Below are 57,671 nucleotides of genomic sequence, written 5' to 3' on the forward strand. Positions count from 1 at the left end.
GCCAACTTCAGGCTCTATCATAAACCGTCAGGACGCGATACGTATCACCTGAGTCGGGTGTCCATGCTCATCAACGCAGACAAATGTCATATCGGCCGATGTGACTGCGATACGCTCTTGACCGCGCTGTACTTCCACGTCGACATGCACGGAAATCGATGTGTTTCCGATTCTCGTAGTGTGTGTATAGAAGCTCACAACCTCACCAACAAGCACTGGAGCCTTGAAGACGACCTCCTTGATGGCAACCGTGACAATGCGCTGTCTTGTGCTCTTCTGGACCTCGGCGGCGCCGGCAAGGTCGATATAGCTCAGGATAATTCCACCAAAAATCGTACCGTGTTTATTAGTGTCGCGAGGCAGCAAAACCACGCGAATTGCAGGATCGCGCTGCAAACTTTCACTCACCTTGAACCCTCCAGGATGTCCGATGCTAATCTGGCATCTTGACTATACAAAGGTCCACCCTTGTTAAGAGAGTTGCAAGACTGAAAAATCTACAGGCGATGCCTAATGCTGCACCAAATGCCTCAAGGCTTCATCTCTGATACATCCAGGTAATCTATGTAACCGGCGCCGTCGCTATTCATGCCACCATTGCCGGTGTAGGTCTTTTTCGTCCATTTTGGACTGACTTCGAGACTGGCTCGCAGGTGCAGCTCTTTATCGGTAGGGAACACTGCTTTCTTTGCGAATGCTTCTTTGCCGTCGACATACTCGACCACGTCACCATTATGGCTGATTGCCACAGTATAAGTGTGGTACTTGCCGTCCTGAAGATCCATGTGAGCGCTACCGCCAAAGTGATCTACGGACTTGCCGCTGGCGTCCTTCTCAGGATAGTGAACTGTTATACCTGCACCACCGCCCTCAGCGGCATCGTATTCAATGGTGTCTTTTCTCTTCTGTCCTTTAGCTGGGTCAGCAGCCCAATCTTTCGTCATAATCCACAGCGCATCGAATTTGGTGCCGGCATTTTTCGGATGCATTGCACGTGTTTCGATGACCAGCCCGTTTGGATAATCTTTCAGATTGAAGGTCAAGCCTTTCTCGTGGTCAGCCTTGTCTTTACCTGTGTTAAATGAGCCCTTCGTGTAGTCGACATATTCCTTCGCTACGGGATCATAAGTCTTCTGTTTCTGAGCGAAAAGCTGCAAATGTCCTTCACCGTCCATGACTGAATTGTTATCACTGATGATTGCGTTCTCGTGAATGCTTTCGCCTCTCTGGCGTGTCAATCCGGTAGGACCTATGTGCTGGGTGTCAAAAACATCGCCGTCTGGATGCTCACCCTTACTGCCGTTGAAGTCTGTGCGATAAACTGTGCGACCTCGCTTAACTGGAGTGTCGGCATATTTCGGCGCATTGTCGGATTCGTGTTGACCGTCTGATCCGGATTTAGTACCACTATCCGCTCCGGACTTCGTGCCACTGTCTGATCCAGACTTCGTGCCACTATCCGATCCGGACTTCGTGCCACTCTCTGTTCCGGACTTCGTACCACTGTCCGATCCGGATTTGGTGCCGTTATCCGATCCGGATTTGGTTCCGCTGTCCGAACCAGACTTTGCATCACCGCCTCGTGATTCGTGACGGTCATGATCGCAATGGTGCGATCCGTGTCCATCCCAAATGTTTCCGACATTCAAACCATCACCATTTCCAGAGCCTGATTGGTTAGCCCACTCTGCGACGCTCCGATTTATCATGGCTTGCCCTAGCTGCATGACAGCCATTTGTGTCATCATCCTCATCTGCAACTTCATATCTATGTCGATTTGCCCCGCTACGGAGTGATCTTTGGAAGAGTCATAAAATTCAAGATGACATCCAAACTCTATAGGAAGAGCTGCGCCAGAATTGTTTGCAGTTCGAGAATCGGCTGGATTAGTCATGTCGACATTCCAACACTCTGACCTGGCAAAGATTTCAGTACTAAAGGCGCGAAAGCTTTCCGAATTATCCTGCATGCGAAATACAGCCATGGGGAAACTCCTTGGTCTTGAATGTTAGTAAAGGCTTGTGATTAGAGATTACAAATGCGGTGTGAGCAAGTGGTGACCACAAGCCAAAGATTCATTTGTGCGATGCGCAAGCGCGCGGTTCAGGCGCCGCGGTTCAACATCAACTGATTGAGCGCATTCTCAATATCCAATCGCACTTCTGTGGCGCTGTCATATCGCTCATCAGGATTTTTCTGCAGCAACTTATGCACAATCAATCCAAAAGGCGAGTCGTCTGTAACGTCATCGCGATGCTCCGTCAAACTCGGAACGTCTGATAGCAAGTGCTTCATCAACACTGCTTCGGCAGTTTCAGCTGTGAACGGCACGGTGCCGGCAATCATTTCATAGAGAATAATTCCGAGCGAATACAAATCGGTGCGAGCATCAATCGGCTGATCGCGCAGTTGCTCCGGTGAAATGTATTCAGGCGTACCGACCATTCTGCCGGTCTTGGTAAGCCGTTTAGCTTCCCCGGCAGCGAAATGGGAGATGCCGAAATCGACTATTTTCACCCAGTCAGGACGATCGGATTTTTCCTGTAAGAGAATGTTGTCCGGCTTCAAGTCACGGTGAATAACATTCTGAGAATGAGCTTCCTGCAGTCCTCGACAGATCTGAACGGCAATATTCGCCACCGTGGCTAGTGGCAAATCACCAGAACGAGCAATACGATCTGCCAGCGCTTCGCCCTTGATATATTCCATAACAATGTAAGGTTCATTGCCGTTAAGAAAGCCGACATCGTAGATCGACACTATGTTCGGATGATTCAACTTCGCTGTGATTTTGTACTCTCGTTCAAATCGCTCAAGGGAGTTTTTGCTGGAGAGCAGCCAACCCTGCATAACTTTGATTACTACCGGTCGCTCCATCTGCTTGTGAAAGCACTTATAGACGACGGCCATGCCGCCTTCGCCAAGAACGGATTCGACCTGGTATTTATAGTCGATAGTTTTTCCAACCAGATTCGTTTGCAAGCTCAAGTCAGGACGGTTGGCGGCGATAGCCACTTCCTCCCAGTGACGGCTGTCGCCTGAATTCGTAGAAGTCATAGTGACGGTCGCCAGACGCGCCGCGTCGACAGGGCAGAACATCGCCTGCAACGGATACGTCTTCTTGCAGGCTGGACAATATTTAGGCAGTTGAGAGCCACCAGGCAGGTCAGTGGTGCCGATATTTGGATTCAGGCGAGTGCCGTCGTAGCCACAAAATTTGGCGCCGGCAGGCAACTTACGCCCGCACTCGGTACATATCGTCATTCTGGTTGCGTCTTGGACCATGGGGTCTATAGTACCGAATCTTTTGGGGAATTGAAGAGTCTTGTAACAGACGACGCCGCTACTGGGCAGCCGGCGGGTTAGCGCCTGGTTCGTCTGTTGCCTTGGATTCCGGGTTTCCTGGTGCTATCTCTGTAGCGGGACGTTCTGTGTGAGTAACAGGTGCCGCAGTGGTTGTATTCGATGCTTCGGGTTTGGGGACCTCTTCAGGTTGCGCATTTGGGTCGCGCTGAAGCTCAACGAGTTTATCGTCACCGTAGCCTATAACGGTCGGGCGCTCGTCCTCCACCGTCACTTGCTGAAAAGCTGTACGCAAGCCATTCCCTGTGATCTTCATGTTGTAGTCACCAGCCTCGAGATTGATAAAACGCACCGCACCATTAGCGTCAGTTTCAGCCATGGTAAATGCCTTTGCATCGGAAGGCTGGTAAACAGTGACTTGAGCGAAGGGATGCTTGGTATATACAGTCAGGCTCTTTTTGGGCCACGCCCCAGAAAGATAAGTTCGTTTGACATAGTCTTGAGCCGGCCCAGTTAAAGCTACGAGTCCAAGAATTGCGCCGGCAGCAAAACCAAAAGGCAGGTAATTGACGGCCTTTTTTGTCGGACTCTTCTGAACGGCGTCTTTGAACTTCAGGGCCGCATTGGTGACTTTCGCTGGTTTCCCTGGCTGACCATTGTCTGCCAGTTCCATTTCCCAACTAAACTTATCCGCTCTGCGACCAGGTGTTTCTTCCAGCACCATTGGAGAAGCGCAGAAGATGCAGAATCGCATGTTCAGGTCATCTTGCTTACCACACGCGGGACATTTTCCACCAGTCTCTTTTTTGCTGGTGCGTACTTTGTCAGCAGAAGCGGTGAGACCTGAACCGCAATGGATGCAAAACAACATCCCCGGATCGTTTATCTCATTACAATTCTGGCAAGTCAGGAGTTTGCGTTCTTCAGTCGTCATTCAGCGATTGTACCAGCCATGAGCTGAGCTAGATCAGACCTGTCGCCTGCTCAGCCAGCTCGGCGGCTTCGAGCAGTTGAAGCGCTTCATTGATCGACTCTACACCAGAATCAGCAGAGCTGTGAGTAGCGTAAGCCGGTTGCAGGGCAAGCTGATTGAAAGCCATACCGATCTCGTCGGCTGTCGCCGCGACGAAGCCTTCGGCTCGACTGCGCTGGGTCTTGATTTTCGCTGCGATATCGACAGCCACTTTATTACTGACGATGCTTTTGACTGAGTCAACAGCTGATTGACCAGAGAAAACATGATCGACAATCTCTGCAACCTTAGCCAGTGGCAGTCCAGCAAACTTTTTTGAAAGTTGCTCCACAGTCAATTTATTGAGCATATGCTTGCGAAATTGCGGCGATTCGGGCTGCCCGCCGAAGATTTCCCCGGTCTTCCTGACCACTGAGCGAACTTCTTTAGGCGAAAGACCACTGAATCTCGGTGAAACTGTTTCGACTACATTCTCAACCCGACCGTTCCAAACTGAGGCGTCACTGATGACACGCTCTGTCTTTCTTGCACGCTCCTGTACTTCTTCAAAGCGAGCACGCACGGCCGGCTCATTGATGATGGCAATAATAATCTGCCGTTGACGCGCAGCGATGATGTTATCGCGGTTGTCGATGAACCCGGCAAGCTCGATTTCGTTGGGCAAAGTCTTAACAGTACCAGGCATAGAGGCTGCAGGCTTATTGCAGATTTCGCTCAAGGAGCGACCCAGATCAAAATCGGCACCGGGCTCGAATTTCAACGACACCTTACTATCTTTGCTCTGTTGTTCTGCAGCCGACCAGCTTGCAGAAGCGATCGTACCTACCACCGCACCGCCCTCAGTACCATCGAGAGAAACGACGAGGCTGCCATTAATAAGATATGGAGTACCTATCAGAGCCCTGCTGATCTCGACGAATCCTGCATCGTTAAGCACGCGGATGTCGATGTGTCGATCGTTGACGACGATGTCATTAGCCCCGACAAACTTGGCCATTCCTGCGATTTCACTAAAACTCTCAGAAGTGTTTATAACCAGATCCAGTTCCGGATCCAGTTCAATAATTGACTCTTCGACAATCGAGCGAGCCAGCTCACAACTGATGTCGACGCCTGCCTGCTTAGCCTTAAGCTGGGCCAGTCTTGTCACTTCAGGGCTGATTGTATTGGGCATTACCGTTCCCCTCGGGTTGATTTATTTGTCGACTTCCGTTTCCACAAATTGGTCTACGGAAGATTGCCAAAAATTAGTGGGTGTTTAAACCTAAACAAAACTTTTGCCTTAGAAGCGCCCACGACTGGGCATCACAACACAAAAAATCTTCCAGCTCAGCCCAGGTAGTAAAGGGGCGTCCACGCAGAAGTTTCTGAGCTACAGCAGACGGCACGCCGAACTTCTCAATTTCTTCGATGGCGGCCTTGTTCAGATCCGTCCGGGCGCTACCAGGACCAACCGTGCGCAGCACAGCGCCACGCTTTGTGAAACGCTCAAGCAACGTTTTATCGACCAATCTCTTCTCTAAAAGCTCGGAGAGATGCTCGAATGGGCGAGCTGAAACCAGTTTCTGAGCAACTTCTTTATCTGCACCGACTATGTCGATGATATCTCTGGTAGTGGCTGAATTCAGGTCTACTGGAACAAAAGCAGCCACAGCTCCGCGTTTCTGCAACTCTGCGAGCTTGCCTGGTTTGACTATAGCGTTTTCCACCAATTGTTGAAGCGCAATATACTGGCGCGCAGCAATCAGTCGGTCTACCTCACTTTCGGTAAACCCTAGCTGGTGTCCGAGTTCCCGCCGTGATGCGGAATTGATGTTGATTTCCGATTGCCAGCATTCCGCAACTGAGGGCAGTTTTTCGCGCACCACATTGCGAATCATGTCCAATCCCTTATCGAGAAGAACCTGACAGCGAGCTATCTTTCGTGCCTGAGTCTCACCGGGAAGCTTTAATTTCTCGCAGCATTCTCTCATCGTCATTTCCACGCCAACTGTAGAATGCTCTGTCAGTCCTAAACCGAACATGCAGTCAACTACAATAAGAGGCTCTTGTTGATAATTCTTGTTGCCCAGAAGTGACTCCAGCTGCTGTCTGAGCTGATTCAACTGAGAGACCTGTTCACCTGAAAGTATCCTGTTTTCCGGCGCATATCGAGCATCATCAGCCGTGTTCTGGCGGGGGTCGTCCTGCTCTGGGTCGAGATTCATATCCTGCAGAGTGTTATGCTCCCACTCCCATTCGTCTCGGATGTGGTCGATAACGGCATTGTGCACAGTGCGCTGCAAATATGCCGGCAAGAGAACTTTGAAACCGTCTTCACTGCGCTGAGCAATATGCTTGGCCAGGACGCCGTCCATCTTCTGGGACAGCTCGACTGCAATTGAAATTGCCTGCCCCTTTTGTAAGTCGGGCGGCACCCTGCGCTGGCTCCAAAAGCGCCGCAGGTTCTGGTTATTGGTCAGCATCTTGGACAGAACCGGCTGATAGTAATGGTCACGCAGAAGAATCATGAGCTGCTTGCGTGAGTCGCCCAGCGCCAGCGCTTTTTTGTAGATAGCCTTCGCACCGAGGCGTTCGAAAAGCTGAAAAGCAGTGATTTTGTCTGACTTATTAGCCTCGACCACACTGTCATAAATGGGGGCCCAGTCCGGAGCCAGCTGCAATATGACTTGTAATTCGGTCGTGCTTTGAAGCATTAGAGCCCTGAGGAAACCCGCCAGTACGTACCAATAATACGGTATTTGCTCTGCCGGGCGCCATCTTGCCTCAACAATGCGTACAAAAAAGTTTTGAAAGCCCTAGTGGGTCTCAGACTCAGCACGGTAATTGGCGTCGTCATGAGCAATGACCATAACATGTGCCGAAACGACCCATCCCAGCCATAGCATCATGCCAAGCATCCCTATCAGAGGGCCCAAAGGCGATTTTGGCTCTTTATGGAGCTTCTGGTCGAGCAACCACAGCCCATAGATGACGGACGCAACAGCTACACCAATCACGCCGGAACGGAAACAGGCAGCCAGATTGGAATGGGCTGCACTGCCCAGCCACTCGTAAATGACAACGAAAGGCACTGTGAAAGTTACGGGAATCCACCAGTAACGCCCTACGCGCGGCTTCTTCTCGGGCAGACCGGGTTGAACCTTCTGCTTAACCTTGTTGTCACCAGTCACCGCAAGACCTACGGCCCGCTCCGGTTCAGGTGACTCACTCGTTACATTCGGTTCGGTGCTCATCGCTGCTCCAGCCAACATTTCAATTTCTTATATTCCCTGTGGCGAATAGTTTTTGGCAGCAGCGCACTGATAACGGTAAACTAAGCAAACCAAAGAGATTATCCGTGTCCACTTCCCTCTCCCAGTATAAGCAGCATGGGCTGCCGGACAACCCGGAGCGATACGGTCCTTCGCTCGCTCACATTATTACTGTCGAAAATAATCAAGACGTCGTTCTGGGGCAGGCCTGGCTTGCCGGTCCTGGAATGCTGATTACCTGCGCGCATGTGATTGAGCGATTCATCAACACGCCCGGAGCGCTGATTGCGAAATTCCCAGCATCGGGAAATGGCTACACCATACGTGAACTTAAGGTACACCCGAAATTTTCAAGAGCGGCTGACCAGCTGGTTCGCTACGATGCGGCGCTGCTTTATGTCGAACTACGCTACCCTGAACGAGAAGCCAATCCGCTGCCAGTGCAGTTCAACAAGACCGTTTCAGCGCAACAGGAAGTGTCGGCAGTTCGCTACCCTGTGCACCTCGGTCAATTCACCTCTTCACCCAACCCGCTAGCTCAAATAGGGCGCATGTTAGGACCGCTGCGCAAGAACGACAGCTTCCATATTTTGCACGATCTTGCGCTGGCGCCTGGAGATTCAGGGTCGCCGATTTTCGACGGTCAGACGGTCGTCGCCCTTCATTGCGGTGATACTGCCACTTTGCCCGGGTTGAACCTGCCGACAACATCTATCCGACTTGCACTGTCGATTGACGCACTGAAAGATCTCGGCGTGGAAGAGAACCTCGTAACCGCAGAACGAAGCGCCTTTTGGAATGTCGCCAGAGCCTTGATTGCATTCATCGTTATGTTCTTCGTCAGCTTTGCAGCCACGTCGATCGTTGTCAACGGTCAGCATGTGCAGACCTGGACAATCGAGAAACCGACTCTGCTGCCGGTGCAGGTTGTTCTGGAAAAGCCTTTCCAGAGCTATCGATTCGGCGATCCGGTGACGATGACCTTTCGGGTCGAAGAACCATGCTTCGTTTATGCTTTCCTGGCTGGAGCTGATGATATGCCGGTCCTGGTTCTGCCGTCCTTTGGAGAAAAAGAGATGCTCACGCCTGATGCTCCGCACACCGTGAGCACGGTGGCGGGTTCCCGCGACCCGATGAAGGTGGGATCTAAGCCGCTCAAGCTGCACGTCTTCGCTACCAAGAACTCAGAATTCCCGTTCTATACAAGCGATAAAGCCAATAAAGTAACAGCCAGCATGCTCACAAGAAGAATTCTCAAGCTGGGTAAGGACGATCCCAGTGCAGCCTGGCATCTAGTTATGGACATGCCAACGGCGGAAGAGATTCCCAAGTTTGTGCTCGATTCAGTAAAAAAGAACCAGCCAAAAGCCCAGTAAAGGTCGGGGAAAAGTATGCCCGCTAAAACAAGAGTGCCACCAAATCTGATGGCACTCACTAAGTTTGACCGGAGCCGATCCTTTTCTCAGTCTTTAAACTGTCGAATCTACACCAGATGGATGCTTGTGTGAGTAAGACAGGCGTTTGGCAACAACGTCCCAATCCAGATTACTCATGAACGCATCCAGATATTTACCTCGATCGATGCCGTAATCGATCATGTAAGCATGCTCATAGACGTCCAGCACCAGAATCGGTACCAGATTGGCGGGAGACCACATGTTATGCATATCAAGACCGAAGGCGCTGAGGTGATTGCCGCGGGTGTTGTAGCCGATCACGACCCAACCGCGCATGCATTTGCCTGCTGCTTTCAAATAATCGTTGAACTTGCCGATGCTGCCCCACCGCTCTTCCAGAGCAGCTTTAAGATCGCCTGTAGGCTCTCCGCCTTTGCCGCCCAGATTACCGAAATAGTACTCATGGTAGACGACACCATTGACGGCGTAGCTTTCTTCGACAAGCATCTCGCGCAGAGGCGCATAGGTAGCATTGGGACCGGCTAGATCGGGGTCTTTCAGCTTGCTGTTCAATTCATTAGCTTTGGTTATGTAACCCTGATAAAGCTTGATGTGCTGCGAAATCTGGCTCTCCGACAAACCGGGCATCTTCTTGCTGACAAGACCGCTGAAATCGCGCGCAACATATGGCGTTTCGGCTGTAGCCGTAGCCTTAGCAGCTCCGGTCGCTTCGGCAGCGGCTCTGGCCGGCGTCGCGAGCACAGGCGAAGCAGCAACCAATCCACCTGCCGCCATCGCTCCCATGAGCAGAACTTCGCGACGGGTAACCACTTCGCGATCGTTGATCACTTCGTAATTGCCTACGATTTCTTTTTTTGAGGACATAAAAAACTCCTATAAAGCACAACGCAACAACGCAAATGGGATCTCGACCCAGATAAAGTTTAATTGCCAAGCGAATTAAAAATGCCGATTGCGGCTAAAGCGCATACACTCTGGCTGCAGTACGCGATATCTTTATGTGGTCCTTATCCGAGGGTAGTTACAGCAAGGTGCCCGACAATTCGGACAATGAAACCCTAACATACTTTGAGCGTGATTATGACTACAACTAAAACCCCACCTGGCAAGGATTCTACGGAGAACTCAACAGTGAATAAGCTCGGTAAACCAAGCGCGAGCTACAGCGTTACACTGCGCTTGAAAATCAAAAATCTTCCGGGGATGTTAGGCAAAATCACGTCAAGAATTGGTGAAGTAGGCGGTGACATTGGAGCAATCGATATCGCCGGCTTCGAGAAGGACCACATCATCAGAGACGTCACAGTCAACGTTCGTGATGAGCGGCACGGTGAAGAATTGGTCAAGCAGATCGAAAGCATCGGCGACGTTCAGGTTGTAAACGTCTCCGACCGCACTTTTCTCATGCACCTGGGCGGAAAAATTCGCATTACAAACAAAGTGCCTCTGACCACTCGCGATGATCTATCCATGGCATATACGCCCGGAGTAGCCAGGGTCTGCATGGCCATCCACGATGAGCCTGAGAACGTATACAAGCTGACAATCAAACGCAACACAGTAGCTGTGGTGTCAGACGGCACTGCAGTTCTAGGTCTGGGTGACATCGGACCTGCCGGTGCCCTGCCCGTGATGGAAGGCAAAGCCATGTTGTTCAAAGAGTTCGGCAAGCTCGATGCATTTCCAATTTGCCTGGACACTAAGGACACAGAAGAAATTATCAAAGCAGTGAAATACATTGCCCCCGTATTTGGTGGCATCAACCTGGAAGATATTTCCGCACCGCGCTGTTTCGAAATTGAAGAGCGCCTGAAAAAAGAGCTGGATATTCCAGTTTTCCACGACGATCAGCATGGAACTGCAGTCGTAGTGCTGGCCGCTCTGATTAACGCGCTCAAGATCGTCAACAAAAAAATGGAAGATCTGAAGGTCATCGTTACAGGCGTAGGCGCAGCCGGTGTCGCCTGCTCGAAGATCCTCATGCACGCGGGAGTCAAAAACATCATTGGTTTTGACCGCACTGGCGCCATCTACAAAGGGCGCAAAGACATGAATTTCATGAAGCAATGGTTTGCCGAGCATACCAACCCGACAAACTTTCAGGGTTCGGTCAAAGATGCTCTAGAAGGCGCTGACCTGTTCATGGGACTTTCCGGTCCGGGACCAATCGAAGCCATCGATCTGAAGAAGATGGCTCGCGACCCGATCGTTTTTGCCATGGCTAACCCCACGCCTGAAGTGATGCCTGAAGATGCAGCGCCGTACGTGCGCATCATGGCTACAGGGCGTTCGGATTATCCAAACCAGATAAACAACGTCCTTTGCTTCCCCGGTATCTTTAGAGGCGCGCTCGATTGCCATGCCACCGACATCAACGAAGAGATGAAGCTGGCTGCAGCTCATGCAATTGCTTCTGTAATCTCTGACAGTGAGCTGAACGAAGATTACATTATTCCTGGCGTTTTCAATCCAAAGGTCGTCGAACTTGTCGCACAAGCGGTAGTGAAAGCTGCCGAAAAAACCGGCGTGGCAAGAAAATATAAAAAGACTCGTATTCCTGACGATATTGGGTATGAATAAGTAGAGACATTTTCGGACGGTCGTCTTGTCTCGAACAACTTGACGACCGGTTCGCGAATGATAAGCTGAGAATGGCGCTGCTTTTCGGAGGTTCAGACGAGATGCCTAATGTAGACCAACAGCGGAAGATTCGTGAGGCAGCTGCATACAAGCGCGAAGAGGAACATCGGGCCGAGCGGCGCTTAATCGAACAGAAAGAGCGCGATCGTGCCAAGCGCGAGCTTGAGCGTCGACGCTACGACGAGATGGCCAAGGCTAAGATGGAAGCCAAACGCGCAGATGAGATTCGCGAGATGGAAGCGAAGCAGGAGCGCATGATGCAGGACCTGGAGCGCAAGAAAGCTCAATCAGACGCCGATCAGCTCTCTCAACAAGCGCAGCAATACAGGAATAACCCGTAGCAGCTAGAGACGGGCATCTAAAAACTTACATGGGCGGAGGGTCTTGAGGCACTTCGCCCGGTAATATTTGTTTTCTCTGCCGCTGGCGGTTAAGCACCTCAGCGAAAAACACTGCCATGAATATTACGCTGGCACAGAGTGTCAAGAAATAGACCTGTTGCCCCACCGCCCAGGCAGCGATCAGACCCAGGGTAGCAGTCATGCCATAGATAAGATAGGCGACCTTCTTCTGGTTGTTTCTCAGCAGTCGAAGCAACCTGTGGTGAATGTGCCCGGCATCGGGCGTAAAAGGTGAAACACCCTTAGATACGCGCCTGATGATGGCCCACGAGGTATCGAGAATAGGAAAGAAGAAGATGAGAAAGGCGATCATGAATGTAGGCACGATCAATGTCGCCGTCGTGACACCCTTGATCACGCCCGTAATAGAGAGCGCGGCCAGGATAAACCCGGTCAGATAAGCACCTGAATCGCCCAGGAATATACGGGCGGGGTTGAAATTCCAGCGCAAAAATCCAAGCAAGGCTCCCGCCAGTACCGCTGCCACAAGAGCTGCGTAGGGACGGTCTACGGCCAGCGAGACGCTCCAGATAGTCAGGGCTGAGATTGCCGAGACGCCGGCTGCGAGCCCGTCCATGCCGTCGATCAAATTAACTGCGTTGGCAATGCCGACAAGCCAGAGAACGGTCAGGAATATGCCGATGGCGAAACCGAGCTCGATCATGTATGTATTCACATGAGCGTGCACATTGTAGTGCGATGAAAGATGCAGAAATGGCGGCAGACCCTTGTCGATCAGATCGGGCAAAGGCACTGATTGAAAGCCCTGAGCAATCCAGGCGGGAATGGGAATCGATTTGATGCGCACACCCATCGAATAAGCAGCGCAGGCAGCCAGAATCTGAATTACCAGTTTGATCTTGGCGGGGATGCCGCCCAGATCATCCATCAATCCGAGAATGAAAATTACTGTGCCACCGACTGCGATACCAATGAAGCCACCCTCGCTGCCTCGAGCTGTGTGCGGCAGGCGCCCACAGATCAAAATCAGAGAGAGGATAGAAACCATGACAGCAATGTAGATGGCAACTCCGCCCAGCCTGGGAGTCGGTACTGTGTGAATGCGCCGTTCACCTGGCTTATCGACCAGGTTGAGTTGCACAGCCCGAGCCCGTATCTCCGGAGTCAGCCACCAGCTAATAGCCAGAGCGATCAGGAAACCGGAAATCTGACAATTGCTCAAGTCCTGATTGGCTGCGGTGAATGCCCAGATGATACCGGCAACAACCATTGTCACCTGCACAATCCGGGTCGGCCGATTAGACCGCGTTTTCATCCGCGGTTCCGGTGCAATCGGTTCAGATTGAGTCAAGGTCACAATTCCTGCCAGGAATGAGGGGCTATCGGACGCCGGCCAACCGTTCTTTGTAAAGTGGGAACGCCTTACAAAGTTCTCCTACAGACTTCAATACCTTCTGGTGAGTTGCATCATCAGTTGGATTTTCCAACTTCTCAGTAATGCACGCAGCGATCTTTTCCATCTCCGGTTCCTTCATGCCGCGTGTTGTCACAGCCGGTGTGCCGATTCTGATACCACTTGTGACCATTGGCTTTTCAGGATCGTTGGGAATCGTGTTTTTGTTTGTCGTGATGTGCACGGAATCGAGCAATGAAGATGCTTTCTTGCCCGTAATTTTGAAAGGACGCAGATCAGCTGTCATCAAGTGATTATCGGTGCCGCCCGATACTATGTTCAAACCGTTTTCTTTCAATGCGCCTGCCAGAGCACGTGCATTAGCGACAACTTGTTTTTGATAGACCTTGAACTCCGGTTGCATGGCTTCATGGAAGCAGGCAGCCTTAGCTGCAATTACGTGCTCGAGAGGACCGCCCTGAATGCCCGGGAAGACTGCCTTATCGATTGCCGATGCAAACTCTTCCTGACACATGGTGACGCCGCCGCGTGGGCCGCGCAGGGTCTTGTGAGTGGTTGTCGTGACGAAGTGCGCGTGTGGAAATGCGTTCGGATGCTCACCGGCTACAATCAGACCGGCTATGTGAGCCACATCTGCCATCAAGTAAGCACCGACACTGTCAGCGATTTCTCTGAATTTGGCAAAGTCTATAACGCGTGAATAATTGCTGGCACCACAAATGAGCATTTTGGGTTTGAATTCTTTAGCGAGCCTGGCGACCTCGTCGTAATCAATCAAACCAGTTTCAGGATTGACGCCGTAGAAAGCTGACTGGAACCACTTGCCCGACATTGCCACCGGCCATCCATGCGTCAAGTGACCGCCGTGATCGAGAGCCATACCCATGACTTTGTCGCCGGGCGTGAGCATAGCGAAGAAGACAGCCATGTTCGCTTGAGCGCCGCTGTGGGGCTGAACATTGGCGTGGGGAGCATTGAAAAGCTTTTTGATGCGGTCGATTGCCAGTTGCTCAACGACATCGATGAATTCGTTGCCACCATAATAACGTTTGCCCGGCAGCCCCTCAGAATACTTGTTCGTCAGAACCGAACCCTGCGCTTCCAGCACCGCCTCACTGACGAAATTCTCACTGGCAATAAGCTCGATGCCGTTTTGTTGCCGCTCCAACTCGAGGGCAATTTGCTTGTAAAGCTCGGGATCACTATCTTTCAGACCGGCCACTGAGAACACCTCCAGAAAATTCGAACAGATGCATATATCTGCGTGCTTCTATTTTAGCCGCTCTCAAGCGGCAGTTCTACAGTTCTTGAAAACACAAGATTTTGCGCAGGGCTCAGGAAACGAGCCAAGCAGCCCTTTCTAGAGCACTACAGCAGCAAACTCTGCAGTGCGATCGCCGACTTATAATTTACCAATCAATTCAAGAGACTTCATGTTCCTGCCAGCGCGGTACTCGATGTAGGTCTGGATAATTCGCCTGCCGGCTTCTGTAGCACGGGCAATCGTGGGCGAACTTCCGCCACTGAGATCGGTCGGCATTGTCTCGCCGGCGGCGAGAATCAGTCGTTTCCAAACGAGCGGAGTGATGTGCACAGACTCACGCACATACGCTGAAGATGTCTGCCTGGATTTGCTGTAGCCCTCACTTACCCTGGCTTTCTGCTCGTCGGCGGTACACTTTTCACAAACTATGCCGCCCGATTCAAAATGAAACATAGCGATTCGATATTCAGTCAGGGCATCTCGGCATACAACACAACAATCCAGCTCTGGTTGATAGCCCAACCATTGCAAGAGCTTCAACTCAAACATCAAGCAAAGCGAAGTAGGATCGAGATTCAAGTCTGATTGCGCTCTCAAACTGTCGCATAAGAAATCGAAATAAGAAGCACTCTCATCAGCTACTCCTAACCCGAAATGGCTTGTCAATTCAGCGTAATAGAGACAGTAAGAAAGACGGTTCAGATCCTTTCTCACATTGGAAAATGTCTCGATGCTTTCCGCCTGGGTGATAATTTCGAAGGTTTTGCCGGTAGCAAGAAGCAGCTTATTAACGTTCAGCACATCAGCCCGCCCGGCTATCTTCGAGCCAGGCTTGCGCGCGCCTTTCGCCACGGCTTTGATAAGCCCTTTTTCCGCAGAAAAAATAGTCAACACTTTATCGGTCTCGCCCAGGGCGAAAGAACCGACATTGACTGCGTGCACTGTATAAGTCGGCATAGTATCGACCTGAAGCCTACGGCATAGTATCGAGCTGAAGCCTAAGTCTGCGCTTCCAGAGGTATCATAAACCAGAAAGTCGAGCCGCTTCCAACCTTGCTTTCAACACCAATCTCACCGCTCATCAGATTGACCAGTTTGCGGCAAATTGATAGTCCCAGACCGGTGCCGCCATATCGACGAGTGATAGAACCGTCTGCCTGCACAAAGGGCTCGAATAATTTGGGCAGCGTTTCTTCACCTATGCCGATTCCCTGATCGACAATGGAAAAGCGCAGTGAATACCAGTTCTCCGTGCGTGCCTGTTCTGCAATCGAAAGTTTGATGTCACCAGATTCGGTGAACTTGACGGCATTATTGAGGATGTTCAAAAGGACCTGACGAATTTTTTTCTCGTCGCCCATAAATGAGTCGGGGAGACCTTCTTGAACGTCTACGATCAAATTGAGATTTTTCTTGCCGAGGGCACAGGAAATGGAAAGAGTAACAGATTCAATCAACTCGGACAGGCTGAATTTACTCTTCTGTAAGGCGACTTTGTTTGCATCGAGCTTTGAGAAATCAAGCAAGTCGTTGACAATTTCCATAAGAGTGCCGGCTGCGGTCAAAATATGATTCGCCATCTCTCTAGCATCAGAGGGCAGCTCCATCTCAGCCAGGAGCTCGGACATGCCCAGAATTCCGCTCATCGGCGTGCGAATTTCATGACTGATATTCTGGACAAATTGTGATTTGAGCGATGACGCTCTGATTGCCTCATCACGTGCAATCTCAAGCGCTTCTGTGCGCTCCTGCACGCTCGATTCTAAGAGAGCTTGCACACGCTCGCTCGCTTGTCGCTGGTCTTCTATGTCAGTGCTTGTGCCGAACCAATTTTCAAGATCGCCCCTTTTGTTTTTGACCGGCAAGGCTCGTGAAAGGTGCCATCGATAGGAGTTATCCGCTCCTTTCAGTCGGTGCGTCACCTCGTAGATATTGCCTGTCTCGACTGCCTTCAGCCACGCTTCCCGCGTTGATTGCGCATCATCGGGATGCACGCAAACCAACCAGTGCATATTGCGTGTCTGGTCGTAGCTCAAGCCGGTGTATTCGTACCACTGCTTGTTGGCATACTGTACATTGCCGCGCGCATCAGACGTCCAGACCATCTGTGGAATCGCTTCGGCTAAAATTCGCAACTGATTATCAGGTGCAGAAAGCTGCAATGTCGTTTCGTTTACTTCGGGCACGCGGCTGTCGACCCCATTGTGACTGTAGTCAGCATAACATCGACACGCCCCGAATTTGGGGCGTGTCGAGATAAGAATCCTGCAAATTGATGAGGAAGTCTTATGAAGGTTTGCCGGTTTTCTCTTTGATCAAGGAAGGCCAGTCGGTATGAACAAAGCCCGCCCCCGGCTTATCGATGCGTTCATAGGTATGAGCACCGAAGAAGTCGCGCTGAGCTTGTGTTAAGTTTTGCGGCAAATTCGCACAGCGGTAGCTGTCGAAGTAAGCCAGACTGGCACTGAGAGCCGGAACAGGAATGCCTGCATTGACCGCGGTCGTAATCGCGTAACGCCAGTTGGCCTGATGCTCGACTATCCAGGAGCTGAATTCAGGATCGACAAGCAGGTTGTTCACGTCACCCTGTCGCTTGAACGCCTGTTTGATTGTCTGCAGAAGCTTCGCCCTGATAATGCAGCCGCCTTCCCAGATGCGAGCACATTCAGAAAGATCGACGTTCCACTTGTACTCGTTTGAGCCGGCCCGGATCAAAGCCATACCCTGAGCGTAACTGCACACTTTGCTGGCGTAGAGAGCATCGTGCAAAGCAGCCAGCACTTTCTTTGAATCAGCTGAACTAATTGACGCGTCACTCGGACCCGACAGTTTTTTGGAAGCTACCATGCGCTCATCTTTCAGGGCGGAAAGCAGGCGGCCGGTCAATGCTGCATCGATTGTCGGAATAGCGATGCCCAGATCGAGCGCAATCTCGCCTGTCCACTTACCTGTACCTTTTTGACCAGCTTTATCAACAATCAGATCGACCAGGAACTTGCCTGTCTCGGGGTCTGTTACCGACAAAATTTTGGCAGTAATTTCAATCAAGAATGAGTCGAGAATGCCCTTGTTCCACTCCTCAAAGACATCGCTGATCTGATCTGCCTTGAGTCCGAGACCGCGTCTCATCACATCGTAGATCTCGGCAATCAGCTGCATGTCACCATATTCGATACCATTATGGACCATCTTGACGAAGTGCCCGGCTCCGTTTGGTCCTAAATAAGTCACACAGGGACCGTCTGAAGACTTAGCAGCAATCGCTTCCCAGATAGGCTTAATCTCGTTGTAGGCTTTTTCATCGCCGCCTGGCATCAACGAAGGTCCCCACAGGGCGCCTTCTTCGCCGCCCGAGACGCCTGAGCCAATGAAACGAATTCCTTTTGCAGCCAGTTCCTTTTCTCGGCGAATCGTATCGGTAAAGTGAGAATTGCCACCATCGATGATGATGTCATCCTTTTCCAGATATGGCAGCAACTTCTCGACCGTCTGATCGACCGGTGCGCCGGCTTTGACAAGCAAAATAATTTTGCGTGGTCGTTCGAGCGACTCTACAAAACTCTTATCGTCGTGATAGCCAAAGACCTTCTTGCCTTTGCCTCGATCGTTGACAAACTCGTCGACCTTCTCGACGGTGCGATTATAGATTGAGATCGGAAAACCATTGCGTTCGATGTTGAGAGCAAGGTTTTCACCCATGACTCCCAGTCCAATCAACCCGATCTTCGCCTTATCAGCCATTTAGAACCTCCCTTCCTTAGCGTTCCAACTGTGTGGTGAGCAATCTGACCGCAGCGCGATCGACATACCAAAACAAATTGCCGGAGCGCGGTGCTACCAACTGAGATGGATATTGTTTGTCGGGCTGCTCCAACACTTCCTTCAAAATTTGCGCCTTTCCATCTCCCTCGACAAGGAAGATTACGACCTGTCCTTCATTGATGACGGGATAAGTCATCGTGATGCGAGTGCTGTTGAATTTTTCGACATAGTTATCGACATAGAGCCTGTCACAAATTTGCAGCGCCTTTGAATCTGGAAACAAAGATGCCGTGTGTCCATCAGGACCCAGACCAAGCAGAATCAAGTCGAACCGCGGCACATCGCCTTCGGGCACTCGAAAGACTCTCCGCAAGTCCTCTTCATAGCTCAGTGCAGAAATTTCGGGGTCTTCAGACTGACCCACTGTCCTGAACACATTCGACTCTGGAATGGCTATTTTAGACAGAAGCGCTTCGTCGATCATTTTGAAATTGCTGTCCGGATGATCGTGTGGAACACAGCGCTCATCGCCAAGAAAGAAAATTACATCCGCCCACTGTATGCCACCAATGTAAGGAGGCTCGGAAAGCCGCTTATAGAGTGCCTTTGGCGTTGAACCGCCAGAGACGGAAACTATGAATCGTCCGTTCTCTTTAATCGCTTGAGCAGCAAGCTCAGAGAAAGTCTTAGCAATATGTTCAACCAGCTCGGCTGAATTCTCAGATACTTCGAGCTTTCCTAATACTCTGCTTGAATTCAACATCTAAAGCTCCTCACTTAGCTTTCGGTCCGATCTGATCGGCAATCGTGGCGGCCATGCGATATGCGCTCTCGAGAATCGGATCGCGATCGATGGCTTCCAGTTCCAGGTCTATCAGTCTGGCTTCGGTGGCCTGATTGACTCTAAATCGAACATCTTCGTCCGAACCTGACGGTACAGACGATTCACCAGATCTGGTAGCAAGCATCTGAACACCTGGCGCACCAGATGTCTGTTGCAAAACAATATTGGGCAAAGCGCTATCGTTAAATGACACTTTGAGCGAGCAGATATTGCCGACGTTGCTTTCGTCAGCTTCTGCCGTTTCGATCTTTACTTCAACTGGTTTCTCGGCGTTAGCGAACTTGACAAGCGAATTAGTGGCACTCTTGAATTGCCAGCCAAGCCTGTTTGCCAGCCAGCCGATAAACAGTAGTGTCTGATTCAAATGCCCGCTACAAACAGATTTGCCGCCTGCATAGGTAATCTCAACAGTTTTGACGTCGCCCAGAGCAGCAACTGAAAGATGACCGTGTTGCTCGTCAAACGACAGCGCCAGAGCCTCCCGCCACAGAAGGCTGCGACGCCAGTTCAGGTCTGAAACGACTATCTGAGCACCATGCTTCTCTTCCAGGTATGCACCGATTATATGGATGACGTCTGAAAAGAAGTTGCATGAGCCTTCGTCTTTAGCAGAGTCGACGATCAATTCATCAACATAGCTGAGGAATGGACGGACACTGGCGAAATCGACCTTCTTGGCGCGCCACCATAGGAAAACAGGCAAATCGGAGATAACCAGGGGCAATACCACACTGGTCAGCTCATGTGGTCCGTTGCCTTCGCTGCGCACCGTGATTTGTTCACAACAGATCTGTTTTCCTGATTTGGAATCGCTGATGTGGCAGCGTGCTGAAACCCAGGCCTCGAGTGACGGAGTTGTTGATGGACGCGATATGGCCAGAATCGCCCGGCAGGGATGACGCGTCGTTATGTCATCGAGGACATCGCCGGCAACTGTTTCAGCATCGGCATCTTCGCTGTACAGAATCAGGTTGATGGCGCAGGCTCTCGTGACAGAACCATTCGCTTCACCTGACTCAGAGGCTGATTGCCAGAGGGTCTGCAATTCCTTTTCGATCTTGGCGATGTCGACCTGAGCAAACTTGCCCGAGAGAAAAGCTTCAGTGCCTTCCCTGGTCTCCTTACTGACTTGCTTTGTCGGGGTCATAGACGCCTCCAGGCATGTCCTGTCGATGCGATCAGGTCATCGCTGGCAGCTGGACCCCATGACCCGGCAGCATAGTTAGGGAAGTCGGTCTTTCTGCTCTTGTCAGACCATGCTTCCAGCACAGGGCTAATGAAGTTCCAACATACTTCTACCTGGTCTGTACGAGAAAACAGCGACGGATCTCCCATCAAGCAGTCGTGAATCAAGCGCTCATAGGCAGTAGCGCTTCGCACACCAAATGCGGTGCCATACTTGAAGTCCATATTCAAGTGACGCAATTGATTGGTTTGCCCCGGTTGCTTGGTGGCAAATTTCAGCGAGATACCTTCCTCTGGCTGAATCTGGAGTACAAGAACGTTGGGCATCAAGCCTTCAGTCTTGCCATCGGTAAGTGTGTCGATAGACTCTGAGAAGAGACGATGGGGCGGGCTTTTGAAGTGGATGGCAATCTCCGTTATGGATTTAGCCAGGCGCTTGCCGGAGCGAATGTAAAACGGCACTCCAGCCCATCGCCAGTTATCGATAAACAATTTAAGGGCGGTAAAAGTCTCGACGTTCGACTGGTTGGAAACACCATCTTCTTCGCGATAACCAGGCACTGATTGACCGAGTATGTAACCTGGTCCATATTGCCCGCGGACCGCATAGTCATCCACTTCACTGGGGTCTATGGGGCGCAGGCACTTGAGCACCTTCGCTTTTTCGTCACGCGTAGCTTCCGGATCAAGCGAAATCGGTGGTTCCATGCCTACAAGTGAAACCAACTGCAGAAGGTGGTTCTGCACCATATCGCGCAGGTTGCCAGCTTCCTCGTAGTATGAGCCGCGTCCTTCCACACCCAGGGTCTCAGCATTTGTAATCTGAACATGGTCGACGTGTTTCTGATTCCACAAAGGCTCGAATATACCGTTGGCGAAACGCAACACCATGATGTTTTGCACTGTCTCTTTACCGAGATAGTGGTCGATGCGATAAACCTGGTGCTCGCTGAAGACCTCATGGATTTCTTCATCGAGAGCAATTGAAGACTTCAAGTCGTGACCGAAAGGTTTCTCGACAATAATGCGAGGCCAGGGCGCCTGACCGCGCTTGGCTTTAGTAGCCAATCCTGAGCTGGCCAGACCTTTCACGATCGGGGTGTAGAGGCTGGGCGCCGTGGAAAGGTAAAAGATATGATTGCCTTGAGTGGCATGCTCTTCTTTCAGCTCCTGCAGCCGACCCGACAATACGTTGAATCCATCCGGTTTAGTCACGTCAGCGGCTGAGTAATGCAAACTTTTGGCAAATTCGCCCCATGAGGCTTCTTGAAAATTGAGATCCGAAGCATATTTCTGCACCGAATCTTTCATGACAGCGCGAAACTCATCATCTGTCATCTTGGTTCTGGATGAGCCCAGGATGGCAAAATCTTTCGGCAGCAAATCTTCCAGATAGAGTGCATAGAGCGCTGGAATCAGCTTGCGTTTAGTCAAATCACCGTGGGCGCCAAGAATCACCATAGCGAACGGACTGGCGCGCTTTTCGAGGCGCATGCCCTCAAGCAGTGGATTCTTAGCCAACGCACTTTCCGTCGTTACCATGTTAAACCTCTTTATGCTATCGACTCTGGGGGTCTTGGATATCAAAGACTACTATGTTTTGTGCCTTCCGACGTTTACAAGAGGGCGATTGTAAGCCGTTTCGGAACGAATTAATTTGCCCGAGGCGTTTGCCCGAATAAGCCCAACAATCAAACGAAAAGTCTGATCGGAAAGTTCCGATCAGACTTGCAACGGTTTCAATTGATTGCGTTAACGCATCCTGTCGTCAGGATCTCAGATCAAGCCATAGTCGCAGTCAGCGTTTTGTTTTTGCGAGCAAGACGCAAGGTGACGCCGCGTTGCATTACTTCTTGATTGTTTACCTCATTTTTGATTATGTACTGCGGGTCTTTCTCAGACGCGTGCCGTACATAGCCCTTAAAACTCACCTCTGTAGTCACTTTTCTTGTAATCGTTCCTGTGGAGCAACCCGCATCGGAATTCCACTGGACGCGATCGCCCACTTTGAAAGCTTGAGACATAACCATCACCTCCGCCAACGCACTTATGCGAAACCACTCTTATGAAAGAGACGAACCTGCCAGGGTTCAGTTCCGAAAAGACACCTTCACACTACACAACTGGATGGTAGCACCTTTGGTATCGTTTTGCCACCAAAGAAAGTGCCCTAGTCGGGAAATTTCTCATCGCTCGCGACGTTGATCACACGCACACCACGCCCTTTCAGAAAGTCGAGAATATCCTGCGCGTGCAGTCCCATCGGCCACAAGGGCACCTCCATATCGACATAGGGCGCATGGAAAATGACGCTGGAATCATCGAGATAGGGGTAGTATTCAGCGAACTTGACGTCGTCAAGCAAGACCATTTGCACTCGTTTTTTCTTTCGCAAACGATCGAAGATTAGCAGCACCGCTTCGGCGTCAGTCAATTCGAAGGTGTAAGTTTTGAATGCATCACAAAACACCTGGTATGTAAGAGAACACAAAAAGCCGGCGAAACCAAAGGTGGAAGCGAACAAAGCAAATGACCAGGCCCAATTGTTGGAAAATAAAAAAACAGCCACAGCAGCCCAGATGCACACGAAAATCCAGCCCACCGTCAGACCAATTAAAAGTGGTACCAGACCTCTACGCTTGAAGTAAGGTCCTGATACGACTCGCATGCCTAGTGATGGGAAAGTGGCTACCAAGATGTTGATCCTCGCCACGTGCCTGCATTATCTAGTATGGCACGTTGTCAACAATCTTGTGATCGCGAAGGCGGCTCAGATGCCTGAAACCAGCCGTACAAGCTGCATTAAAGGAATATTCACCCAGGATGAACTGTAGAATACGCTACTGGCTCAGCTGCCGAATAGTAGCAAGACAAGGGTAAAAGTGCCGCTGTTCCACATTCCATGCGCGACCATGCTGGCCAGTGTGGATTTGGTGCGTTCAACGACAAAGCCAAACAACAGTCCCAGACCGAAAAGGGGCAGAAAACCGCCACCATCCATATGGACTCCGGCAAAGAGCAGAGCTGTGAGAAGGAGACACGGAAACACGCCACGGTAGCGCCGCAAGCTCGTGTACAAAAAGCCCCTGAAAAGGGTTTCCTCACAAATTGGTGCGAGCACACCGAGCGTAAAATAAAAGACCAGGATCGAAACTACATCAGCCGACCGTGCCGCTTCCATTACTAGAGCAATGATCGGATTGGATGAACCCTGCGAGTTCATGAACTTCATAGCCAGCAGATAACAAATAAGAACCACGGGCACTGCGGAAAACCAGGTCAACCACCCAGCCAACACGAGCCTTCCCGGACCGAGTTTTCCTATCTTCGTTCTGAATCGCACCGTATCGAAAAGACTGAGCTTATTGGGTCTTGCAGCTAACAAATAGATATAAAGAATGCCCGGACCATTGCTTGCCAGATATAAACCAGCTGTGGTCAGGGCGGCGAGCAGAGTGCCGTGATTCATCAGTTCGCCAATCTTGATGCCTGATTGTAGAACCGAACTCAACAGAACCTGAGTACACATCCAGGCAACGAAAACCGCATAAATCGTCTTTAGATCGAAAGCTACGGGCGACGCTATGAGGGCTCTGTCTTCCTCTTTGGTGACGTGCCTGGGCAGGAAAAACAGCTGCACCAGAATAACTATCAAACCAACCAGAAACGAAAGTGCCATTACACAGAAAACAACAACCATTCTTGTCACAAGAGCAAGCCCCTGCTCTGAGGTTTGATTGTGCAGAGCCTGGTAGTCAGCCTTTCTTCCAACCTTCTTGTAGAGCTCGAGCAGCGCCGTGTCTCGATACCAACCGCGCGGCAAGATTTCCTTGAAGATCGTCTCCGCCTCGGTCACCTCCGCGGACGTAGGCTTGGGCGTCACGTACAGCACGGTCAAGGCCTGGTGCAGCCGCTTCGCGTTGGTCGTGTCAATATGCGACAAACGCTCGAGGGACATGCTATTAGGGTCATCAAGTTCGTGCGTGACAATGGCATATTTGCTTTCCAATATGCCGGCCTGCGGGTTCTTTTGAACAAGATCTCCGAGAATTCGTTGTGCCTCTCGCTTCAGCATTTCTATCTGCTTTTCGGCAGTTCGAGGGGCATCCGGCACAGGCAAGCTGACGTTCGGGTGTCGCCTATCAACAAGCTTGGGGCTCAAGAACACTTGCGAGGTCGACTCCAGAGCCTGAGCCATCTTGAGAGACAGCTCCGCCTTGTCAGAATCGATGACTGGAGCAGTGGAAGACTTTTGTGCCTTGTTCGGGTCTAAAGCATGCCAGAGGTGCAGGCAGACGTATATCGTCGCCGTTAAAAGCAATGCGTCTTTGAGTCGGTCCTTGACCTTCTCGTTTTTGACCAGAACAACAGCCGCTATTAGCGCGACGAAGCCGGCTAGCCAAAAGAAAACTGGATTAACACTCGACAATTGAAACGCGGCTCCCTGAGCTTCCGATGCCCAGACGTCAATCTGCCGCTGAGGCACCTAAAGCCTAAGTATAGCTGCATGACAGCCGACCCGGATTTACTCCATGCCGCCGCCGCCACCGGCGTCTCCGCCGAAGAAGGTGTTACCGAATTCGCCCAGTTCACCGAAGCCGCTGAACTCGCCGTAGTCGCCGAACCCTTCCAGACCGCCAAACTCGGTGCCTGTATCGTGCATGAAGTCTGTGTCGTTCTCTTGATAGTAGCCGCCATCTCTCTTAGGCAGCTGATCTTGATAATAGCCCCAGGGAAAGCCTTTCACCAGCTGGCGCCGCATCATGAAACGAGGCAGCTTAACAAAGCCCAGCCCCATAATCACGAGACCCACGAAGGAAATCTCAAACAGGAGGATTCTTCCCCACTGTAAGTGACTTACCCAGGCCATCTGGCTCGCTGCTTCCATCAATACTCCATACAGGCTGCAAATGCCGCGATATGCCGCAATCGTAGAGCCGTTCGAGAATTAAGTCAACGAGTTAAGTGGGAGAATTACTCAGCTTCTGTCAACAAAGCTACTTTCTGAGGTCCAACAGTGCTGATCGACATGCGAGGGCCTTGAGTGCGCTTAAACGTGTCGACGTAGCGTCTCAATGCTTCTCTGACCAGGTCAGAGCGAGTACGGTGCTCCGTTTGAGCGACAATATCGATTTGTTCAAGGAGACCAGGTGGTAAGGCCACGAGTACTTTCTTAGGCATGCGAGATCCTTCAAATTACAAGGCGGAGAATATAAATGTTTACGAAGAAGATTGATGCATAGACGTTCGCAAGAACACCATCTATGCTGGCCGCAAGGCGATTTACTATGGGTACAATTTACACTCATGCCACTAGTTTTTAAAGGGCTCAAACGCCCATATTCAGAAGTTTCCTTCTAAAGTAAGTTAAAAGGTTTCTTGGAATGACGAAAATCACCGCGCGTCGAAAGCTAGATATCATGCGGTTTTCCAATAGACAACAACTGGATAGCCTTTAGACTACTAGTTCGCGAGATTCCACTCCTCCTACGAGTGCACTTCGTTGAGACCTACTACTGATGCGGACAGGCAGAGAGCACAAACAAGCGAAATTTTATGACTGATGAGCGTCAAACTGCTTCAAAAATATTGACAGCGAACGTAAAAGCTGGCGGTTGTGCCGCAAAGATTGGAGCGGCAGAGTTACAGCAAATCCTCACAAACCTACCGCTAACCACTTCTCCGAATTTATTGACAGGTATGGAGCATTTCGAAGATGCTGCTGTCTACAAGCTTTCAGACGAACTGGCGATCATTCAAACAATCGATTTCTTCCCGCCTGTAGTAGACGACCCCTACCTATATGGAATGATCGCAGCTACAAATGCTCTTTCTGATGTCTATGCGATGGGCGGCACTCCTCTTCTGGCATTGAATGTGCTGTGCTTTCCTACCTGCGATTTCCCAATTGAGGTAGTACGAGATATAGTCAGAGGCGGAGCTGCACAGGTGCAGGCTGCAGGAGCCATTCTTGCCGGTGGACACTCGATTCAATCGCACGAACCGATATACGGACTGTCGGTGACAGGCATTGTCCATCCATCACAGGTGCTCACCAACGGTGGTGCAAAAGATGGCGACGCGATCGTAGTTTGCAAGCCAATCGGCACAGGCGTTGCATTTCTGGGCATGAAAGCCAATATTATGTCAAAACAGTCAGATGACCTTCTCCTGAAAAGTCTCACTACACTCAATAAGAAGTCTCTGGAGATAGCGTTGAAATATAGTCCTGATGCCGCCACGGATGTCACCGGCTTCGGCTTGATCGGTCATGTGCACGAGATGGCTAAGGCGAGTGGGTTATCAGCTCGCATCATGACCGACAAGATCCCTTTCTTGCCTGAAGTGCTCGAACTTGCCGAACAGGGCTTCGTGCCAGCCGGAGCGTATGGCAACAGAAAATCATATGAGCAATTCACTACCTATATAGAGGATGTTGAACTGTCGATTACTGATCTCCTTTTCGATCCACAAACATCAGGTGGACTACTTTTGGCCATTCCATTTGAAAAATCGGAACAACTCGTAAAGGAATTGATCGCATCAGATATACAAGCGTCATCCATAGGAATTTTCAAAACGGGCAAAAGTGGATTCGTAGAGGTGGGAAATAATGAGCGTTGACAAAATTACAGAAAAGACGGTTGATTTGCGCGGCTTGATTTGCCCGGAACCAGTTCTTCGAACCAAAAAGCTTCTTGATGATGCCTCGATTCAAAAGGTCGAAGCAATAGTCGACGGTGAAGTCAACGTAAACAATTTGCGACGATTGGCAGGCTCTCTGAAATTGCAATTCGCGAGCACGGCGAAAGACGACAATTTCGTGGTGACATTGCAACGCAATCAGGCACAAGCTGCTGCCGAAACGATTTCCAAAGCAGATCCTGCACCAGGCGAGACCCATTCTCACGCTTCTGCCGTGAAGGCGGGGAACGGAAAAACTGAGGTGGGCACCGTTGTATTCCTTGGTAAGGACAAGTTTGGTGATGGAGATCCGGAATTCAGCACCACTCTTTTGAATATGTTTTTGCAGACATTATTTGAATCGGGACAGAGACCAAGAGCAATTTTGATGGCTAATACCGGTGTTCGCCTGATGGCTCCTGAGTCACCTGCTCTCAAGGTGCTGGAAGATTTCAGAAAAGCAGGTTGTGAAGTTCTGGCTTGTGGTCTGTGCGTCGAATTCTATGGTCTGAAAGGAAAAATTCCAGTCGAGCAGATCACAAATATGTTCGCTATCAGCGAATACATGTTTGCCGCAGACAAAGTGATCAGTCCATGAGACAGCCCACGAAAGCAGTATGGATTCTTGGTCCGGCGTTGAAGCCTTGATACCGATACTGGTGCCTGGTGGTCTGTTATTCCAGGATACGTCAGGCATTTTCGTCGAATTCGTCCGATAGTGTAATCTCGCCGTCTTCGTTGCCTCACCCAAGCATCGTGGGATGCAGACGAAAGTGACCAGGGACTAACCGGCTGTGCAGATTAAGTGTAATTTATCACCGCACTACTACGTGACTTCCCCAGGTTTATTGGAGTGCACGGCTTTCACTCGGCTTTCATTTAATAGAACTTATTGTTACACTGGCAGCGGAATCCAGCCTGGCGGTAGGAAATATGCACTTTTTCTTTGTCGAAACCCTGCACGACATTTTGCACAGCGCTACAACCTGGCTGACGGTCGGACTGGTGCTGGGGTCCGTCGCTTCAATCTACATATTCTTTCGCCTGTTCGAGAGCGATCTTTTCCGAGCGGACTGAGTCACTTACTCAGCTAACTCACACAGCTAAGTCATCCAGCCACCTTGTTCACACACGCACAGTAAGTGCTTGTGCAAATTGGTCTAGCATTCAGGAAACAGATAATCGATCTCGTTTCGGGTAGGCAGCGATTCAACCGCACTGACTTTTCTTGTAGCCAGTGCGCCGACGGCATTGGCAAAGCGTCCGACCTGCTGCCACTCAGACTGCGAAAGGGACGAGATATTGTCTCTGGTAACGTGGCACTCAGTCAGAGCAACCATAACCGCGGCCACATAGGCATCGCCCGCGCCAATCGAGCAAACGGTATCAACACTAACTGGTGAATTGAACACTGAGAAACTTTCAGTCACGATCATTGAACCGCGCGCTCCTAACGTAAGCAAGACTGCGGCAGGCGAGTGTTCGCCAATAAAAGTATCGATCGCCTTTTTCAGCTCGCAGACATTCGGATCGCTGAGCTGAAAATCAACTGATTCCAGAACAGTCAAATATTGATTAACTGTGTCACGCGAAAGTCCTGTCCAGAAGCCGAGTTCGGCAAGATTGATCTTGATAATATCTGCAAGTTGCATTGCTTTTCGTGCGTCTTGAATTGATTCGCTGCTGTCTGTTGGAAAACTGGCGTCAAATGAAACAAGCACCTTAAGTGAGTGGGCTATTTCAAGCGCCTTCAGTACAGCCGTTTTGCGTGGCTCAATGGTCAGGGATATTCCAGTTGCGTGAATAAAAGATGCCTTGTTAAAAGCATCGTAGGTAATATCATCTTCGCAAAGCATGATGGCAGCATTTGGTTTGGGCCAGTTGTAGTAAATGGCTTCGTCTGCTTGATCGCGAATACCATAGCAATTTGCAGTCGGAAACATGGAATCAACATACAAGAAATCCAGATCCACTTTTTCTTCGAGCAACTTATCCCGGACAAGATCTGAGTGAACATCAGTGCCGATCTTAGCGATCAGTCTGGCTGAGCCGCCCAGCCGAGAGACAGCCACTGACACGTTAGTGGCATTTCCACCAAGGGCGCGATGAAACTCGGTCGAATCTTTCAAGCTTCGGCCGACATCCAGAGAAATCCAATCAACGACTATTTCGCCGATTGTGATGATAACGCTATTTGTTGATTCCAACGTTTATAGGGAGTACTGGACGAGAGCAAACTGCACAAATGAAACTCTATTTGGCAGCGACCTGTTTCGAGCAGTGTTTGTTGTAGATTTCAGGATAGAGATCGAAGGCTGGTTTGATTACAGGCAACAAGGCTAGAGCCTGATTGACTGGACCTTTCGATACGATCTTGCCGGTAAGTATCGCCACCGGTACGCCGATTTTGCCAAGCCAGAATTCATGCGCAACATCTGACTTCATGAACATTTCTACTATGGGTTTAACCGCACAATCACCCAAATAAATCTTCATTTGAGTGCCATCGCTGCAATCGACAGTAACGCGACCTTCCGGTTCTCTGTAGTGAAACTGGGCAATCATTTTTGATTGCAGAAGCTTTGGACCCATCGCCGGATCATTGGCGACTGCTGTCCATAGTTCATGCATGACTGCGTTTAGTTCTTCAGTGGTCGCGTAAACCGCCATTAATAAGCCCTCTCGTATATCTCGATAATATCTTGTGCCGAGCTTTCCTTCGGATTGAACATTATTGCAGGATCTGTTGCCGCCAGAAAGGCCAGCTCCTCTAGTTGTGTCTCATTCAGAGCCGGAATCCCGGTGTCACGTAAACGTGCCGGCAAGCCGACTCTAGCCGAGATATCAGACACAGCTTTGATCAAAGCGGAAGCCGCATCGTTGTCATTAGCACTTGATGAAAAATTCAAATACCTGCTTATCAATGCGTATCGATTCGCAACCGTGTCCACGTTGAAAGTCATGCAATGGGGAAGCAAGATTGAGTTGGCCAGACCGTGATGGGTGCCGAATGTCGCACCGGTGGCATGAGCCAGGGCGTGCACAATACCGACGCCCGAATTGGTGAAGGCTACGCCTGCCATCGCGCTGGCCACCAGCGTGCCGGAGCGCGCTTCTATATCCGCACCATCAGCGGTAGCACGCGGTAAGAATTCGAAAAGCATCCGCAACGCTTCCAGGCAAAGCGCGTCTGTGAAAGGCGAGCTGCTTATAACAGCCGAGAATGACTCTATAGCGTGAGTGATGGCATCAAGCCCAGTGGCTGCAGTGAGACGAGCGGGCAGCGAAACAAGCAGAGTCGGGTCAAGTAAAGCTGCATTGGGAGCAAGAAATCTGCTGCCGAACAGCAGTTTTTTGCCTTCCTTGTGATTCTTCACCATCGCCACCATCGAGACCTCAGAGCCAGTGCCGGCTGTGGTCGGGATACACACGATGGGCAAGAGTGGAGCGGTCAGGTTATTTAGCCCCTGGTAGTCAAGAAGCGGTCCACCCAGAGAGACACAGATGTTTACGACTTTAGCTGTATCGATTACTGAGCCGCCACCGATCGCCAGAAAGGAGTCTGCCCCGAATTGTCGGGCTACTTCAGCAGCCTTATCGACTGTCTCAACATCAGAATCTGAAGGAACGTCTGTGAAGAGACAATAAGAGTCCTTATCAAATGCATCGATAATCGGATTCAAAATTCCTGTTTTCGCCAAGACAGCATCACTAACAATAAATGTCTTGCTTCCCCCTAGCTCCTTGGCAACCTCAAAAGCGGTACTCGCCAAGCCTTCTCCACAGGTCACTTTAGTCGGTGAATGAAATACAAAAGGATTCATGTCAGTCTCGTTGAAATTTCCATATCTGTCGCATAGCCTTCAAATAGCCATAAAACGAGCCAGTGGGCTTTGCAGAACCGTTCTTATCAATTAGAACACGAACATCACGAAGATAACAAATTCTTCATTGGCTTTGCATCCCAGTAAGGATCGCGTTAGAAGCTGGTTAGACCATATTTGAAACTAGCTTTTACATGCTAGATTGGGCAAACTTCCTTGACCATACGGATGCGTTTCCACTAGTATTGGCAGAATATTGACATCCAAAGGCAGTTACCTATTTCAGCGCCCGCCGATGCGTTTCTTAAAAGTGATACAACGGCACTTACCAGGCGACTAAACAGACCGAACCCATAACGGGCTAGTTCAAGGGGATTTAAATGGCATTCAAGCCAGAGAACGGGGCAAAGAAAGGCTTATACCTGGCACTGAGTCTGGTACTGGCGTTCCAGACGACCTGCAGTTATCAAGCGCTCGCGCAAGCAGCGGGTCCGACAGGAACCATGCTTCTGCCGATGACGCCAAAACTCGATGTACCTAAAGCACCTCCGGTTGCTCCTCCTTCACCAGCGCCTGCGGCCGGCACCTCCTCTGCACCAGCAGCAGTGCCATCGATTTCCGGCGACATAACTGAAAGCGACGAACTTTTACCCAGCCCTGAAAGCGATCAAAAACTCTCGAAAGAAAAACCGGCAGCTGACAAAGCACCTGCTACCGCACCGATGCAGGGCTCGGCGAACTCATCTACAGCCTCGCCTGATGATACTTCAGATGCCATTGCTGACGATACCACTCTGAAAGGCACAGTTCAGATCGTTGCTGACGATACGGAGTACGACCAGGAGAAAAATACATTCCTGGGCACGGGTAATGCCGTTGCAATCATCGCAGGGCAGAACTCCAAGCTCGAAGCCGACATGATTCTGTACGACCAAAACGATCAGACCATGGACGCCCGTGGGAACGTTCGCATAACCCGCAACGGGCAACTGACGACAGGAAGCTCTTTCAAATTCAATGTCACTTCAGATGAATATCTGATCACCAAACCTGATACGGAAGTGCAAGGCTCGACCGTTGTGGCTCGGTACGCCAAAGGAACGAAAGACGGTCTTACCTTCATCAAGGGAACGATGACGCCTCCAAAGGCGTTCTACATGCAGCGCAACGCCATGTGGGGTCCGGTCAGCTATCGCGATGACGTAGCCGGTAAACAACAGCATCCTGATGCCTATCTTGGCGGCAAGCAGCATTTTAAATTCAAGGCCAACAAAATGGTCTATGAACGGTATAAAGATGAAGGCAACCTCACCATGTTCGGTGCCAGATTGCAGTTCAACAACTTCAGCATTCCCATGGGTAAAGTGGTCGCCACTGCCGGCGGTGAAACACGGGTCACCTTGCCGGTTACACCTTATATCGGCAACAACTTGCAGTCAGGCGGCATCAACGTAGGTCCGAAGTTCAACACCGGGATCGGCAAAGATGGCGTTCTCTCCTGGTCTCCAATGATTCAATTTGGCGGCAATCAAGTGGGACAGAGTGCGTCTACTGATCCAAACAACGGCAAAATCGGTCTGGCAGGGCAAGTCTCATTCACAAACGACAGAGTAACATCGCACTTGGCCTACGGTTCAGTCAGCAATATGCTGGTTGGTGACCTCAAATTCGGTATAACCAGAAACTTGCGATTCCAGGCTGGTATCAACCGTTTCTTGAGCGATGGACTCTACGGTATGCGCCGCGCTCGGGCTATCGCCGAGGTCTATCACAACAAAACGTTCAACAAAGTCCCATTCATGCAGAACGTCAACTTCCGCTCTGCCGCCGGCGTAGCTCAAGACAACCCACAATTGATTAACCAGGCCGGAAGCGCCTACGCCAACCTGTTCGGAACCGCAGCTCAGAACAAAACCGTAATGACTACAGCAGCGCGTATCTCGGAACAATTGACCGCCACAACACACAACTTGTTCGTAGTCGGAGACGACAAATACGGCGTCAAGTCTTACTTCTACGGTGGCATCGGTGCTAGCGCATACTCGACAGGCAACGCTCGCCTGATGGGTCAAGCTGGTCCTGTGCTCGACATGCACTTGAACAAAGTGCGATTGCAGACCGGTTACACACAATCGGCCGTAAGAGGCTCTTCACCGTTCGTATTCGACCAATTCATTCAGGGTTCGCGTTCGGCTTACATATCAGGCGACATCAAAGCCTCAAAGTTCGTCACTGTCGGCGGCACGTTGGGCTGGAACTTCAACGCCAACATGGCTTACGCCAAGACGCTGACGGCAGCTATCGGACCTGAAGACTTCAAGGTCATTCTCTCCCGAGACATGGTGCGCGGCATGAACCGATTCGGTTTCGACATGCTCTACGGTCAACCCGTCCAGTACAACAAGCTGGTCTTGAAAGGAAATCCGGACCAGGGTCAGCAGGGTAATATCAATTGATCCCTACGGAAGGCGTGGGCAGCAAATCGCTTGACTCGATCTTGAAAAACAAGTTGCCGGCTCTCGGTATAGATCTTGGTGGCACCAAACTCAGTGCGGCAGTCGTACAAGATTTCAAAGTCGTCTCTGAGCCTCGAACGGTACCGACTCCACATGGCTCTGAAAACATCGTCAACGCTATCGTTGAGCTGATTCAAGCTTTTCAGAAAGACCACGTCCTGGCCGGGGCAGGCATAGCCACGGCAGGAGTGGTAGACCCCGAAACAGGAAACATTCTCGGTTCTACCGGAAACTTACCGGGATGGTCGGGCACACCGCTGAAAACTTTGATTGAATCGCGCACGATGCTGCCGGTTCGCGTCGACAATGACGCCAATGCAGCAGCTTATGGTGACGCCCTGGCCATGGGCATGGCAGACAAAGAGTGCGTCATTGGCGTGACACTCGGAACCGGTATCGGTACCGGAATAATCATCAACGGAACAGTTTTTCGCGGCTCGAACTTATCCGCAGCTGAAGGTGGGCATATTCGCATAAACCTCGGCAACAAGCGCTTCTGCACATGCGGTCTTTTTGACTGCTGGGAAGAATATGGCTCCGGTCGCGGACTGGTCGCCACAACCAAAGAGTTGCTGCCCGGTATTACAAGCGCTCAAAGCGAGCTGGCTAATCACATCGAGTTTCTGACGACGCGCATGATTACTGCTGCGGCCGACAACGGTGACCTGATAGCGAAGAAGGGAATTCAAATCTGGCACGAGCATCTCGCTGTTGGAATCGCCAGCCTGGAGCACCTGATGGACCCTTACTGCTTCATTATCAGCGGCGGCTTGAGCAGTGTGGTAAATTTTGATCTATTGCGCGAAATGGTGATTGATCGATGTATGCCTCGGTATGCAGAGAATGTCAAAATCTACCATTCTCAACTGGGAATCTATGCAGGAATCATCGGGGCTGCCCACGAAGTGCTTACGCACATCAACAGACAAACCGCCTGATCTATGCCCACAACCAGTTCACTTAGAGGCGCAAACAAGTGCGCTGACAGATTGAATCATGTCGCTCTTCTCGGGTCGGCCCTGCTTGTGTACGCAGTGCTTGCAGATGCGACTTTTCTGCACCCTGTCACGGCGCCGGCCACACCACAGGCAGTGCGGGGCTCAGAAATATCAAAACGAATGGATGAGGCGAGCAAGCTGTTCCGTCAGTGCAAGTGGACGCAAACCATCACCGTTTACTCGAGTGTTCTGACAGCCAGTCCTACAAACGTTCGAGCCCGTGTCAATCGGGGCATCTGTTATTGTCGAATAAATCAGTTCAACAAGGCTATTAGCGACTTTAACATTGCCATCAAGGATGACCCAAATTCTGACCGTGCTTATCAGCATCGAGGCTATGCCTTCTATAAACTCGGCAAGTTTCAAAACACCATCGCCGACGCATCAAAAGCTATCAAACTCAATTCATCAAACCGCTATGCTTTTCGAGATCGAGCCCAGGCCTATGCGCGGCTGGGACAGTTTGACCTGGCCCAGAAGGACTTTTCTGAGCAGCAAAAATTGAATCGCATAGCGCACGAATATTATGTAGCGCTTGACCTTCAGCACATCGGAAAGTTTTCTGATGCACTTGCTCTTTTCGAAAAGAATCAAAAAGAGAACCCGGGTATGTTCAATCCCAATTTTCGTCGCGCCACCATATACACCAAATTGGGGATGTACCAGGAAGCTGTGGACGTCTCAACCCAATTCATCAAAGAGCATCCAGACACATTCGAAGGCAGAAGGCTCCGAGCGATCAATTATCTGCAACTTGGCGAATTGGCAAAAGCCCGAGCAGATGCTGATAAAGCCCTCGACATCGATCCGCACGCCCTTGACCCGTACTACGTAAAAGCAAGAGCGTCCGTGTACGCGAAAAACTATCCCGAGGCAATAAAGAACTATTCACAGATAATCAAACTTGCGCCCTCTACCGAGCTGCCCGCTCGAATGGAACGTGCGGATGCATACACCGCCATCGGTGACTATGCAAAAGCTGTCAGTGATTACGATTTCCTGGTCAACGCTGAACCTGACGATGAAACTGTTTATCACCATCGAGCCGCTGTCTTTACCAAAATGGGCTCCTTAGAGAAAGCAATTGCAGATCTGCAGACATTCGCGAAGCTCGCCCCCAAAGACCCTCTAGCGTTTATGTCACTGGGGGATGGACTTTACCAGGACAGGCGCTACACAGAAGCTGTAGCAGCGTACACGAAAGCAATAGAGCTCGACCCGGCAGCGCCGACTTTACTAAACCTGCGAGCCAGAGCGCTGGAAAAATGCAACCACCTCGAGGCGGCACAAAGGGATCGAGCACGAGCAAAGCTTTTGCAAGAGAGCGAATAGGCAGATTTAGCCAGCCGTAACCGTCAAGACTTGCGGCGGGGTGCAGTCGGCAGGATAAATCAAACTGCACTGAACATTAATCTGCTTGCCAGACTGCAACGGTATCTCCACCAGCGGTCCAGCCTGCTGCCCCTGTTTCTGCACGATGTGCACAAGCTTCCTGTGATGTTTTGCATTCTCATCGAACCAATCAAATTTGATCGTGCCCCTAAAAAAGATCTTGTCGGGTGGCGCTTTAAAGAACTGCAAGCTGTCTGATTTATTCCAATCCTTCAAAGGTGTCTGCAGTCCAATGCCGGCGATTATATTCGAATCACTGCCATTGTAGAGAGGCACGGTCAGATCATAGCGAACACCGTAATTGCCATGCGCAGCGTAGGCAGTATCTGGATATCGCACCATAATTGGTGCAGCCTGCACTTGCCTGGTGCCGTGAGTGCCACCAATAACAGTGCTGATGGGGAAAGATATGACATCGCCTGGTTTCACAGCCAGGTGAGTCTTATCCGCATCATTTGTCAGATATCCTTGCCAGCTGCTTCCCGTCTGCACGCCGCTGACGCGACCAAAAATCAGCGCGCCTTTTGCACCAGGCACAGTCGGAGTTTTATCTCGAGGTTGCGCAAGGGGCAAATCAAGTACAGTTTTCCAATCATCCAGATCAGGCTCGCTCTCCCGCCCAAATGATTTTTCCTTTGCTGAAGCAGCCAGACTGGCCAGATAAACAGGTCCATCACTGTCCAAATTGAGGGCGCCTGTCCTGCCATTCTTCAGCGGCAGCGTGTAGATCACCTTCATTTCACCCGGCTTCAAAACAATATGCCGATGCCATCCCGACTGCCTTTTATTGCGCAACTGATCGAGTCCGACGCGATCGCCCGGACCTGCATACACTTTTCCGTGTTTGTTATCCAGCACTGGTTCAAGCGAAATAAAAGGTGCATCCGGTTTGCTAGCGTAACTTAATGCATTCAGCAATCTGAGGTGCAATTTTTTCTCGGAAAGGTTGCCGATCAGCAAACCTAGATACAGGGTGCGTGGGCTCGTCTTATTGGCGTTGGTGACGTGATGAAAGAAGACATCAAAGCGACCCTGAAGGGGAAAATTCAAATGTGCTTCCGGATGTGCGCGGCCTTCGCCTGGGAAAGTAGATAGCAGGACACCAGGTGCAAGAACAATTTCAGGGCTATTACTGTTGAACACAGGAACTGAATCAAGTTGACCGGGCAGAGGCTGCACAATCTGAGGGACAGTTACGCGTTCACCGGCAGCATCTGCATAGGCTTTGACGTAGTTCTGTGAAAGCACTAGAGACAGGCATCCAGCCCCAGCAAATAGAGATTTGAATTGGCGCATGCAGCCTCGCCAAGCTAGTTTGCGAGCGCAGGTAAAACCGCAGCAAGGCGCTTAGCCATCTCCACGTCGATTTCGTGGCCGCCCTTGATACTGATGAATTTTGCTTTGATTTTAAGAGGATTGATGCCGCACAAAGCCAGATCACCAACCAGATCAAGCAGCTTGTGACGAACAGGCTCGTCGTCCCAGTGCAGCGGCATAGTGAATCCGTCAGCCGTTAGTGAGATAACATCATTCTCCAGACCCAACATCTGGTGATCCTTTAGCATGCCGAAAGTTCTAGCCATGGTAATTTCAGAAGGATTTTGAGTGACGTCCCAACTTTGCCAGCGTTTGCCTATTTTGGGATGATTCCAGTCCATCATGTAATGCACCGAAAATTTGCTGTCTGGCAGTGCCATCAGCGTTCTGTCTCCCATTGTGAGAATGATTGGCTCTTTCAGATCGACGGTCGACTGTGGGGTATTACGTTCGATTCCGGCTTTCTCGAAAAGATCAGTCCACAAAGCGGCGCTGCCATCGCCAAGAGGCATTTCCAGACCTGCAACCGTAACTGAAAGATCTTCTACCCCCCATAAAGTAGCGGCGGCAAGAAAATGCTCGACAATGCAAAGACGCGTGCCGTCTTTGCCGAGTACGACATTTCGCAGAGTGTTCACTACGTTGTCTGCAGTTGCCTTGATCTCTACATAGCTGTTTGTCTTTGTAGACAGCACATGAAAAGTGATACCACTTCCTGACGGAGCGGCTTTGATGTCAACCTGAATTGCCTGTTTCGATGTCAATCCACGACCGCTGAAAGTGGCAAGAGTCTCAGCCTCTTTCGAGGTAGCTTCTTTGTTTTCCGGCGCGGGCGAAACGGGCATTTTGACCTCCATCAATTATTTGGCAGCTAGCTGCTTCTCTAATTCTTCTACTTTCTTTTTCAACGCTTTGAACTCATCGCTAAGCTTCGGCAATTTTTTGACGTGAGCGATCTCGGTGAACCAGGTGCGCGCATTCGATGCCGGCATGCCAACCACAACTTCGTTATCAGGCACATCTTTCATGACTGCGGCCATGGCCTCGACGATGGAATCTTTGCCGATTTTGAGATGATCTTTGACGCCGGCGTGTCCGCCGATAATTGCCCTATCGGCGACCGAGGTAGAACCGGCAATACCAACCTGAGCAACAATAATCGTCTCGCGCCCCAATTGAACGTTGTGAGCGATCTGCACCAGGTTATCAATCTTTGATCCGGCACCGACAACGGTGGGACCAACAGTGCCCCGGTCGATGGTCGTGTTACAGCCGATCTCAACATCATCATGGATGATGACAGTACCAATCTGAGGAATTTTCAAAAGCGGGTTGGGTGCGTCAGATGCGCCCGGTAAGCCGTCCCTGAGCAATTCCATGTTGGATGGACGCTCGGTCACGTAACCAAATCCATCGCCGCCCAGGCTGACTCCCTGTTGCAAAATTACGCGGTTACCGAGTTCGACAAAATCAGCCAACATGCAACCTTGATGCAAAAGGCAGTCTTCGCCAATTTTGACGCCACCACCTATAGTGGTGCCGGCCAGAATGGTCGTGCGAGCACCGATCTTGGATTTCGGTCCAATATAAACGAGCGGACCGACTGCCACGCCTTCAGCCAGTTCCGCCGTGGCATCGACGACCGCGGATGGATGTACTCCTGCCGCCGGACGATGCCACTTTGGCTGCAGTGCAGTCAAAATTCTCTGCACCGCAATCATTGGACGTTCCACGAAAATTAAAGGCAGCGGCAATTTCAGCTCGGCACCAGCAGGCACAATCAAGGCCGATGCTTTGCATTCACCCAGTTTTTTCAGCAACTTGAGGTCCGAGATCAGAGCTATGTCACCAGAAGTAGCACTAGCCGGAGAAGGAGAGAAGCTGGAGATCTTGACGTCATCAGGACCTTGAACCTTTCCACCGATCATCTGTGCGATCTGTGAAACGCTCATCTCGCTGGGCAACTTCATGGCAACTCCTTAGCACGTTGTGCAAAAAATATCTTTGCGTTTCAGAGCCGGCAGCGATAAAACATAGCTGCCGGCACCAAATTTTTGTTCGCTCGTCTGCACTAGCAGAAGAATTACTTGTTAGCTGCAGTTCCGCTTGAAGCCAAACGCTTTACCACACCTGAGGTGAGGTCAGTTCCACCAACAAGCACAGCTTGCTTCATGAACACTGCGTCGACTTTTGCAGCAGTTGCTTCTGCTTTGATTGCATCATCGATTTCTTTCTCCAACTCTTTTTCAAGAGTCTGAGCCGTGTTTTGAATGCGCTTTACTTCAGTGTCGATTGAGCCTTGAAGTCTTCTTTGCAGTCCTTCGAGTTCAGCTGGTGGTTTGTGGGCCGACTTCGCTGCTTCGTACTCTTTGTTGCTGCTTTCAATCAGCTTGTGTACTTTTTCCTCGTCCTTTTTCAGCTGTTCAGCAGCTTGCTGGGCCTTCGGATAGCTAGTTACAACCTTATCTTTGTCAACAATGCCAATTGTTCCTGCCATTGCTTGGGTCGCAAAACCAAGTGCAATCAAAGAGCTGGTGATCAATGAAAAGCTCTTATTCGAATAAAACATCCTGTTCTCCAAGTCGGTAGTGACTTTCACATCATAATATAATGCTTGCCAACCGGCTCAGTTTACACCATAGCGAAAGACTTGAAACGCTCATGCTACGAGACAGTAATTAAAACTTCTCTCCAAATCCTACGGTGAATCTCGGTGTAAATCCGCCCAATAATGTGCTGACCAGAGGCAAGCCATAATCAAGTCGAAGCAGCCCGACCATAGGCATCTTGATGCGAACGCCAACACCAACAGAAGCGCCAATGGTACCTCTGCTGTAAAGTGAGTTAGTGAGACCGTTTCCACCAATTGCACCGGCATCGAAAAAGGCGTCGAGCTTGACGTGCTCATCGATCATTTTGGCTACTGGACTATCGATCTTAGACAGCCCAGGAATCTTGCGTCGTGCTTCTGCCGTCACCATGAGCATCGAACTGCCTGTACCCAGATCTGAGAACTGACGATAACCACGCATGCCATTGAAGCCGCCCAATCGATACTGCGCAAATCCAGGCACGCCGCCGAGCCCTGCGCCGCCTGAAACATTGAACGCAAGGGTTGTCTCTTTAGTGACTGGAACGAACTTACTGGCAGTTATCCCTGCCTTCATGAATGAGCCATTTAAACCAAGCGAAGGAGAGGCACTCAACTTTGCCACTGTGCCGCGCGTGGCATCAATGACACTATCGCGTGTGTCATAGCCGATAGAAGGATTGATGCTCACGTAAGGTCCGCCCTGCATCTGATTCTTTCTCACGCTTGCAGCGAGTGCGTCTGCACCGGCACGACTGTAGGCAGCTCCTGTAGCGAGAGCACGATTAGCCATACTTTCCATAAGATTGCTGTTCAGATAAAAGCTGGAAAGATCACGCAGCAAAACATCTTCACCGGTCAATCCCAGACTGGCTGTAAAGTTGTTCCCCAATGGCTTGGTGAAGTTGACGGTAGCGCCAATATTGCGTTGCTGAGCCTGATCGATGAGCATACTGTTGAAGTTGCGCCCAAAGCCAGTTACAGCCATGGAAACATTGGAACCTCGCAAATTAGGTTCGATGAAACTGGCTTCTACTTGATAAGTGCGCTGACTGGAGAGGAACTGTGTTCCGGCGTTGTTGATCGTGTTGCTCAACTGACCGAACATGCCTGAACCAACCTGCGAATTGAAGGCGATTGTTTGACCGCGACCGCGGAAGTTTGTGTCTGCAAAGCTCAGGTTCCCGAAAGGACCAGCAACAGTGTCGACACCTCCACCAACACCGACTGAGCCGCTGCGTTTCTCATCCACTTCCACCTTAAGAACGTACTTGTCCGGGTCTTTGGCTGATGGAGAGAGACTTCTGCGAATATCTGAATAATATCCATTGGCGTATAACTTGCGAAGATCAGAGATCATCTTGCGTTCGTTGTAAACCTGACCGGGTTTTATATGAATATCTCGACGAATGATGCTATCGAGAGTCTTGTGATTGCCGGTAATTTGAATGCCGTCGATCACGCCTTCATTGATACTCAAACCAATGCTGCCATCTGGGTCATCTTTGACATCGGCAACGCGCGCGAGAATGAAACCTTTATCGCGATAGGCTTGCTCGACTTTGTCTATAGCGCTGGAAAGTTGAGTCAGATTCTGGGGCTTACCGAGCTGGTCGGCAAAAACTTTCTGGATTTCGTCGCTGGAAAGTGCCTGATTCCCCTGAAATGAAAATGAAGTAACCGGTGCATTCTCCTGCACTCGAATCTTAAGCAAAACACCACTGCCGGTCAGTTCGGGTGTGCCCTGCATTTTCTGATCGTCAAAGTAGCCCAGTCCATTAATGGCTTTCAGGTCTTGAACCACCTGATCGCGATCGAACTTATCGCCTCGTTTTGTCTTGACAACCTTGAGAATATCTTCAGTCGGTATGAGGCGATTGCCTTCCACCTTGATTTCGTCAACCATCAAGTCCGATGGAATTTTGCTGGCACTAGCTGCGGTATCGAAGCCGGGTGCAGAAAAGACTGGCTTATCAGCTGGAGCAGACGCAGCATCAGAAGCGCTGGCGCCGTCTTCAGGAAGCAAATCTTCAGAATCTGCTGCAAAGACAGGTGAGCAGTGAATCAGTATTGAGAGCGCCAGGGCGATGTTTAAGGTGCGTCGCATGCAATGAGCTTCTAGACAGAGTTGACCGGGGGCAATTTTAGCATGTTGCAAGTAGGTACCCTTGAGCGGCTGAGTGAATAATTGGAGCTACTGGCGGCTTTCCAAGAGTTATTAAAAGGTTGCAAAGTAATACATGTGCAGTAATAAACTTAGAGACGCCCGAGCAACAGTCATGTGCCTGTTCATGAACAACCTTTTATTTAGCACATTTTTGTGTATGAATTGTGCAAGCAGTAACCAAATGTGGTGCACATAATCTTGCCGGAAGCAGAAAGAGAGATTGAAAAGTCACAGCCACCGACAAATGCGGTGGCTGCAGCAAATCAGTTCTGATTTTGGCGTTCAGGGTTTGAACCAGTGCACAGGCTGTGGATCAAGATTGATGTTGACCTGCTTCACCTCGGTATAGGCTTCGAGACCAAATGTACCAAGTTCTCGTCCCCAGCCGCTCTGTTTGTAGCCACCCCATGGACACTCATTGTAGGTGCTGTGGTAGCCGTTCACCCACGTGATACCAGCCCTGATGGCTTTGACAACTCGATGAGCGCGCGTCACATCTGAAGTGAATACTGCTCCTGCCAAACCATAGGCGGTGCTGTTCGCCAGTTGAATAGCTTCCTCTTCGCTGGAAAATTTCTGCACCACGACAACCGGCCCGAATATTTCCTCTTGCACGATACGCATGTCATTTTTGCAGTTGGTGAAGATAGTCGGTTCAACATAGAAGCCGTTTTCATACTTGCTGCCGGTCAACTGCTTGCCACCCAATTCGAGCTTGGCGCCTTCCTTTTTACCGATTTCAATGTATTCGAGTACTCGTTTCATCTGCGGCTCGCTTACCAGTGGTCCCATTTCAGTCTCTGAATCCAGACCAGGTCCAACGCAGATTTTCTTGGCGCGCTCAGTCATCTTCTTCACGAAAGCAGAATAAATAGACTCATCGATCAGCATGCGTGAACCGGCTGAGCATACTTGCCCGGCGTTTGTGTAGATAGCGAACAATGCATAGTCGACCGCCGTATCAAGATCCACGTCAGAGAACACCAGCATAGGTGACTTGCCACCCAGTTCGAGAGTTACTTTCTTGAGGTTTGTGAGGGCGGCTTGAGCTATAATCTTTCCGGTTTTGACACTGCCTGTGAAGGCGATTTTGTCAACCAGAAGGCTCTCGGCAAGTGGCTGGCCTGCGGTCGGTCCATCACCCAATACAACGTTGACCACACCTGCGGGCAACTCCAACTCCTGCATCAGCTCTGCCAGTTTGACCAGGGTCAAAGGCGTATACTCACTTGGCTTGATTACGCAGGTATTGCCTGCCGCCAGTGCTGGTGCTAGTTTCCAGGCCGCCATCAAAAGAGGATAGTTCCAGGGGATCACCTGACCGCATACGCCAATCGGCTCGCGCACAACTGTTGTGACCGACGCGGCCGGCACATCGATGCTCTGCCCGGTGGGCTTGCTGGCAAGACCCGCATAATATCTAAAACATGCAGCAGCATCAGCCATATCGAATTGAGTTTCACGTAACGGCTTGCCACCATTCAACGTTTCCAACTCTGCCAGTTCTTCAGCATTTTCTTCAATTTTTGCCGCCAGTTTATATAGAAAGTTGGCACGTTCCTGTGCTGTCAATCGCGGCCATGGACCTTCGTCGAAGGCTTTGCGAGCTGCTTTTATTGCCAGCTCGACCTGTGCTTTGTTGGCTTCTGAGACCTTGCACAATTCCTTACCTGTAGCCGGATTGATCAAAGAACGCTCTGATGCGCCCTCAACGAATTTTCCATCAATCCAAAGATGCCACTTTCGGTCAACCTTCACTTTGGGAGCCGTTAGCGTCTGAGCCATGATATAAACCTCTCTGCTTTAGCAACGAATTTTCGAAACTGGCTCTACCGTGCGAAACGCGCACAGCAGGCTGATATAAACACATTTTCGGCGAGCACGAGAAAAGGAAAAGGGGTTTCCGTTCGAATTAATATGCTGTCCGAAAGTCGTAAGATCATAGCATGTACAATAGGCTCTGACTCGGTTTTAGAGGGTATTTCAGTGTCATTCAATCTTTCATCTGCACGCCTGCTGGCGCCAATTTTCATTCTGCACACATTGATCACACCAGCCTGGTCGGCGCCAGCTGCCAAATCGAATGCACATGACAAGTCGACTCAGAAGACCGCAATGCCTGTCGTCTACGATTTTTCTACCAGCTATTGTGTGCCGTGCAAGGTTATCAAGCCTATCTTTGAAGAGGTCGCCAGAGAGTACAAAGGCAGAGTCGATATGCAAGAGATTGATGCAGAGGATGAGAAGAACAAGGCCCTCGTCGACAAATATCAAGCCACGGCATTTCCATTGATAGTTTTCGTCGATGCCCACGGCAAAAGAACGGGCGACTTCAATCGGAAAATAACCAAAAAAGAATTAGTCGACAGAGTGGAAAAATTGCTTGCAAAATAGCTTATCCTGAGCATGATACAGCTCGGAAAATAAGATGCCTGAAACATATACCGGTACGTTTGTCACACTTGAAGGTCCAGAAGGGGCGGGCAAAACCACCCAGTTGAAGCAGTTGTCGAAACAACTGGACGTGCTGGGAATTGACCACATCGTCACTCGAGATCCAGGCGGCACGCCGCTTGGACGGCAGATTCGGCGCATTCTCTTGAATCCTGAAAATCCAGTCAATCCGATGTCCGAGCTTCTGCTATACCAGGCAGACCGAGCCCAACACGTAGGCGAAGTGATCATGCCGGCCCTGAAAGAAGGGAAGCTTGTTCTCTGCGACCGATACACTGATTCCACAATGGCGTATCAAGGGTATGCTCGCGGCATCGACTTCGAAATCATCGAGGATTTGAACAAAGTGGCCACAGGCGGCTTGCGCCCCTATCTGACAATCCTCTTCGATCTGGAGAGCAGTGAAGGTTTATCGAGATTGCATCCCGGCGGACACGATCGTCTCGAGCGAGAAGCAATAGAATTTCACCACAAGGTGCGCGACGGCTACCATGAATTAGCCAAGAAAGAGCCTCAGCGCTGGAAAACCATCGACGCAAGCAAACCGATGACCACCGTTCAAACCGAGCTGCGCAGGGTGTTGAGCGAACAGTTGGCAGGCAAGTTCGATCTGGGCGATCTCTAATCAAGCATCACCAGTGGTGCTTAGTGTTAAGGCTTGACGCGCTGAGCTATTTCGCCGCCTAACGAATCGACGTCCGCGCGAATACTGGCTTCTTGCGATGCATCAAGAGTGCCTCCGGCCGCGTTTCGCAAGCTTCGTTCTTTCGAAAGCAAATCAAGACAACGCTGTTTCAGATGAGTAAAGTCAACTTCTGAAATCTTCCCGGCAGCCTTCTGCTCGTCCAAATACTTCAATGTGTCTGAAAAAATTGTTGAAAGCGGCGGTTGAGCGGGTTGCGGTGTAGTCGAGCCGCTATTGATGATTACGATTGGTGCCGTGTAGCTGGTTCCATAGCCATAAGTCCAGGGATAGTAGTATCCCGATGGAGCTTTCCAGAAGTTGAGATTACGCCCGTTGGTGCTTAAGCCAAAAAATCCGTTACCAATTGACACCGGCGCACCGAAAGAATTGATTGGAACACCGTTGTAAGCGTATGGGCTGCCGAAACGGTTGACCCAGGGATTATATCCATAACCACCGGCTGGATTGAAGAGTGGGTTTGACCCGTATGGGCTTCCCGCATAAGGGTTTCCATAGGGATAGCTGCCATAGCCGTACGGATTGCCGTATACGTAGGGGCTGGCTGGGATGAGATTGCTTCCGTTAGGACCATTACCAACGTAGGGACTGAATGATCTTTGCACCTGAGCCATGGCCGGACTCAAGGTGAGACCTGCCGTCACAAGAGCCAAAATTAAGCGTTTCATGTTCATTACCTGCGTTGCGCCATTCCTATAGCTTAGCTACCAGTATATCTTTGAAATTAGGAGCTATGGCTAAAACTATTGACGATCAAAACCACTGAAAGTTCATTTCTTCAGCGGAAAGGTGCACACAAATAAGGCTCCAGAAACAAATGAAGCCCATAGAATTGATGCTAAAGACGCCAGTAGACGGCAGATGACCTTGAAGCGCCAGTGAGATTAAACCTGGAACCAGCAAAACGGCGCAGAATATCGACAACCTTTTCCCAACGGAGATAAACGGCTTACCAATTTTCGGGCGGCTCTTCAAAAGCACTACTCCAAGCACAGCAAAAATAACTGCTATGGCTAATCCATGCAAAGCCGCGTCAAAGAATACATGGCAAACGACTGCCTGAAAGGCCTGACCGATCATTTCAATCGTCTGATGTAAATTGAAACCTTCGCTAATTCTGTCCATCAGTTGAACTCACTAAACAATTACGGCAAATGATAGCGCAAAAGGGCAGCCGGTTAGCCATTTTGAAGTTTTACTCACAAAGAATCTATTACTGAGTGCGGATAGAATCAGCGTTCTTTTCGCTCAAGGCACGTCCGATGTTAATGTATGCTTGCGCCAGGTTCGGATTTAAGTCAATCGCTTTACGCCACTGTTCAATAGCATCGTCGCGGCAATCCAACTTCATTAAGGCAAGACCCAGATTGTTGTAAGCATAGGCGTCGTTGGGTGAAAGCTTGAGACATTGCGTGAACTGATCTCGGGCATCTTTATAACGCCCAGACTGGTAAAGTGCCGTGCCGAGGTTGTAGCGGGCTTCAGGATAATTAGGTTTACGCGCCAGCGCGTCATTCCACGTCGACATTGCGTCTTCTACATGATTCAAGTGGTAAAGAGCAATACCAAGGTTATTGCGCGCCTGTGGAAAGTTAGGATCAAGTTCTAGAGCGCGTTTCAGAGCGAACTGAGCCTCCGGGAAATGTTGAGTTTTCAAAAGCAAAACACCCAGTTGATTAATCGCTTCTACATTTTTCGGATTGCGATTTACTACGTCATCAACCATCTTTTTCGCCTTGACCAGATTTCCGGTTTGCTTGTATGCCCGCACCATATCCAGCTTAAGCTCATCTGAATGATCGCCCAGGCGCTCTGCAGTTTCATACTCTCTCAAAGCCTCGTCGCTTCTTCCCAGGGCAACGAGGGCATCACCGAAATCACGATAATAAACCGGGTTATCAGACTTGTACTTGAGCGCTTCTTCAAACTCGGTGACTGCACTGCTGTTGTTGCCCTGCACACTGAGCAAGTGAGCCAGGTTATAGTGGGCTTCTGGATACTCGGGACGCAATCTCAGAGCGGCATAAAAGCTCTTCATCGCCTCCTGCAGATCGCCTTTGGCCATGAGCGCGGTAGCAAGATTATTGTGAAGTTCAGCCTTAAGTGGCTCGGTTTCCAGGGCTGTCTTAAAATTTGAGATAGCCTGATCGAGCTGCCCTTGCCGCTTCAAGCAAACTGCCAGATTATTTCTTGCCACCACATTTTCCGGCTGCCGGGCAAGAACTTCCTTGAATTGTTTAACAGCTTCGTCAAGAAATCCATTCTGAGCAGATGCCAGACCGTCGGCTAGCAGTTGCTCGGAGGGCACAGAAGCGTAAGACTGCAGATGAATTTCAGGCACAGGAGCACCAGTCAAGTCGGACCCGAAGCCACCTTCAAGTGGAGTCAGCGTGTGCACAACCGAGACAGCACCGGTATCTCCGTCGCTGCGCAAAGTGTCCTGCGCCAGGGCAGCACTGCTGGAAGCACCGAAGGCGCAGATGGTCAACAAAAACAATTTGCTCACAACTGTCTGTTTCACAAGCTAAAAACGAACCCCGGTGGCAATTCTTTAAGCAGTAATAGCCATCAAGTATTCCAGTCACCAGGTTTCTTGTAAACTCTGTTATGTATCTGGTACATAGGAAAAGTCATGCGAAATTTGTCAACAATGCTTGGTTTTGTCGCCTTATCGTCGGTTGCGGTTCTGGCTTTTGGAGTTCCGACGCATGCCGAGAAACCGTCTGCGGCACCATCGACAGATGCCTTTGCAAAGATGGATCGAGCCCAGACCCTTGTCTACAATCTCAACCACGTTGCCAATTCGACGGGATTCTACTTGCTGCAAGATATCAGGGGCATCGATACGATGGACCACGATCTGACCAAAGCCCTCAGGCAGGTTCAGGAAGTAGATAAAACATTCAACCGACTGCGCGGCAATCCAGACAATCGAAGTATGCAAGCAGTATCGATCAAGATTGAAAAGGCATTGAACAGCCGCGCCATTTTCGAAGAAGACCTGAAAGATGCTTACATAACGCTCAAATCGGCAATAGAAGAAACTTTAGTCAGCGACACAGGCAAGAAGAAATAAACGAGACGCGGGCGTCGTCACATTGATGTAACGCTGCCGTTTTATTGTCAAGAAACTTACCAGTCATACGTACCAGCTCGCTTAGTCGCGCCGGTCAGGAGCGCTTGTGAACGCCAATTTGCCACTTAAAGATTTCAGCTACGCCACAGCAGAAAGCATCCTGCTGCGCACGTTGGAAGACTCGTTACCAGATCTCTGGATAGTAGAAGAGTTGGACATCCGCGATGCCGTTCCGGATGAGGATTTCATGCTCGAATGGCACTATCCAGGCAAGTGCAATGTTCAGGGACTGGTGCCGGACGTAGACTTGACTGAGGTGACACGCCCACTCCAGGATTTGTCCACCCAGGTTCCACGTCGGCAGCTGGTAGCTCGGGGAATTCTATCAGGCGGACGCACAATCAAGTCAGATTACTGAACCCAAAGTGATCAGCGCCCTGCCGGGCAGAGCATAGACTCGCCTATGGCTATAAGCAATCGTCTTTGCCCGTTGCTGTGGTATCGTTTCAGCTATCGGCGACAGTCAAATGGCACGGATGCTCAATCTCTCCATCTCAAAGCGAATGATTCTGTTCATCACAGTGCCGCTCGTGATTGAAAGTATTTTCTTTGGCGTTCTCCTGCAGCAGTTCCAAAATCTTCAACAGGAGTTGAAGAAAGAAGCTGAAGCGGTCGACACACTTGTTCTCGTCAACCGCATTTTCGTTGGTGCCATGAGTGGTGCCGGCAACTTATTTTCATCAACAGCTTTCCGCCAGCCTAAGTTATACGAACAGGCGATGAAAGACTTCGATGAAGTCGACAGGCACATTCTCGAGTTAAAACGAATCGCACCGGCAGATGGCGAAAGCGCCACCAGCGGCTTTGTCAAAATCATCGAGCAAGCCAAACAGATGTTCGAAGATACTGCCACCGATGCTCATGAAGACGAATTCAGAGTAGAAAATTTCAAGATGGCCGGCAAAGCCAAGAGCTTTCTCAAGCGCCTACAGGTTGCGGGGTTGAGGGTGATCGAGGAGAAAACCCGGTATCGCGATGAAGTACGCGAAAACACTCAGTTAATTAGAGGAAAGATTGAACTCATCATTCAAACTGGAATCGCAATCAATTTCGTATTCGCCATAATCGCCATAATTGCTTTCGGCATGACTCTCGGTAAACGCTTCCGCGTCGTCTTTGACAACACCATGCGCATTGCCGCCAATCAGCCGCTCAACCCGCCACTGAAAGGTGGAGACGAGCTTTCAAGATTAGATCACATCATCCATCAAATGGATGAGGAGTTGCAAGTCACCCGCCTGCGCGAACGTGCCATCATCGACAATACCGCTGAAATCATTTGCTCCCTCGACCAATCTTGCCGGGTAGTTGAAGTGAACTCCGCTGTTCAGAAGCGTTTGGGGTACCCTGAGGAAGATTTCCGCGGCAGCATCTTTCAATCACACGTGGTCACCGAGCAACGTCAAATTGCTTATGATTCCCTGCAAAAATCCAGAAATGCCGGCAAGGAGTATTCATTCGAAACGCAGCTGGTGACCCGAGACGGTGGCGTGCGCGATGTAGAAGTGACTGCCCAGTGGTCGGAAACAAACCAGGGCATCTTTTGTATTCTGCGCGATATCACGGCACGAAAGGAGTCAGAGCGTTTGAAGGCGGAGGTAATCGCCATGGTCAGTCACGACCTGCGTGCTCCACTGACCTCGATTGGAATGTCACTCGATATGATCGTGGACGGAATTTTCGGCGAGATAAACGATCGCGGCATGAAGGTAGCATCAGCTGCGCAACAGTCAGTCACCAGCCTGATTGCCATGATTAACGACCTGCTCGATATCGAACGGGCGGAATCAACAGGCGTGCAACTTTATTATGAAGAAACTGATTGTGCGAAAGTAGTGGCGCGTGCACTCGAGGTTGTGAAGCCAGAAGCAGACAGTAAAAAGATTGCGCTGGCGGAAAACAGCGTTTCGCAAGATTGCAAGTTCGACGTCGAAAGAATAAATCGTGTTCTGGTCAATCTGCTCAACAACGCAATAAAGTTCTCTCCCAGTGGCAGCAAAATTACAGTCTCATGCAACAGAATCGGCGACAAGCTTGAATTCTCAGTGAGCGACCAGGGTGCAGGTATTCCCGAAGATAAGATCGACTCAGTCTTTGAAAAATTTCGCCAGGTTGGAACAGGCTCCGAAGGCGAGAAGAAGGGAAGCGGTCTGGGGCTTGCAATCTGCAAAACGATGGTGGAGGCTCACGGCGGCAATATCGGCGTCAAAAGCGTGCTTGGTCAGGGCAGCACTTTCTGGTTTACGGTGCCGGTCAATCCGCCTCTCAATCCGTCATCACAATCGGCAGGATAATGCCGTTGGCGTCGTATTCAACCAGATCTAGAGAAACACTCCTGACAGCAGGCATCTTGCCGCTTGCAGCTGCATTATTCCAGCGGTGATAAATGACGTACCATTTGCCATTTACTGGATCCTTGGCAAACGAATGATGACCCGGTCCGGCATGCTTCTTGTCAGTGCGCAATATTTCGCCGCGGTATTGCCACGGACCCGTTGGAGAGCTGGACGTGGCAAAATGGACGCTGTAATCGTCTGAATTCCATTTGCCATGACTGTAGGAAAGATAATATGTCTTATCCTTGAAGTGCATGAATGGTGCCTCAGTAAACTGTGGCGGTGTGTCAACGGGTATCTCCGATTTGATGCTGACACAATCATCGTTGAGTTCGAATACTTTTAGCTTCGCACCAGCACTGCCACCACAATAGAGATAGATTTTCTCGCTAGCAGGATCCTTGAAGACCATCGGATCTATTGCTTCAAAGCCCTCTCCACCCGTAATAAGAGGTTTGCCACTATCCACAAATCTGCCGTCGGGTCGATCGCAAACTGCCACTCCGATGCGACTGGGCGTTGGATTTTGCGGTCCTACCGCATAGTACAAGTAATACTTCTTTCTATGGCTGAAAATGCCAGGCGCCCACAACTCATGAGCAGGTGCACCATCTTTTTCGATCCAATCGACGTCTCTGGCTTTGAGGATCGGTCCCAGACGCTTCCACTTGTGCAGATCTGAGGACGTGTAAACGTAAAATTCTTTTTTCGGTTTGTCTTCTGTAGTCGGATAAATCCAGTATTTGTTGTTCTCTACCAAAATATCCGGATCAGCGCCATCGAAAAGGGGGTTAGCTAGAGCACTCGATGCCAGCGTCACAAAAGCAGAGGTAAGTGAGAAAGATGCAAGAGCAGTGCGACCTATCGAACGAAGTATCTTCATTTTGAGATCTCTAAAACATTGGACGACAAATTTGTTTTTGGTTCGAGAATAGCTTCAAGGTCCTTGATCGTTCCCTCTCCATTTTTGAAACCTGGTGCCTCAACCGGCTTGCCGTTAAAAGTAATGCGCACTTTATACTGCGCACCATCTTTAAACAGAGCGAGGTTCAAATCAGAAGAGTAGGGCGGTCTGCGATCGACAGGATCGCGCAAAATACTCATCATCCCTGCGATTGTAGTATCGTGAGCAGAGAAGAGAACGTATCTCAGCTTGCTCTTCTCTTCAGTCGCAGATTGAAAATAATCGTGGATTACTTTGAGCAACTCATGACTGGTCAGGTCTCCAATCTCATGGGGCTTAAAACAGGCGGCGAAGATCCATTCCGTTTCATCCACGATTTCCCTGGCGTCGGCATCGGAAAGTCCCTTTGGAATCGAAACATTGTGCAACTTGTAAATATTGAGTGCATCGCCCAACCCTCCAACACCGCGCAGGGTGTCAATCTTTCCCCCGGTCAATTGATTCCATCGTTTGAATTTCGGTTGCAAGTTGTCGACCTTCTGCTTCCATTCTTTTGTAGTGTGGACATACTGTGCAATTGTTGAACTCAACTTGGGATTGAAGTCCATCACGAGCAGCGAATCTTCATTACGCGGCCTGGTATGAATAGGGATTGGTTGATAAGAAGAAGGAAGTGCCGATTCTCCGCCCACCGATGGACCAGTGCCGACTGGATATAAGCCCAGCAAAACACATTCGGCACTCATCAGAGTGCGATCGATGTCGCTTGATCGCACATACATGGTCTCGGGCGAATAGCGCTCGGGCAGCAGATGATACTTACTAATGTATCGCTCGCGAAACTGCTCGCCAAGATGAAACTCTTGCTGCATACCAACCGGCGACAGATGCCCTAGAGGTAAGTTCTCCGTCCATGGCGCATTCGGAATTGCCTCAATTGGTGCTCTATCGCCGTGCCTGATCACGTCGACTGCAAAGACCATCTGCTCTTCAGCCAGTACTGCATTGCACGTACACGTAAACAGCAGAGCCGACAGAAATAATTTCAGTTTCAAGTGCATGTGTTTCCCTTTAATTGCCACACCGCGAGATAGTGGTTAATCAAACCACATTCACGCAATCGTTGCGCAATTAAATCAGGAATTCTGCTGAAGTGTCCTCTATCGGGTGGTTCAGTTCAAATAAACTGGACACATACAATGCGTCACCAGACAAGCTGAACTTATTTCAATCTAAGGACTACCAGTCGCTTCGATATTCTGGGCGTGCTTGAGGTCTTCCCTGGCTTCAGCGCTGCGTCCGAGCTTGTTATAGACTTCGGCTCGATCTGCATATCTTTCTCCGACAAACGCGTCTTTTTTTATCAAGTAGTTTAAATCCGTCAGCGCTTTTGCGTACTCGCCCTTCTTCCTGTAAAGCCGCTGTCGAATTTCGCAGGCACTCTCAGGATGTGTCACGCCACTTATATACGACGTCAACTCATTAATGGACTGATCGATTTGCCCGAGCTTTTCTCGACATTCGACTCGTTCCAGCCAATATTTGTTGTAGTCGAGGCGATCAGCCTTATTCAAAACATCTGTCGGCTTCTGCGGCAGAAAACTGGTTCCGCCGCCATAGATTTTGATTGCCTGATCGTAGTCTTTTATCGCTTTATCAGTTTCGTTGATATGGGCATAGCAATTGGCACGCCGTCCAAATGTGCTGGCATTCGGACCACCAGTTTTCAACATGACGGTGTACACTTTGATAGCTTCGGGCAAATTTCTGCTCTTTTTCAAAGCTTTACCAAGCATCGAACAGGCATACTCGTATTTTGGATTGAGCTCAACTGCCTTCTGCAAATCATGTGATGCCTCAGTGAAACGATAGTTATCGCGCTTATAAACACCAGACGAGGTGTAGGCTATCGAGCTTCGAGGGCTGCCCTGAAGCAATCGAGCGTAAGCCTTATCCAGCTCGTCTTGTTTCTGTAATTTAGCGTAGTGATCGACAGCCTCAAAATTCACATCATAGTCGAGCGGTGCAAGTTTAATGGCGTTCTTTATCTCCTGCTCAGCAAGCGGATCGTGACTGGCGTCATAACAAGCAGCCAGTGCCGCATGGAGACGTCCGTTTTGGGGATGAGCTTTGATTGCTTCTAGAATCTTCGGTACTATGAAATTATTTTCTGAACCAGCCAATATAAATCCAGCAGTTGCAACTATGTTTTCATCATGAGGAGCAAGATGCAGAGCGGTCTTTATTTCTTGCGCAGCGCGTGACTTATCACCATTATTCACAGTACAAGCTCTGGCCATCATTTCATGCCACTGCGCCGCATTCTTGCCAGCAGAAATGTTTTTAGTACAAAGAGCTATTGCCTCAGCTTTTTGAGCGTTCTGATACAGAAACCGAGCTTGAGCGAGCTCTTTGTCTTCCGCCATCGCAAATGGTGCTGATTGTATGGTCACCAGAACCGAAAATAAAACGCCGAGCCCTGTTCTGTTTTTCGTTCTAATAGCCATTTGAATTACAAACCAATGAATCGGACGAGATCGGCGAACTGATGCAATTTCAGGTCCAAGAAGACCCAGTCTAACGTTATCATGCGCAACTGGATTTTTGCTGAGCCGAAACAAGCTTGTCAAGCCCGGAAGGGACTAACTACGGCAGTACAGAGAACCCGTCACATGCAGAGGTGTGCGACAATTAACGGGCATAAAAAACGCCGCACGAAAACCCCGGCTGCCGTACCAACTTGAACCGAGAATCAGTTGCAACTTCCGACTATCAAATTGACACACAAAGTTGCTCTGCTTATCGTAGTGCCTCTGGCCTCAGCCTTGCTTTTCGTCTCTCTTTTGATGACCAACTTAAATCAGGCAGAGCAAGACATAGAAGCGGAAACACACGCTTCCGAAATATTGATCCAGGTCAATCAGTCCATTCGTGATGCCATGGGCGCTTGTGGCGGCATGCTGATTTTGCGCATGTATCACGAACCTAAAGTCTTGCACGATACGACCGAATCGATTCGGAAGCTCAGAGAAGATAGTGAAAAATTGACCGAATTCGTTGATAAGTATCCAAACGAATCTGAAGGAATTAGAGAATTCATTCGCCGCCTCAAGATGGGCGACGAGATGTTTAAGCAAGTACTGGAATTGACGGAAGAATCAGAGTCGCTCAGTACGCTTCGCGTCATGGGGCAGATGAAAACCTTTGCCGAAGTGCTGAACTACGAAGGTAATAAGCTGGTGGAGCGGATGTCGGAACAAAGAGACATGTTCCGACAGAAACGCAAAGATGACAGATTGCGTATTGAGCTGCTGATCCAGGTGTTCACGGGTATAGGTGTCGTACTGGCATTAGCCCTCGGATACAGCTTGATCAATACTGTTTTCAAACGGCTGGCCAGTCTGATGCGCAACGCCGTCAATATCGGAATCGGACGCCCCCTGGAAGAGCCTCTGGGCGGCGCAGACGAGCTGGCGCAACTGGACGGAGTTATTCACCAGCTGTCTGAAGATCTTGCGTATCTTCGCGCCAACGAAAGAGCGTTGATTGACAACGCGGCAAACATTATCTGCTCCCTCGATAGAGGATTACGCATTACACAAATCAATCCAGCCGTTGAGAGAATTCTGGGTTACGGACCAGACGAACTGCCGGGCACCGCATTAAGTTTGATTGTCAACGAAGAAGACAGCAATGCCGTCTATGCCAGTCTCAAAGAATTAAGTGAATCGAATCAGCAGGCAGCTTTTGAAGCCAAAATACTGCACAAATCGGGTCGCTATGTGGAGATGGATTGGGTAGCGCGCTGGTCGCAACAAGACAGAAGCATTTTTTGCGTCGCTCATGACATAACCGAACGCAAAGAGGCAGAGCGGCTGAAGCAGGAGCTTTTTGCCATGGTCAGCCACGACCTGCGTTCGCCTCTGACGTCAGTAAGTATGACCCTTGAGATGCTCGACGACGGAGTTCTCGGAACCTTGAACGAACGAGGAGCGAAACTTGCCGGTTCTGCCAATGCGTCAGTCAAGTCGCTAATGATTTTGATCAACGACTTGCTGGAGTCTGAACGCATGGCGCATCTGGGCATGGTACTCGACTACGAAACTGCCGATTTAGATTCACTGACGCGGCAGGCAATTGATTACGTAACGCCTGAAGCGAACAGTAAAAACATCGAGCTGAAAGTCCAGGGCACGTGTCCATCAGTACAGGGCGACTCAGAAAAAATTCGCCGTGTACTCGTCAATCTTCTCAACAACGCCATTAAGTTCTCGCCGAAAAATGCATCGATAACCACATCCTTATCGCGGTTCGATCAGGGAATAAATGGACACGATGCCATCGAAGTTCGTGTCATCGACGCAGGTCCGGGAATTCCACCGGATAAGCAGGCGCTTGTCTTTGAGAAATTCAAGCAAGCAGGGCATCGAACCGATGGCGAAAAGAAAGGCTCGGGGCTGGGACTTTCGATATGCAAAGCAATAATCGAGGCTCACGGCGGCATGATTGGCATAAAGAGCGATCCGGGAACTCCCGGCAGCACATTCTGGTTTCGAATCCCAGTCACGCCATCGACCCAGTCATCCAAAGGAGATAGCGTTCCGGCCGCTTCGTCCAGTATATAGCGACTGCTCGCGCTCACCGCACCGATGAAGGAACCTTCGGCTTCTGTTTCTGGTCCTCTGCAACATTCTTGCGATCTCTTGCCGCCAGATCGGGCTTTCCAATTTTGTCATAAGCCCCAGCCCGCAACGAGTAGGTTTGAAGATTACCGCGAGGATTGCGACTGATCGCTTCGGTGTAATCGCTAATCGCTTTAGGGTACTGTCCGAGCTTAAAATAGCTGCTCCCTCTCAAACGAAACGCTTCATCGTCAGATGGATTCAAGTCTGTCGCCACGGAATAATCTGCTATCGCTTTAGAATAATCGCCAAGACGATCGTATAGTTGCCCACGACGCAGATATGCCGGCGGATCCGTTTTGCTCAAAGCAATTATCTTGCTCAGATCAGCCAGTGCTCGATCGGGCTGTTTATTGGCTTCGAAAATCTTCGCTCTCAATTCATAGAATGGAATCTCTTTCGGCTGCTGTGCGATTATCTCATTGCAGTCTTTCAACGCCATCGGAATGTTTTTCATCTCCATATACAAATTGGCGCGCTCCATCCGTGCCCTGGCATCAGAAGGAGAAAGTTCGATTGCCTTGTTGAAATCAGCCAGTGCTTTGTCATACTGTTTCAAAAGATTGTACTGCTGTGCTCGCAACAGATACACATCAGCGGGCGAGACAATCGCTTCGTCATATGTCAGTTCACGCCCCTTGCACCTTCCCGTCTCGGCAGTATCCGAAATTGCCACCACATATGGATGCTTTGACAGCACTTTCGTATAGTCGGCGATTGCATCTTTCATGCGATGAATTCTCGAGTAGCAGTCGCCACGAAAGTAGTAGACGGATAAGCAACCTGGATCATGTTTCATGACAAAGGTAAAGTCATCAATCGCGGTGTCAAGTTTGCCGTCATTCATTGTTGCTATGCCACGAAAATACCGCAGATACTTGTCGTCTGGTCTTAGCTTGACGGCATCATTCATTATCGACACAGCGGGGCCAAGCTGAATGCGCGAGCGATATCCGCGGGCGCGTTCTATAGCCTTATAAATCTGCGACATCTGCTCGTCTTTCTCGGCAAGCTTTTCGTTACCCAGACGACGATAGGCAATGGCACGATTCTTGTAATCGAAGGGAGAATCCCAGCCGTTCAACTCAATTTGAGATAGCTCAATGGAACGACTCAAATCGGCTATTCCCGCCTTCAGATTGCCAAGTTGGCAATAGGCGAAACCACGTCGACTATAGGCGCCACCACATTTGGGATCAAGCTTGATGGCCGCGTCGCAATCCTTAACTGCTTCCTGGTAGCGGTTGTTGCGAATCAAAAACTCAGCCCGTGCCACCAGGAGTAAGGGCTGATTAGGGACCATTTTGACTGCCTTATTAACAGCTTCGACTGCTTTATCGTCCTTCTTTTGATAATGCAGACGGTAAGCACTGTCCAGAAGAGCAAGCGACTGATCTGCCAGAGCCGGTCGACAGTTTACAGATAAACTCGCGGCGAGCGATGAAAGAGCCGAAAGCGCGATAAGCTGTCTGTTGTGCATGAATTGATTCCGAATATCCCGAGAACCAATTCTATGCTATTGAGCAGCAAATTTGATTAGTAAAGCTT

General features: G+C 50.1%; 52 protein-coding genes (1 of these 52 cut by a window edge). 14 read left to right on the forward strand and 38 right to left on the reverse strand.

Going from position 1 to position 57,671, the window contains the following annotated elements:
- Positions 1-27: 27 nt before the first annotated feature.
- From EKK48_21355 to EKK48_21385, 7 genes are all read right to left on the reverse strand, one after another.
- Positions 28-408: an acyl-CoA thioesterase gene (locus EKK48_21355; protein RTL38456.1), complete on the reverse strand. Its 381-nt coding sequence runs from the start codon at positions 406-408 to the stop codon at positions 28-30.
- A gap of 122 nt (positions 409-530) precedes the next feature.
- Complete coding sequence (locus tag EKK48_21360; protein RTL38457.1) at positions 531-1,985, reverse strand: hypothetical protein; 1,455 nt, start codon at positions 1,983-1,985, stop codon at positions 531-533.
- 119 nt (positions 1,986-2,104) lie between these two features.
- On the reverse strand, positions 2,105-3,286 hold the full coding sequence (locus EKK48_21365; protein ID RTL38458.1) for a serine/threonine protein kinase: 1,182 nt from the start codon (positions 3,284-3,286) through the stop codon (positions 2,105-2,107).
- A 58-nt stretch (positions 3,287-3,344) separates the two neighbouring features.
- On the reverse strand, positions 3,345-4,238 hold the full coding sequence (locus EKK48_21370; protein RTL38459.1) for a hypothetical protein: 894 nt from the start codon (positions 4,236-4,238) through the stop codon (positions 3,345-3,347).
- 28 nt (positions 4,239-4,266) lie between these two features.
- Complete coding sequence (locus EKK48_21375; GenBank protein ID RTL38460.1) at positions 4,267-5,451, reverse strand: hypothetical protein; 1,185 nt, start codon at positions 5,449-5,451, stop codon at positions 4,267-4,269.
- A gap of 73 nt (positions 5,452-5,524) precedes the next feature.
- Positions 5,525-6,973, reverse strand: coding sequence for a hypothetical protein (locus EKK48_21380; GenBank protein RTL38461.1), 1,449 nt, complete (start codon positions 6,971-6,973; stop codon positions 5,525-5,527).
- Positions 6,974-7,075: 102 nt separating this feature from the next.
- A complete protein-coding gene (locus EKK48_21385; protein ID RTL38462.1) occupies positions 7,076-7,513 on the reverse strand; it encodes a hypothetical protein in 438 nt (145 codons plus the stop codon).
- 104 nt (positions 7,514-7,617) lie between these two features.
- Between EKK48_21385 and EKK48_21390 the strand changes: the two genes are divergently transcribed.
- Positions 7,618-8,907 (forward strand): hypothetical protein, encoded by a 1,290-nt coding sequence (locus EKK48_21390; protein RTL38463.1) that lies wholly within the window; start codon positions 7,618-7,620, stop codon positions 8,905-8,907.
- 93 nt (positions 8,908-9,000) lie between these two features.
- On the opposite strand, the gene EKK48_21395 is transcribed toward EKK48_21390, so the two are convergent.
- A complete protein-coding gene (locus tag EKK48_21395; GenBank protein RTL38464.1) occupies positions 9,001-9,813 on the reverse strand; it encodes a superoxide dismutase in 813 nt (270 codons plus the stop codon).
- 216 nt (positions 9,814-10,029) lie between these two features.
- Here EKK48_21395 and EKK48_21400 point away from each other — a divergent pair, with 216 nt between their 5' ends.
- Together EKK48_21400 and EKK48_21405 are read left to right on the forward strand one after the other, a co-directional pair.
- Entirely contained in the window at positions 10,030-11,529 is a 1,500-nt protein-coding gene (locus EKK48_21400) for an NAD-dependent malic enzyme (protein ID RTL38465.1), read from the forward strand.
- A gap of 101 nt (positions 11,530-11,630) precedes the next feature.
- Positions 11,631-11,930 (forward strand): hypothetical protein, encoded by a 300-nt coding sequence (locus EKK48_21405; protein ID RTL38466.1) that lies wholly within the window; start codon positions 11,631-11,633, stop codon positions 11,928-11,930.
- A gap of 25 nt (positions 11,931-11,955) precedes the next feature.
- Here the strand turns inward: EKK48_21405 and EKK48_21410 are convergent, their stop codons facing one another.
- The 13 genes from EKK48_21410 to EKK48_21470 form a co-directional block, all read right to left on the reverse strand.
- Positions 11,956-13,266 (reverse strand): undecaprenyl/decaprenyl-phosphate alpha-N-acetylglucosaminyl 1-phosphate transferase, encoded by a 1,311-nt coding sequence (locus EKK48_21410; protein ID RTL38467.1) that lies wholly within the window; start codon positions 13,264-13,266, stop codon positions 11,956-11,958.
- A gap of 64 nt (positions 13,267-13,330) precedes the next feature.
- A complete protein-coding gene (locus tag EKK48_21415; protein RTL38468.1) occupies positions 13,331-14,587 on the reverse strand; it encodes a serine hydroxymethyltransferase in 1,257 nt (418 codons plus the stop codon).
- 180 nt (positions 14,588-14,767) lie between these two features.
- A complete protein-coding gene (recO, locus tag EKK48_21420) occupies positions 14,768-15,586 on the reverse strand; it encodes a DNA repair protein RecO (GenBank protein ID RTL38469.1) in 819 nt (272 codons plus the stop codon).
- A 41-nt stretch (positions 15,587-15,627) separates the two neighbouring features.
- Positions 15,628-16,815: a PAS domain-containing hybrid sensor histidine kinase/response regulator gene (locus tag EKK48_21425; protein RTL38470.1), complete on the reverse strand. Its 1,188-nt coding sequence runs from the start codon at positions 16,813-16,815 to the stop codon at positions 15,628-15,630.
- Between the two features lie 100 nt (positions 16,816-16,915).
- A complete protein-coding gene (gene gndA, locus EKK48_21430) occupies positions 16,916-18,370 on the reverse strand; it encodes an NADP-dependent phosphogluconate dehydrogenase (GenBank protein RTL38471.1) in 1,455 nt (484 codons plus the stop codon).
- 16 nt (positions 18,371-18,386) lie between these two features.
- Positions 18,387-19,154 carry a 6-phosphogluconolactonase gene (gene pgl, locus EKK48_21435; protein RTL38472.1) on the reverse strand — a complete coding sequence of 256 codons (768 nt, stop codon included), beginning with the start codon at positions 19,152-19,154 and terminating at the stop codon, positions 18,387-18,389.
- Between the two features lie 10 nt (positions 19,155-19,164).
- Complete coding sequence (locus EKK48_21440; GenBank protein ID RTL38473.1) at positions 19,165-20,382, reverse strand: hypothetical protein; 1,218 nt, start codon at positions 20,380-20,382, stop codon at positions 19,165-19,167.
- Entirely contained in the window at positions 20,379-21,962 is a 1,584-nt protein-coding gene (gene zwf, locus EKK48_21445) for a glucose-6-phosphate dehydrogenase (GenBank protein RTL38474.1), read from the reverse strand. Before zwf ends, EKK48_21440 begins: the two co-directional genes overlap by 4 nt.
- A gap of 239 nt (positions 21,963-22,201) precedes the next feature.
- Positions 22,202-22,444, reverse strand: coding sequence for a DUF2945 domain-containing protein (locus EKK48_21450; protein ID RTL38475.1), 243 nt, complete (start codon positions 22,442-22,444; stop codon positions 22,202-22,204).
- A 146-nt stretch (positions 22,445-22,590) separates the two neighbouring features.
- Positions 22,591-23,115, reverse strand: a complete 525-nt coding sequence (locus EKK48_21455; protein ID RTL38476.1) for a hypothetical protein — start codon at positions 23,113-23,115, stop codon at positions 22,591-22,593.
- Positions 23,116-23,268: 153 nt separating this feature from the next.
- Positions 23,269-24,906 carry a CPBP family intramembrane metalloprotease gene (locus EKK48_21460; GenBank protein RTL38477.1) on the reverse strand — a complete coding sequence of 546 codons (1,638 nt, stop codon included), beginning with the start codon at positions 24,904-24,906 and terminating at the stop codon, positions 23,269-23,271.
- 39 nt (positions 24,907-24,945) lie between these two features.
- Positions 24,946-25,308, reverse strand: coding sequence for a hypothetical protein (locus EKK48_21465; protein RTL38478.1), 363 nt, complete (start codon positions 25,306-25,308; stop codon positions 24,946-24,948).
- Positions 25,309-25,394: 86 nt separating this feature from the next.
- Positions 25,395-25,601 (reverse strand): ribbon-helix-helix protein, CopG family, encoded by a 207-nt coding sequence (locus EKK48_21470; GenBank protein ID RTL38479.1) that lies wholly within the window; start codon positions 25,599-25,601, stop codon positions 25,395-25,397.
- A gap of 375 nt (positions 25,602-25,976) precedes the next feature.
- On the opposite strand from EKK48_21470, the gene selD reads away from it, so the two are divergent.
- On the forward strand, positions 25,977-27,044 hold the full coding sequence (selD, locus tag EKK48_21475; GenBank protein ID RTL38480.1) for a selenide, water dikinase SelD: 1,068 nt from the start codon (positions 25,977-25,979) through the stop codon (positions 27,042-27,044).
- Entirely contained in the window at positions 27,034-27,702 is a 669-nt protein-coding gene (gene yedF, locus EKK48_21480) for a sulfurtransferase-like selenium metabolism protein YedF (protein ID RTL38481.1), read from the forward strand. Before selD ends, yedF begins: the two co-directional genes overlap by 11 nt.
- Before the next feature lie 562 nt (positions 27,703-28,264).
- On the opposite strand, the gene EKK48_21485 is transcribed toward yedF, so the two are convergent.
- From EKK48_21485 to EKK48_21495, 3 genes are read right to left on the reverse strand one after another with little or no spacing between them, the layout of a single operon-like run.
- Complete coding sequence (locus EKK48_21485) at positions 28,265-29,311, reverse strand: hypothetical protein (GenBank protein RTL38482.1); 1,047 nt, start codon at positions 29,309-29,311, stop codon at positions 28,265-28,267.
- Positions 29,312-29,357: 46 nt separating this feature from the next.
- Positions 29,358-29,774 (reverse strand): hypothetical protein, encoded by a 417-nt coding sequence (locus tag EKK48_21490; protein ID RTL38483.1) that lies wholly within the window; start codon positions 29,772-29,774, stop codon positions 29,358-29,360.
- Positions 29,774-30,928 (reverse strand): iron-containing alcohol dehydrogenase, encoded by a 1,155-nt coding sequence (locus EKK48_21495; GenBank protein ID RTL38484.1) that lies wholly within the window; start codon positions 30,926-30,928, stop codon positions 29,774-29,776. Before EKK48_21495 ends, EKK48_21490 begins: the two co-directional genes overlap by 1 nt.
- A 380-nt stretch (positions 30,929-31,308) precedes the next feature.
- Here EKK48_21495 and EKK48_21500 point away from each other — a divergent pair, with 380 nt between their 5' ends.
- From EKK48_21500 to EKK48_21510, 3 genes are read left to right on the forward strand one after another with little or no spacing between them, the layout of a single operon-like run.
- Entirely contained in the window at positions 31,309-33,384 is a 2,076-nt protein-coding gene (locus EKK48_21500) for an LPS-assembly protein LptD (GenBank protein ID RTL38485.1), read from the forward strand.
- A complete protein-coding gene (locus EKK48_21505) occupies positions 33,381-34,382 on the forward strand; it encodes an ROK family protein (GenBank protein RTL38486.1) in 1,002 nt (333 codons plus the stop codon). Before EKK48_21500 ends, EKK48_21505 begins: the two co-directional genes overlap by 4 nt.
- Before the next feature lie 3 nt (positions 34,383-34,385).
- Positions 34,386-35,774 (forward strand): tetratricopeptide repeat protein, encoded by a 1,389-nt coding sequence (locus EKK48_21510; protein ID RTL38487.1) that lies wholly within the window; start codon positions 34,386-34,388, stop codon positions 35,772-35,774.
- Between the two features lie 6 nt (positions 35,775-35,780).
- Here EKK48_21510 and EKK48_21515 read toward each other — a convergent pair whose 3' ends face one another.
- From EKK48_21515 to EKK48_21540, 6 genes are all read right to left on the reverse strand, one after another.
- Positions 35,781-37,130, reverse strand: coding sequence for a DUF3370 domain-containing protein (locus EKK48_21515; protein RTL38488.1), 1,350 nt, complete (start codon positions 37,128-37,130; stop codon positions 35,781-35,783).
- 14 nt (positions 37,131-37,144) lie between these two features.
- Entirely contained in the window at positions 37,145-38,011 is an 867-nt protein-coding gene (locus EKK48_21520) for a hypothetical protein (protein ID RTL38489.1), read from the reverse strand.
- Positions 38,012-39,121 carry a UDP-3-O-(3-hydroxymyristoyl)glucosamine N-acyltransferase gene (gene lpxD / locus EKK48_21525; GenBank protein RTL38490.1) on the reverse strand — a complete coding sequence of 370 codons (1,110 nt, stop codon included), beginning with the start codon at positions 39,119-39,121 and terminating at the stop codon, positions 38,012-38,014. It lies immediately after the preceding gene.
- Positions 39,122-39,234: 113 nt separating this feature from the next.
- Positions 39,235-39,720, reverse strand: a complete 486-nt coding sequence (locus tag EKK48_21530) for an OmpH family outer membrane protein (GenBank protein RTL38491.1) — start codon at positions 39,718-39,720, stop codon at positions 39,235-39,237.
- Between the two features lie 109 nt (positions 39,721-39,829).
- On the reverse strand, positions 39,830-41,848 hold the full coding sequence (locus EKK48_21535) for a hypothetical protein (GenBank protein RTL38492.1): 2,019 nt from the start codon (positions 41,846-41,848) through the stop codon (positions 39,830-39,832).
- Positions 41,849-42,190: 342 nt separating this feature from the next.
- Entirely contained in the window at positions 42,191-43,693 is a 1,503-nt protein-coding gene (locus EKK48_21540; GenBank protein ID RTL38493.1) for an aldehyde dehydrogenase family protein, read from the reverse strand.
- Between the two features lie 132 nt (positions 43,694-43,825).
- On the opposite strand from EKK48_21540, the gene EKK48_21545 reads away from it, so the two are divergent.
- Both EKK48_21545 and EKK48_21550 read left to right on the forward strand, forming a co-directional pair.
- A complete protein-coding gene (locus EKK48_21545; protein ID RTL38494.1) occupies positions 43,826-44,302 on the forward strand; it encodes a thioredoxin in 477 nt (158 codons plus the stop codon).
- Positions 44,303-44,336: 34 nt separating this feature from the next.
- Entirely contained in the window at positions 44,337-44,987 is a 651-nt protein-coding gene (locus tag EKK48_21550; protein RTL38495.1) for a dTMP kinase, read from the forward strand.
- A 26-nt stretch (positions 44,988-45,013) separates the two neighbouring features.
- Here the strand turns inward: EKK48_21550 and EKK48_21555 are convergent, their stop codons facing one another.
- The 3 genes from EKK48_21555 to EKK48_21565 all read right to left on the reverse strand — a co-directional run bounded on the left by EKK48_21555 (position 45,014) and on the right by EKK48_21565 (position 47,586).
- On the reverse strand, positions 45,014-45,733 hold the full coding sequence (locus EKK48_21555) for a hypothetical protein (protein RTL38496.1): 720 nt from the start codon (positions 45,731-45,733) through the stop codon (positions 45,014-45,016).
- A gap of 85 nt (positions 45,734-45,818) precedes the next feature.
- Entirely contained in the window at positions 45,819-46,190 is a 372-nt protein-coding gene (locus EKK48_21560) for a hypothetical protein (GenBank protein RTL38497.1), read from the reverse strand.
- An 88-nt stretch (positions 46,191-46,278) separates the two neighbouring features.
- Positions 46,279-47,586 carry a tetratricopeptide repeat protein gene (locus EKK48_21565; GenBank protein ID RTL38498.1) on the reverse strand — a complete coding sequence of 436 codons (1,308 nt, stop codon included), beginning with the start codon at positions 47,584-47,586 and terminating at the stop codon, positions 46,279-46,281.
- A gap of 111 nt (positions 47,587-47,697) precedes the next feature.
- Between EKK48_21565 and EKK48_21570 the strand changes: the two genes are divergently transcribed.
- The 3 genes from EKK48_21570 (at position 47,698) to EKK48_21580 (ending at position 50,495) form a co-directional block, all read left to right on the forward strand.
- Positions 47,698-48,141 carry a hypothetical protein gene (locus EKK48_21570; protein ID RTL38499.1) on the forward strand — a complete coding sequence of 148 codons (444 nt, stop codon included), beginning with the start codon at positions 47,698-47,700 and terminating at the stop codon, positions 48,139-48,141.
- A 106-nt stretch (positions 48,142-48,247) separates the two neighbouring features.
- On the forward strand, positions 48,248-48,559 hold the full coding sequence (locus EKK48_21575) for a hypothetical protein (GenBank protein ID RTL38500.1): 312 nt from the start codon (positions 48,248-48,250) through the stop codon (positions 48,557-48,559).
- 109 nt (positions 48,560-48,668) lie between these two features.
- Entirely contained in the window at positions 48,669-50,495 is a 1,827-nt protein-coding gene (locus EKK48_21580) for a PAS domain-containing sensor histidine kinase (protein RTL38501.1), read from the forward strand.
- Here EKK48_21580 and EKK48_21585 read toward each other — a convergent pair.
- From EKK48_21585 to EKK48_21595, 3 genes are all read right to left on the reverse strand, one after another.
- Positions 50,467-51,420: a glycosyl hydrolase 43 family protein gene (locus tag EKK48_21585; protein ID RTL38502.1), complete on the reverse strand. Its 954-nt coding sequence runs from the start codon at positions 51,418-51,420 to the stop codon at positions 50,467-50,469. The two genes, EKK48_21580 and EKK48_21585, sit on opposite strands and share 29 nt — an antisense overlap.
- A complete protein-coding gene (locus tag EKK48_21590; protein ID RTL38503.1) occupies positions 51,417-52,502 on the reverse strand; it encodes a histidine-type phosphatase in 1,086 nt (361 codons plus the stop codon). Before EKK48_21590 ends, EKK48_21585 begins: the two co-directional genes overlap by 4 nt.
- Before the next feature lie 171 nt (positions 52,503-52,673).
- Positions 52,674-53,948: a hypothetical protein gene (locus EKK48_21595; protein RTL38561.1), complete on the reverse strand. Its 1,275-nt coding sequence runs from the start codon at positions 53,946-53,948 to the stop codon at positions 52,674-52,676.
- A 249-nt stretch (positions 53,949-54,197) separates the two neighbouring features.
- Here EKK48_21595 and EKK48_21600 point away from each other — a divergent pair, with 249 nt between their 5' ends.
- Positions 54,198-56,066: a PAS domain-containing sensor histidine kinase gene (locus EKK48_21600; protein ID RTL38504.1), complete on the forward strand. Its 1,869-nt coding sequence runs from the start codon at positions 54,198-54,200 to the stop codon at positions 56,064-56,066.
- Positions 56,067-56,079: 13 nt separating this feature from the next.
- Here EKK48_21600 and EKK48_21605 read toward each other — a convergent pair whose 3' ends face one another.
- Together EKK48_21605 and EKK48_21610 are read right to left on the reverse strand one after the other, a co-directional pair.
- Entirely contained in the window at positions 56,080-57,603 is a 1,524-nt protein-coding gene (locus tag EKK48_21605) for a tetratricopeptide repeat protein (protein RTL38505.1), read from the reverse strand.
- Between the two features lie 36 nt (positions 57,604-57,639).
- A protein-coding gene (locus tag EKK48_21610; protein RTL38506.1) for a hypothetical protein crosses the window boundary here: on the reverse strand, positions 57,640-57,671 show its 3' portion. It continues 3,865 nt past the right edge of the window; only the last 32 of its 3,897 coding nucleotides appear in the window; its start codon lies off the right edge, out of view; the stop codon is at positions 57,640-57,642.

Source organism: Candidatus Melainabacteria bacterium (genome assembly GCA_003963305.1).
In the GTDB taxonomy this organism is placed as follows: Bacteria; Cyanobacteriota; Vampirovibrionia; order Obscuribacterales; family Obscuribacteraceae; genus PALSA-1081.

Coding starts and splice junctions, on each gene's coding strand:
- EKK48_21400 (RTL38465.1), top strand. CDS start 10,030: ATGACTACAACTAAAACCCCACCTGGCAAGGATTCTACGGAGAACTCA.
- zwf (RTL38474.1), bottom strand. CDS start 21,962: ATGGTAACGACGGAAAGTGCGTTGGCTAAGAATCCACTGCTTGAGGGC.
- EKK48_21465 (RTL38478.1), bottom strand. CDS start 25,308: ATGGAAGCAGCGAGCCAGATGGCCTGGGTAAGTCACTTACAGTGGGGA.
- EKK48_21590 (RTL38503.1), bottom strand. CDS start 52,502: ATGCACTTGAAACTGAAATTATTTCTGTCGGCTCTGCTGTTTACGTGT.
- EKK48_21395 (RTL38464.1), bottom strand. CDS start 9,813: ATGTCCTCAAAAAAAGAAATCGTAGGCAATTACGAAGTGATCAACGAT.
- EKK48_21385 (RTL38462.1), bottom strand. CDS start 7,513: ATGAGCACCGAACCGAATGTAACGAGTGAGTCACCTGAACCGGAGCGG.
- gndA (RTL38471.1), bottom strand. CDS start 18,370: ATGGCTGATAAGGCGAAGATCGGGTTGATTGGACTGGGAGTCATGGGT.
- EKK48_21405 (RTL38466.1), top strand. CDS start 11,631: ATGCCTAATGTAGACCAACAGCGGAAGATTCGTGAGGCAGCTGCATAC.
- EKK48_21450 (RTL38475.1), bottom strand. CDS start 22,444: ATGTCTCAAGCTTTCAAAGTGGGCGATCGCGTCCAGTGGAATTCCGAT.
- EKK48_21550 (RTL38495.1), top strand. CDS start 44,337: ATGCCTGAAACATATACCGGTACGTTTGTCACACTTGAAGGTCCAGAA.
- recO (RTL38469.1), bottom strand. CDS start 15,586: ATGCCGACTTATACAGTGCACGCAGTCAATGTCGGTTCTTTCGCCCTG.
- EKK48_21370 (RTL38459.1), bottom strand. CDS start 4,238: ATGACGACTGAAGAACGCAAACTCCTGACTTGCCAGAATTGTAATGAG.
- EKK48_21365 (RTL38458.1), bottom strand. CDS start 3,286: ATGGTCCAAGACGCAACCAGAATGACGATATGTACCGAGTGCGGGCGT.
- EKK48_21515 (RTL38488.1), bottom strand. CDS start 37,130: ATGCGCCAATTCAAATCTCTATTTGCTGGGGCTGGATGCCTGTCTCTA.
- EKK48_21560 (RTL38497.1), bottom strand. CDS start 46,190: ATGGACAGAATTAGCGAAGGTTTCAATTTACATCAGACGATTGAAATG.
- lpxD (RTL38490.1), bottom strand. CDS start 39,121: ATGAAGTTGCCCAGCGAGATGAGCGTTTCACAGATCGCACAGATGATC.
- EKK48_21375 (RTL38460.1), bottom strand. CDS start 5,451: ATGCCCAATACAATCAGCCCTGAAGTGACAAGACTGGCCCAGCTTAAG.
- yedF (RTL38481.1), top strand. CDS start 27,034: ATGAGCGTTGACAAAATTACAGAAAAGACGGTTGATTTGCGCGGCTTG.
- EKK48_21595 (RTL38561.1), bottom strand. CDS start 53,948: ATGGCTATTAGAACGAAAAACAGAACAGGGCTCGGCGTTTTATTTTCG.
- EKK48_21540 (RTL38493.1), bottom strand. CDS start 43,693: ATGGCTCAGACGCTAACGGCTCCCAAAGTGAAGGTTGACCGAAAGTGG.
- EKK48_21360 (RTL38457.1), bottom strand. CDS start 1,985: ATGGCTGTATTTCGCATGCAGGATAATTCGGAAAGCTTTCGCGCCTTT.
- EKK48_21410 (RTL38467.1), bottom strand. CDS start 13,266: ATGAAAACGCGGTCTAATCGGCCGACCCGGATTGTGCAGGTGACAATG.
- EKK48_21555 (RTL38496.1), bottom strand. CDS start 45,733: ATGAAACGCTTAATTTTGGCTCTTGTGACGGCAGGTCTCACCTTGAGT.
- EKK48_21495 (RTL38484.1), bottom strand. CDS start 30,928: ATGAATCCTTTTGTATTTCATTCACCGACTAAAGTGACCTGTGGAGAA.
- EKK48_21440 (RTL38473.1), bottom strand. CDS start 20,382: ATGACCCCGACAAAGCAAGTCAGTAAGGAGACCAGGGAAGGCACTGAA.
- EKK48_21535 (RTL38492.1), bottom strand. CDS start 41,848: ATGCGACGCACCTTAAACATCGCCCTGGCGCTCTCAATACTGATTCAC.
- EKK48_21570 (RTL38499.1), top strand. CDS start 47,698: ATGCGAAATTTGTCAACAATGCTTGGTTTTGTCGCCTTATCGTCGGTT.
- EKK48_21545 (RTL38494.1), top strand. CDS start 43,826: ATGCTGTCCGAAAGTCGTAAGATCATAGCATGTACAATAGGCTCTGAC.
- EKK48_21380 (RTL38461.1), bottom strand. CDS start 6,973: ATGCTTCAAAGCACGACCGAATTACAAGTCATATTGCAGCTGGCTCCG.
- EKK48_21490 (RTL38483.1), bottom strand. CDS start 29,774: ATGGCGGTTTACGCGACCACTGAAGAACTAAACGCAGTCATGCATGAA.
- EKK48_21510 (RTL38487.1), top strand. CDS start 34,386: ATGCCCACAACCAGTTCACTTAGAGGCGCAAACAAGTGCGCTGACAGA.
- EKK48_21580 (RTL38501.1), top strand. CDS start 48,669: ATGGCACGGATGCTCAATCTCTCCATCTCAAAGCGAATGATTCTGTTC.
- EKK48_21585 (RTL38502.1), bottom strand. CDS start 51,420: ATGAAGATACTTCGTTCGATAGGTCGCACTGCTCTTGCATCTTTCTCA.
- EKK48_21605 (RTL38505.1), bottom strand. CDS start 57,603: ATGCACAACAGACAGCTTATCGCGCTTTCGGCTCTTTCATCGCTCGCC.
- EKK48_21530 (RTL38491.1), bottom strand. CDS start 39,720: ATGTTTTATTCGAATAAGAGCTTTTCATTGATCACCAGCTCTTTGATT.
- EKK48_21470 (RTL38479.1), bottom strand. CDS start 25,601: ATGCCTAAGAAAGTACTCGTGGCCTTACCACCTGGTCTCCTTGAACAA.
- selD (RTL38480.1), top strand. CDS start 25,977: ATGACTGATGAGCGTCAAACTGCTTCAAAAATATTGACAGCGAACGTA.
- EKK48_21500 (RTL38485.1), top strand. CDS start 31,309: ATGGCATTCAAGCCAGAGAACGGGGCAAAGAAAGGCTTATACCTGGCA.
- pgl (RTL38472.1), bottom strand. CDS start 19,154: ATGTTGAATTCAAGCAGAGTATTAGGAAAGCTCGAAGTATCTGAGAAT.